The sequence below is a fragment of the Bradyrhizobium elkanii WSM2783 genome (assembly GCF_000472865.1).
In the GTDB taxonomy this organism is placed as follows: Bacteria; Pseudomonadota; Alphaproteobacteria; order Rhizobiales; family Xanthobacteraceae; genus Bradyrhizobium; species Bradyrhizobium elkanii_A.
Genome location: NZ_AXAP01000023.1, coordinates 56,689 through 112,082 on the forward strand (window position 1 = coordinate 56,689; position 55,394 = coordinate 112,082).

Consider the following 55,394-nt stretch of genomic DNA (forward strand, 5'->3'; position numbering starts at 1 on the left):
GTTCACGGCTCGAACCTCACGAGATCGGGTCTGACAGCGCACGATGCGCCGAAGATCAGCACCCAACCGATGAAATGCGTCAACGGCGAATTTGTTCCACCTGCGGACAGTCCCTTCGGTCTGGCGGGCGCGGAACCTCGGAGCTCCGGAGGATTTGTTCACTAGCCCAGACGCATTCGATGGAGAAGAGTCCTTTGATAGGAAATCGCTCGAACCGGCACGGCGGGGCGCCCCTCTTGGTAGCACTGGCGGTGGCGGCAGCCGGCGTGCTCGGCATATTGGTGGTCGATCATGGTCCGTGGAGCAAGCCGAAGGTACAGCCCGCCGCGACAGCCAATTACTCCACAACCGGCGAAGCTGCGCGAGCGGCAGGCGCCACGGTCATGCCGACGGAGCCGAAGTCATCGATCGAGCCTGCTCCGCCCGGACCGAAGCCCGCGCATCCGGCTAACTCCACAGTGCCGCAATGAGCCTCGAGGCTGGTTTTGTTTTTCGCGGTCGTGCAAGAAGTGCGCTCCAGAAAACGTTGACGCGTCGGGCAAATCAGGAGCATAAGGACATCGTCGCGGAATTCGTCAATGCCCGCAGCGGAAGTAACCGCTGCGGGCATTTTGCTGTCCCAGCGTGCGACCACCGATGATGCGCAGCCGGATCGCTGGCTCTGCGCCAAGTCAACTCGGACGTTGACACGTCGGGCAAATCAGGGGCATAAGGACATCATCGCAAACATTGTGAAGCCCGCGCGGAGAAATCCGCGGCGGGCTTTTTCTTTTCCGTTTTTCGAATCGGACGACGGCGGCGCGTCACGACGCCACATCTCCATGCCCCGACGCCGCGCGTCGCAAGCGCGCCGTCGTCCGAACCACTTTCACCGTCAATCAGCCGGCGCGCGCGAACGCGCCGGCCTCGCGGCCTGGCGCAGATGTGCCATGGCCGCAAGCGGCCCCCGACGATCCAGGGGATAAGGTTCGCGCCGAAATGATCGCTGTTCTCCGGAGCGATCTGCCGCAAATTCAATACGCCGTCGCGCGCAAGCGAAGCCATACGACCTTCCTGATCTGCATGAGGCTTAAGTGGCAAAAACTCTTACCGAAATTCGTTCGCTCGCCCGCAGTCACACCAGAACAGCGTTGAACGTCCTGGTGGGCATCATGCGCAGCAAAGATGCAACGCCGGCTGCGCGCGTGTCCGCCACCAATGCCGTTCTCGACCGTGGCTGGGGCAAGGCCCCGCAGGCGATCGAGAACGGCGATGGCCAGCTAGAACTCGTCCACCGAATAGAGCGCGTCATTGTCCATCCTGAAAATTTTCCGACCGCGAAAGCATTTGAACCGCTGCTGCAACCCGGCCGATACAAGGCAGCATTCGGGGGCAGGGGCTCGGGAAAATCCCATTTCTTTGGAGAGCTTCTGGTCGAAACCTGCCAGGCTGAGCGTGGCACGCTCGCGGTCTGCATCCGCGAGGCGCAGCGGACGCTGGCGCAATCCTCAAAACGCCTGATCGAAAGCAAGATCACCGCTCTCGGCATCGGCAGCGGCTTCAAGCTGTTTGCCGACAAGATCGAAACACCAGGCGACGGTATCATCATCTTTCGCGGAATGCAGGATCATACGGCGGACTCGATCAAGTCCCTTGAAGGCTTTCGTATCGCCTGGGTCGACGAGGCGCAGTCACTGAGCGCACGCAGTCTCGCGCTGTTGCGTCCGACTATTCGTGCCGAAGGCTCGGAATTGTGGGCGAGTTGGAATCCGCGGCGTAAGACCGACGCGATTGACGATTTCCTGCGCGCACGAAAGCCGCCGGGCGCAATCGTCGTGCACGCGAACTGGCGCGACAATCCCTGGTTTTAGGAAGAGCGGCGGACCGACCTGTCGCTCTATCCCGATCGCTATGATCACATCTGGGTGCGAGCGTTCGAAGGCGCCTATTTCGCCGAGATGCTGACGCAGGCGCGGAAAGAGGGACGCATCGGAAAGGTCTCCGCCGATCCGCTGCTGGCCCTGCGCGCTTTCATCGATATCGGCGGCTCCGGCGCGACCGCCGATGCCTTCACGATCTGGGTGACGCAGTGGATCGGATCTGAAATTCGCATCCTGGACTACTACGAGAGCGTCGGTCAGGTGCTCGCCTTTCACGTCAACTGGCTGCGCTCGCGCGGCTATCGGCTGTATCAGCCGCAGGCTCCCTGGGCGTGGCCGCGCACCCTGTACTGGCGGAAAACCATGGGGTGATACTGGAAGCGAGCTAGCGAAATGGGAGCCCGCAGCAGGTTAGACGAGGCACGCAGGTCGTTGAGAAGTTCCGAACAAGCCCGGTGGCCGTCCTGGCCGCCGGGCTTATTTTTGCTTCCAGGCGGCAACTCGTTCACGTCGGGATGCTGCGAGGAGTCTTGATCCGTGGTGTTCAAGCGATAAACTGCGAGCGGTCTTGGCCACTTTGGGATCAGAAAGGCCGAGCGGGAAAACGCCAATGGCAACGGACGGCCACAGCCCCGGTGGAAGCTCGCCTATCGAGCGGCAAGCAGAAGATTATGTGGCCATGGTCGCGCGTGCCAGGGCACTCATTCCGGCACTTCGCGAGCGGGCGGCACGGACCGAGGAATTACGGCGCCTGCCGGCGGAGACCGAGTACGATCTGCATAACGCCGGCCTGTTCCGGATTCTGCAGCCGAGGCGCGTCGGCGGCGCGGAGCTCGACTATGTCGCGCTGATCGATTGTGCCGATGCGCTGGGGCAGGGCGATGCTTCCGTTGCGTGGAATTTCGCCAATCTTGCGAGCCACCACTGGATGCTTGGGATGTTCGATCCACAGGCTCAGGATGTGGTCTGGAGCAAGGAACCGAATACTCTGATTGCGTCCTCCTTCATATTCCCCGCCGGCCGGGCGCGGAAGGTCGATGGCGGCTACGTGTTGACCGGATGCTGGCCTTTCTCGTCGGGCGTCGAATCCTGCGAATGGAATATGCTTGGCAGCGTGGTCTCCTCGGATGACGAGGCCGATGGCGTCGAATATCGGATATTCCTGCTCAATCGGCGGGACTATAGGATCAAGGATATCTGGAACGCGACCGGCCTGCGCGGGACCGGCTCGAATGAGGTCGAGGTCGAGGGAGCCTTTGTCGCAAATTCGATGTCGATCGCGGTGAGCGATCTCGCGGGTGGGCCGACGGCTGGCAGTTCGGTCAATCCGAACCCGCTCTACGCGCTGCCGGTCTTTGCGCTGTTTCCATATGTCTTGTCAGGCGTTGCCCTCGGCAATGCACAGGCATGTCTCGACGACTATGTCGGGATCGCCCGCCATCGCGTTTCGACCTCCAATCGCGCCAAGCTTGGCGACATGCAGAGCACACAGATCAAGATCGCGGAAGCTTCCGCCAAGATCGATGCGGCGCGCCTGATCATGCGAGCGAACTGCATCGGCGCGATGGCGGACGCACGGAGCGGCCATATCCCCGATATCGCCGCCAAGACCAGGCTGCGGCGCGACGGCGCTTTCTCAGTCAATCTCTGCAGCGAGGCGGTATCGCTGTTGTTCGCCGCAAGCGGGGCGCGCAGCCTTTTCACGTCAGGTACGTTGCAGCGGCAGTTCCGCGACGCCCATGCGATCAATTCACACCTTGCCTTCAATTTCGATGCGGCGGGGACCAACTATGGACGCGTGGCGCTGGGCTTGCCGTCCGAAAATCTGACGCTCTGAGGTTCACCGGATGTCTGATGTACCCAAGCATCCGGCCGACCCGGCCAATGAATTTGCCAGCGGAAACTCGCCGATCGATCCACGGGATTTTCGGAATGCGCTGGGCGCATTTGCGACCGGTGTCACAATCGTGACGGCAATGGCCGCGGACGGCAGGCCATATGGCGTCACCTGCAACTCCTTTGCGTCGGTATCGCTGAATCCGCCGTTGGTGTTGTGGAGCCTTGGCCTGTTCTCGCAGGGCCTGCCCATCTTCCAGAATGCGAGCCACTTCACTGTCAATGTGCTCGGCGCGTCCCAGCAGGCATTGGCGTCGCAATTTGCAAAATCCTCAAACGATAAATTCGCCGGGGTGAGCTGGACGCCTGGACTGGGAAACGCACCCGTCATCGCCGACTGCGGCGCCAACTTTCAATGTCGTGCCGTCAATCGCTACTATGGCGGCGATCACGTCATATTCTTGGGTGCGGTTGAGGCCTATTCCTACAACCGGCAGGAGCCCCTGCTGTTTGCGCGCGGGTCGTTCGGTCGCTTTCTCGCGGACGAGGGCGGCAAATAGACCCGGATCGCCCCGGGTGACAAGGCCAGGGGTGCGCGGCAGCGCTCCAGCAAATTGGCGCAGTCACTTTTCGAGCGTGAAGCTGAAATTACTTAAGTTTGCCGTAGAGTTGTCGGATGTGTCGCACGTGCCGTCCAGGTGGCAGATGCAGGCGAGGGCTACTTGGGCGAGACGGGAGAGGGGCTCCGGACGGCTGGCTTCCCACGTCAGGATCGGAGCGTTACACTCACATCAACGTATGAAGCCGCTTTCCAGTTGAAAAGCCGGTTTTGGTTGACTACGGAAGAACTACATCCCAGGCAATTTTTGCTTTCGGAGTTGTAACGAGCGTGCCCCAGGATAAAACGGGCGAGACTCGCGGATTTTCGACCAGCAAATTGTCGGTTCTCCGCAAGCATCCATACTTTGTCGATCTCGAACCCGAGGCGTTCGAGCAGCTTTGTCGTTACGCCAAGCACACGACGCTGAAGCGCGGAGCTGCGATCTTCTCGAAGGGAGATCCGGGCACAAGCCTGTTTGCTGTCATATCGGGCACCGTCAAAATCAGCATCTCATCGCCCGATGGTCGCAACGCGATCCTGAACCTGATCGAGGCCGGAGAGATCTTCGGCGAGATCGCGGTGCTCGATTCAGGGTTGCGGACAGCCGACGCTACCGCGAACAGCAATTGCGAACTTTTCATCATCGATAAGCGCGAATTCATTCCCTTCGTCCGAAGCCAGCCGGCGCTTGCGATGAAGTTCATCGAGCTCCTGTGCATACGGCTGCGCTGGACCAGTGATCAAGTCGAACAGGTCATCCTGCAAGACCTTCCAGGTCGGGTCGCCAGTGCTTTGCTTCGCCTTACCGAAAAGCACAAGCCTGAGCCGCAAGGTCGTGTCATTGCCATCACCCAGCAAGAGATCAGCGAGATGGTCGGCATGACCCGTGAAAGCATCAATAAGCAGCTCCGGGTTTGGGCCACGCGTGGCTGGGTGCGGCTCGAGCATGGTGCGATCGTGGTGCTGAAGCCGGAAGAACTACAGACCCTGGTCGATTCTGGATCGGAAAACGGCAGCGAATAGCACGTTCCGTGACATCTTTCACAACGCGGTGAGTTCGTCGGGCCTGTGAAGCTGCTCACAGGGTGGTGGCGCGCGTTGCGGTAACCCCACGTCAGGGACCGCAATGTGGAGAGATCCATGCACGACTCATTCGACCAGCCCCCTGACGACGACCAGAACATCTATCAAAGCTGGAGCATCAAGCTCATTGCTTTGCCGTTGCTCATCGCCACCGCCCTGATCGGCATGGTGGTTAGTCATCCGTCGGCTATGAATTGGGTTTCGGACACGGTGCAGGCCGAGCCTGTCGGCCCAGACTTCGTCGGCCCAGACATCATACCGGACGCTCCCCGACCGACACGACTTGCTCTCCCGGCGAGTCGAATCCGCACGCTCCCCAGCGATTGATGTCGCTGCTTGGCGGAACCTGGCTTATGCCCTGTTTCGCACGCAAATTCCCGACAATCCCCCTCGGCGGCGCTGGAATTTGATGTTACCTATTTGGAATGAACGAGCGCGCCAAGATCGACATTCGCCATTCAACCTGTCCGCACGATTGTCCATCGGCCTGTGCGCTCGACATCGAGGTGATCGAGGGCCGCTCGATTGGACGGGTCCGCGGCTCAAAGTTGCAGACGTATACAGCAGGTGTCGTCTGCGCCAAGGTTGCGCGTTATGCCGAGCGTATCCATCATCCCGAGCGGCTCCTCCACCCGATGCGGCGAACCGGGCCGAAGGGCTCGGGCCAGTTTGACCGGATTTCCTGGGACGAGGCGTTAGACGAGATCGTCGCGCGCTTCGATGCGGCCGAACGCGAATTCGGGGCCGAGTCGATCTGGCCCTACTACTACGCCGGCACCATGGGGCTCGTGATGCGCGACGGCATCAATCGCCTGGCGCATGTCAAGAAATACTCCCGCTTCTATTCCACGATTTGCGCGAATATCGCGCGCGTCGGATTTTCGGTTGGCACCGGCAAGATCGCCGGCGTTGATCCGCGTGAAATGGGCGTCTCTGACCTCGTCGTGATCTGGGGAACTAACCCGGTGAACACCCAGGTCAACGTCATGACACACGCGATGCGCGCTCGGAAGGAGCGAGGCGCCAAGATTGCCGCGATCGATATCTACAACAATGACACGGTGAAACAGGCTGACGTGAAGATCATCCTGCGGCCCGGCACCGACGCTGCCTTCGCTTGCGGCGTCATGCATGTGCTGTTTCGCGAAGGCTACGCGGATCGCGCCTACATGGATCGTTATACGGACTGCCCGGATGAACTGGAAGCACATCTCGCCACCAGGACGCCCGAATGGGCTTACTCGATATCAGGCGTGCCGGTGGAGGAGATCGAGGCTTTCGCCCGCCTGGTCGGCCAAACCAAACGCTCGTTCTTCCGCCTGGGCTACGGCTTCACACGAAGCCGAAATGGTGCGGCGCAAATGCACGCGGCGCTCTGCATCCCGGCGGTGACTGGCGCCTGGCAATATGAAGGCGGCGGCGCATTTTTCAACAATGCCGCGATCTGGAAATTCAACGAATCCGTCATCGAGGGACATGATGCGATCGACCGCACCACGCGTTGGCTCGATCAATCGAGGATTGGACGTATCCTGACCGGCGACGCCGAGGCCTTGAAGGGCGGACCGCCGGTCAAGGCGATGCTGATCCAGAACACCAATCCGGTGACGGTGGCGCCGGAGCAGACCTTGGTGCGCGAAGGGTTTGCTCGAGAGGACCTGTTCGTGGCGGTCCATGAGCAGTTCATGACCGAGACTGCAGCCATGGCCGATATCGTCCTGCCCGCGACGATGTTCATGGAGCACGACGATCTCTATTACGGCGGCGGTCACCAGCACATTTCAGTTGGGCCCAAGCTGATCGAGCCTCCGGCCGAATGCCGCAGCAACCATCAAGTGATTCAGGCGCTCGGGCGCCGTCTTAATGCGGTCCATCCCGGCTTTGGGATGTCGCCGCGTGAATTGATCGACGTGACGCTAAAGAAGAGCGGCCATGGCGATATCGAGAGGCTGGAGGCGGATCTGTGGCGTGACATCCAGCCAGATTTCCGGACCTCGCACTACCTCGACGGCTTTGCGCATGCGGACAAGAAGTTCCACTTCAAGGCCGATTGGGCTCATCCGTCTTTCGGGATCGCCGGTCTGGGGCCGTGGGATCAGATGCCGTCGCTACCCGACCATTGGACCATTATTGAGGAGGCCGATGAGCAGCATCCGTTCCGGCTGGCAACCTCGCCGTCACGGAGCTACCTCAACACCAGCTTCAATGAGACGCCGGGATCCCGGGCACGCGAGGGTAAGCCGACGGTGATGATCCATCCGGACGACGCGGCGGCCCTTTCGATTGCCGACGGCGATGCGGTGACGCTCGGCAACTTGCGCGGCGAAACGACGCTAACGGCGAAGCTGTTTGACGGCGTGCGTCGCGGCGTGCTGATCGCCGAATCCATCCACCCAAATAAGGCCCATATTGGTGGCCGCGGCATCAATACGCTGACGGGCGCCGAGACGGTCGCCCCTGTCGGCGGCGCCGCGTTCCACGACAACAAGGTTTGGGTCCGGAAGGCTCGGGTCTCAGCCTAAATCGCTCTTGCAGTCGGCCGCCACCTGCCGCAAATGGTTGCCGGAAACGGCAAGAACAGGTGGGCCAGATGACCGAGAGCAGCAGCGTGATCCTGGAGAAGCGAGGCCAGGCGTTCTGGATCACGATCAACCGACCGGACAAGCGCAATGCGCTCAACGGTGACGTGATCGCGGGCATCGCAAGAGGCTACCGCGACGCTCATGATGACAGCGCTGTCCGCGTCATCGTGCTGACAGGGGCGGGCGACAAGGCCTTTTGCGCGGGGGCCGACCTGCAGAACAGCGGCGCCGCCTTCGCGATGGATTATTCCAAACCGAACGTCGACTACGCCGATCTGTTACGGCTCTCGCAAGATTCAACCAAACCCGCGATCGCGCGCGTAGGCGGGGTGTGCATGGCCGGCGGCATGGGCCTGCTATGTATGACCGATATGGCCGTGGCCGCCGATCACGTCATCTTCGGTCTGCCGGAGGTCAAGGTCGGCGTCTTCCCGATGCAGGTGATGAGCCTTTTGCAGTCGATGGCGCCGCCTCGCCTGGTCAACGAATGGGCGCTGACCGGCGAGCCCTTTGACGCCAAGGCCGCGCAGGCCGCAGGGCTGCTGAATTATGTGGTGCCGGCGGCCGAGCTGGACGCGAAGGTCGAGTGGTTGATCCACCGCATCGTCGACAAGTCGCCGACCGCAATCCGGCGCGGCAAATATGCCATGCGCGCGATCGCCTCAATGTCGTTCGACGAGAGCATCGCCTATACCGAGAGCCAGATCGCGTTGTTGGCGATGACCGAGGATGCCAAGGAGGGCCTCAAAGCGTTCAGCGAGAAGCGCAAACCATCCTGGCCCGGGCGATAGGGCCGGTCCAGGATAAGGAAATTTGCCTCGTCGCGCCTACTGCGACTATCCCGGATTCGCCTTGAGTCCGGCTGCTTCGATGCCCGCGATCGCGCAGATCTCATCGTTATCCGAAGTATCGCCGCTGACGCCAACGGCACCAAGCAGCGTGGTGCCATCCAGAACGAGTACGCCGCCGGGCACCGGTACCAGGCGGCCCTGCGCCAGCGCATTCACCGCGCCGATGAAATAGGCCTGCTCCTGCGCGCGCTGAAACAATGCCCGTGATCCCATGCCGAGCGCCAGCGCGCCGTAGGCTTTCCCATGCGCGATCTCGGCGCGCATCAGGCTGGTCCCGTCCTGCGCGGCGGTCAGTTTGACCGCGCCGCGCGCGTCGAGGATGGTGATGACCAGGGGCTTGAGCTTTTTCTCGATGGCCGTAGCAAGCGCGGCGTCAAGGATCTTTCGGGCAACATCAAGCGTAAACTCAGTCATGGAGGGGTTCCTTTACGGGGGTAGAGTGACCTTCGGATTTCGCGCGATCCAGGCTCATGGCCAGCACGCGCGCGACATGGAGCGGAGAACGTGCAGTGCCATCCTTGATCTGGTGTCGGCACGAGGTGCCGTCAGCAACAATCAGCGTCGTGTCGTCGGCGCGGCGCACTGCGGGAAGGAGAGAGAGTTCAGCCATATCGATCGAGGCTTGGTAGGTGTCAGCGCCGTAGCCGAACGCGCCGGCCATGCCACAACAGCTCGACTCGATGCTTTCGACAGTCAGGTTCGGGACAAGGCGCAGCACTTTTTCGACAGGTTTGAACGCGCCGAATGATTTCTGGTGACAATGGCCGTGGACCAGGGCCTTGTTGGCGATGGCGCCAAGCGGCAGCCGCAAGCGGCCAGCCTCCGCTTCGTGCACCAAGAACTCCTCAAAGAGCAGCGCATGGGCGCTGATGTTTCTTGCGATTTCGTCGGAACGCAATGAGAGCAGTTCGTCGCGCAGCGTCAAAAGGCAGCTCGGTTCTAGGCCGACGATCGGCACGCCGCGCGCTGCGAAAGGCGCGTAGGTGGCGACCAACCGGTCCAATTCGGTGCGAGCCTGATCCACCATGCCGGCCGAGAGAAAAGTGCGTCCGCAGCAAAGCGGCCGGGCGCGATCGATGGGCCTCGGGACATGAACGCGGTAGCCGCCGTCCACGAGCACACGCAGCGCGGCATCGAGGTTCTCGCGCTCATAGGCGCGGTTGAAGGTATCGGCGAACAGAACCACTTCATGGCCCTGTTCCGGACCAAAGACTTCCGCGTCCGTCTTGAAGACATCGCGCCGGAATGCCGGCAGCGATCGCTTCGAACTGATGCCCGCGAACCTTTCGAACAGCGCTCGTAACGATCTACTGCTGTTGCGCCAATTGGCTAATGGCGCAAAGCGCGACGCAAGACCCGCATAACGGGGCAAATAGCCAACCAGCCGGTCGCGGAGCGAGAGCCCGTGCTTCGCCGCTCGCGCAGCCAATACCTCGATCTTCATCTTGGCCATGTCGACCCCAGTCGGACACTCATGACGACAGGCCTTGCATGAGACGCAGAGCTTTAGCGTCTCCATCATCTCGTCCGACGAAAGCGCGTCGGGTCCCAACTGCCCAGACATGGCCAGCCGCAACGTGTTGGCGCGTCCGCGCGTAACGTCCTTCTCGTTGCGTGTCGCGCGATAGGACGGGCACATCACGCCGCCCTCAAGCTTCCGGCAAGCGCCGTTATTGTTGCACATTTCGACGGCACCCTGGAAACCGCCGCCGGCGCCGGGATAGGCCGACCAGTCGAGTACGGTCTTCGGTTCGTTGACTTTGTATCTCGGCGAGTAGCGAAACAACGAACGGTCATCCATCCTTGGTGGATCGACGATCTTGCCGGGGTTCAGCACACCGTTCGGATCGAACCGATGTTTGATCTCCCTGAAATCGGCGACAATGCGCGAGCCGAACATCGTCTCGTGAAATTCCGACCGCACCAGGCCGTCGCCATGCTCGCCGGAATGCGAGCCCTTGTATTCGCGCACCAGGGCAAACGCCTCTTCGGCGATGGCGCGCATCGCCTTGACGTCCTTTTCGAGCTTGAGGTTAAGCACGGGGCGGACATGCAGACAGCCTTCGGAGGCGTGAGCGTACATCGTGCCGCTGGTGCCGTGCCTGGCGAACACGGCGTTGAGCCGGTCGGTGTATTCAGCGAGATGCGGCAACGGCACCGCGCAATCCTCGACGAAGGAGACCGGCTTGCCTTCCTGCTTCATCGACATCATGACGTTGAGCCCGGCGGCACGGAAGTCGGCGATAGCGCTTTGCAGGGCGGGTTCGACGATTTCGACCACGCCACCCCATTTGCGCGGCGGCTTGTCCCAGCCGAAGCCGAGATCTCCCATCAACTCGCCCAGTTGCTTCAGCCGCGTGAGATTTTCAGCCTGATCCTCCTCAGCGAATTCCACCACCAGGATCGCATCGGGATCCCCGCGCACGGCGGAGGCGATGACCGGTTTGAACATCGCGATATCCCGGCCGAGCGCGATCATGGTGCGGTCGACCAGTTCGACTGCGATCGGCCGCAGCTTGACCAGATGCTGGGCTGCGTCCATCGCCTCGTAGAAGCTGCCGAAATGACAGACGCCTAGCACCTTGTTGCGGATTGTCGGCCACAGCTTGAGCTCGACTTTGGTGGTGAAGGCGAGGGTACCCTCGGATCCCACCAGCAAATGCGCCAAGTTGTTCGGCGCATTGCGCGGCACCAGCGCATCGAGATTATAACCGCCGACCCGGCGCTGCACTTTCGGGAATTTGTCTGCGATTTCGGCTGCCTCACGCTCGCCGAGATCGAGCATGTCCCGGAAGAGTGTCAGCCCGCTGTCCGGTGAATTCACCTGCGCGAGATCCCGCGGCACTTCGCTGAAATGCAGGAGCGTGCCGTCGGCAAGCGCGGCATCCATCGACAGCGTATTGTCGCGCATGGTGCCGTAGCGCAGCGAGCGCCCGCCGCAGGAATTGTTGCCCGCCATGCCACCGATGGTGGCGCGCGAGGCGGTGGAGACGTCGACCGGAAACCACAGCCCGTGCTTCCTGAGCTGGCGGTTGAGATCGTCGAGCACGATGCCCGGCTCGACCACGCAGGTCCGGTTCTCCACGTCCAACGATAGGATTTTATTCAGGTGCCGCGAGAAGTCGATCACAACGCCGTGGTTAACGGTTTGGCCGCATTGCGAGGTGCCGCCCCCACGGGGAGTCACGATCCGGCCGGCGTCGCGCGCGATCGTCAGTGCCCGCAGCGCCTCGTCCATAGTTCGGGGAACCACCACGCCCTCGGGCACGATCTGGTAGAACGAGGCATCGGTCGCGTAGCGTCCGCGGCTGAAGGCGTCGAAAAGCACATCGCCTGTGATCTCGCGGGCCAAGCTCTTAGCGAGCGCGCTGCTGTCGGCCGTTTTTTGGGTCTGTTCGGCTTTCATTGCCGCCGCCGGTCGGTTCTCGTGCATTGCACCATTCTCTTGCCTTCCAAGGACCGGCTTGGCAAGGCAAAGCCCTGCTTCTTATGCATTGATGGGCACCGTTGGGCGAGGGACAAGCCCGCAAAATGGTGATATTCGAGCGGCTCGCGACGCCAAGCTAGACCGGGAAGGACGCCTCATGACCCTGCATACTGGACGGCATTTTCTGCAGATTCCGGGACCGACTAACGTGCCGGATCGGGTTCTGCGCGCCATGGACATGCCGACCCTGGACCACCGCGGTCCCGAATTTGCAGAAAATGCCGTCCAGTATGCAGGGTCATGAGGCGTCGGTCGCGTAGCGTCCGCGGCTGAAGGCGTCGAAAAGGACGTCGCCGGTGATATTTGACCGCAGCTGGCGCTCAAGCGGTGACGCGTTCTTCATCCTAAATTCCGTCGAGGAGGGCCGTTCCGCAAATCTCCAGCTAATAGATGCAATTTATTTCCGGTTGGCGTCAATTATGAATTCATAATGTGCTAGCTAACCGTCGACAGCTTCGGCGGTCGGGCCTTCCGGTGTGCAGCCGAGGTGCTCGACTGCCGCGGTCCGCTTGTTGCGAAGGTGCTGGAACAGGGTGTCGCTCAGTTCGCTGCCGGCCCGGCGGCGAAGCGCGTCCAGGATCGCCTCGTGCTCGCGCATCGCTTCGGCCCAACGCTGCCGTTTACGTGCGAAGTTGGCGGAGTAGCGCACGCGGCGGATTCGGCCGGCCAAGTTGGCATAGATGGTGCGCAAGGTCTCGTTGCGGGAGACCGCGACGATCCGTTCGTGGATACGTTGGTTGACCTGGAAATAATTGTGCATGTCGCGGTGCAGGTAGTAGCCGTACATTTCGTAGTGTAGGCGCTCAATCTCGGCGATTTCCTCATCGGTGATGGTCTCGCATGCAAGTCGCCCTGCGAGGCTCTCGAGGCCGCCCATCACGTCAAACAGTTCTTCCAGATCGCGCTTGCCAAGCTGGCGCACGCGCGCCCCTCTATTGGGCAGTAGTTCAATCAGCCCCTCGGCGGCCAAGACCTTGAGTGCCTCGCGAAGGGGGGTGCGGGAAACTCCGAATAACTCGCACAGCTGCCGCTCGGGTACCCGGTCGCCGTCCGGAATGTTGCCTTCGACCACATAGTCGCGAAGGCGCGACAGGATCTCCCCGTGAAGCGAGAGTTCGGGGCTGCCGTTGTCGGCAATTTGGGCGATTGCCATCTCGGATTCGGGAATCGTCGATTTCATAGGGGTAACAATAGTTCGCAGAATCACCAGCGTCGATGGTCGGAATTGCATATAGAATACCATTTACATGCAAAAAAATGAATGCAAAAATATGCTTCATGTTGCCAGAATGGAGGTCCGTTATGCGGCAAGGACGGCATTTTCTGCAGATTCCGGGCCCCAGTCCCGTTCCCGATCGCATTCTCCGGGCAATGGACATGCCCGTCATCGATCACCGAAGCGCCGAATTCGGTCAACTCGGGCGCACCGTGCTGGAGGGCTCCCAGAAGATTTTCCAAACCTCCGGACCGGTGGTGATTTTCCCGTCATCGGGCACCGGCGCCTGGGAGGCCGCGATCGTCAATACGTTGTCGCCGGGGGATAAGGTGTTGATGGTGGAGACCGGCCATTTTGCCACTCTGTGGCGCCAGATGGCCGCGCGCTGGGGGATTGATGTCGACTTCATACCCGGCGATTGGCGCCGCGGCGCCGACCCGGCCGCCATCGAAGACAGGCTCGCTCGTGACACGTCCCATGCGTTGAAGGCTGTGATGGTCGTTCACAACGAAACCTCAACCGGCGCGACCAGCCGGATCGGAGAGATCCGCGCCGCGATGGACCGCGTCGCTCATCCGGCCCTGCTGATGGTCGACACCATCTCCTCGCTGGGCTCAGTCGACTACCGGCACGACGAATGGAGGGTCGATGTCAGCGTCAGCTGCTCGCAAAAGGGATTCATGCTGCCGCCGGGCCTCGGATTCAACGCTATGTCGGACAAGGCTCGCACCGCCGCGAAGAGCAACAAGATGCCGCGGTCATACTGGGATTGGGAGGAAATGCTGAAGCCGAATGCAAACGGCTTCTTCCCGTATACGCCGGCAACTAACCTCCTCTACGGCTTGCGCGAAGCGATCGCAATGCTGATGGAGGAGGGGCTCGCCAACGTGTTCGCCCGCCATCAGCAGCTCGCGGCCGCGACACGAGCGGCTGTCAATCACTGGGGTCTGGAAGTGTTGTGCCAGGAGCCAAAAGACTTTTCTCCGGTGCTCACCGCCGTGCTGATGCCACCAGGCTATGACGCAGATCAATTCCGCAAGGTGGTGCTCGATAATTACAACATGTCACTCGGCTCTGGATTGTCGAAGGTGGCGGGCAAGGTGTTCCGTATCGGGCATCTCGGCGAATGCAATGAGCTGACCTTGCTTGCAGCGCTGACGGGCGTGGAGATGGGCTTATCGGCCGCGGGCATTCCGCACCGGGCCGGCGGCGTCGACGTCGCGATGAAGCTTCTTGAACAGCGCGCCGAGGGCAATTCCGCGACACACCTCAAAGTCGTCGGCAGCTAAGGCTTCCTCTCCTCAAGCTAACGTATCGCCGCGGGCGCGCGGCGATACGAACAAGCCATAAAGCTCAGGGAGGTCGAACTTGAAGTTCCGATTCAAGGCGACACATGTCGTGCTCGCGATGCTGTGCGCGATGTATTTTATCACCTATGTCGATCGCGTGAATATTGGCACCGCGGCCAGCGAGATTCAGAGGGAGCTAGGCCTCACCAACACGCAGCTAGGCCTTGTATTCTCCGCCTTCGCCTATCCCTACTTGCTGTTCCAGATCATCGGTGGCTGGGTCGGCGACCATTTCGGGCCACGCAAGACGTTGTTCTGGTGCGGCATGATCTGGGCTGCGGCAACGATCATGACCGGTTTCGTCACTGGCATCGTGTCGTTGTTCATCGCGCGTGTCGCATTGGGGTTCGGCGAAGGTGCGACCTTTCCGACAGCAACGCGCGCGATGCAGTATTGGACGCCATCGGACAAGCGTGGCTTCGCCCAGGGGCTAGCGCACGCCTTTGCGCGACTGGGCAACGCTGCAACGCCGCCCTTGATCGCGCTGCTGATAAAGTGGCTGACCTGGCGTGGATCCTTTATCGCCTTGGGGTTCGTAAGCCTCGTCTGGGGCATCGCCTGGGCCGGGTATTTCCGGAACGAGCCAAGGGAGCATGCGCGGATCACCGAGGCTGAACTTGCGTCATTGCCGCCCCGTCCGACCGGACCCCGGCCACAGGTGCCGTGGTCACCGCTCCTGCGGCGGATGTGGCCGGTCACGCTGACCTACTTTTGCTACGGCTGGTCCCTGTGGCTCTACCTCAACTGGCTGCCGCTTTTCTTCAAGAACAACTTTGGCCTCGATATCAAGAAATCGGCGCTGTTCGCTTCAGGCGTCTTCTTCGCCGGCGTCGTCGGCGATAGCGTGGGCGGCATTCTGTCCGACCGCATCCTCAAGCGCACCGGCAGCATCCGCTTCGCCCGTCTGAGCGTAATCATCGCTGGGTTTGCCGGAGCGCTTGCCTCATTGCTCCCAATCTTGTTCATCCATCAGATCACGGTCGTGGCCCTGTGCCTGTCTTCTGGCTTCTTTTTCGCGGAGCTTGTGATTGGTCCGATATGGTCGATACCGATGGACATCGCGCCGAAATATTCAGGCACGGCCTCCGGCATCATGAACACTGGCTCTGCGTTCGCCGCCATCATCTCGCCACTTGTCGCCGGCTTTGTCATCGACGCAACGGGCAATTGGTATCTGCCATTTTTGATGTCGATGGGACTTCTGACGCTCGGCGGTTTTTCGGCGTTCATGATGCATCCCGAGCAACCGTTCGATGAGATCGCGGTCGGCGTCCCGGTCGGAAAGGCGGTGGCTGCGGAATGATGCTAGGGCCCGCAACCGGCGGATCGTGCCAACAACGGGCTAGCGGCAGCGGTCCTTCGCAGATGCCAAAATCGCCTGCCGACCGCGGCCGGACGGGCCCTGTCTTGCTTGTATATTGATTATGCATTGACGGGTACCGCGCAGTGAGGGACAAGCCTGCCCGAAGAATGCTATTCGAGCGGCGCGAAGCGCCAAGACTAGACCGGGAAGGACGGCTCATGACCCTGCACACTGGACGGCATTTTCTGCAGATTCCGGGGCCGACCAACGTGCCGGACCGGGTCCTGCGCGCCATGGACATGCCGGCCTGGGACCATCGCGGCCCTGAATTTGCCGAGCTCGGTTTTGCGGTTCTGGCCGGCATGCAGCGCCTGTTTCGCACCAAGCAGCCCGTCGTCATCTTTCCCTCGTCCGGAACTGGTGCCTGGGAAGCCGCGATCGTCAACACCCTATCGCCGGGCGACAAGGTCCTGATGGCCGAGACCGGGCAGTTCGCGGTGCTCTGGCATGGCATCGCCAGCAGGTTCAAGCTCGACATCGATTTTATTCCGGGCGATTGGCGTCATGGCGCGGACATTGGCGAGATCGAGGCGCGGCTTGCAGCCGATCGTGCGCACAAGATCAAGGCGGTCATGGTCGTGCACAATGAGACCTCGACCGGTTGCGTTACGCCGCCACTCGAGGTTCGCAGGGCAATGGACCGCGTCAAGCATCCCGCGCTCCTGATGGTCGACACCATCTCCGGCCTCGCTTCCATGGAATATGAGCACGACGCTTGGGGTATCGATGTTTCCGTCGCGGGCTCGCAGAAGGGCATGATGCTGCCGCCGGGTCTCGGCTTCAACGCCGTGTCGGAAAAGGCGCTCGCGGTGGCAAAGGCCAATTCATCATCGATGCGCTCCTACTGGGACTGGCAGGAGGTGATTGCTATCAACAAGGCCGGCACCTGGCCTTATACGCCGGCAATCAACCTTCTGTTCGGGCTGAGGGAAGCCGTCAAGATGCTCGAGGAAGAAGGCCTTGAAAACGTGTTCGCCCGCCACAAGCGCCACAGCGCGGCTACCCGTGCGGCGATGAAGGTGTGGGGGCTCGAGACCCAGTGCCAGGATCCCCAAGCGCATTCGCCGGCCCTGACTGGCGTGGTGATGCCGGAAGGCCATGACGCCGACAATTTCCGCAAGGTGGTGCTCGAAAACTTCGACATGTCGCTTGGTACCGGCCTCAACAAGATCAAGGGCAAGGCTTTCCGGATCGGCCATATCGGGCACTTCAACGACCTGATGCTGATGGGGACGCTGTCGGGCGTCGAGATGGGACTGGACCTGGCCAACGTGCCACATCGTAGCGGCGGCGTGTTGGCGGCGATGGAGGTGCTCAAGCGGCGCGATGTCTTGCCGATGCCGAAGGCCGCAGTCGCCTGAGCTGGTCCAATAGCAACGGAGAGATCGCCATGAACGCCCCGGTCACCGCCAGCGAAGACCTGATCTATTCCCTCGAGGACGGGATCGCCAAGATCACTTTCAACCGGCCGCAGGCACGTAACGCCCTGACCTTCGCGATGTACGAGCAGATGGCGTCGATCTGCGAGACCATCAATGGGGACCGCTCGATCAAGGCGCTGATCCTGACTGGCGCCGGTGATAAGGCCTTTGCCTCGGGTACCGATATCTCGCAATTCCGCGCTTTCAAGACCGCGCAGGACGCGCTTGACTATGAAGCGCGGATCGACCGTGTGCTCGGCGCTCTTGAGCAGTGCCGCGTGCCCGTCATCGCGGCGATCGCCGGTGCCTGTACGGGCGGCGGCGCCGGGATTGCGGCCTGCTGCGACATCCGGATCGGCACCGAAGCGACGCGGATCGGGTTTCCAATCGCACGTACGCTCGGTAATTGCCTCTCGATGTCGAATATTTCGCGCATCGTCGCGCTGGTCGGTCCGGCGCGCACCAAGGATATGATTTTCAAGGCCCGCTTAGTCGAGGCGCCGGAAGCACTTGCGCTCGGCTTGCTCAATGAAGTCGTACCCGACGTCGCGACCTTGCAGCGCCGCGCTGACGAGACCGCAAAGCTCATTGCGAGCCATGCGCCGATCACGCTCGAGGTGACCAAAGAGGCCGTGCGCCGCATCCGCCGTACGCTGTCGCGCGATGAGGGAGAGGATCTGATCCTGCGCGCCTATATGAGCGAGGATTTCCGGGAGGGCATGGACGCCTTCCTCAACAAGCGCACGCCGAACTGGAAGGGCAAGTAGGTATCATCGTCTTTCCGTGAGATCGACGCTGGGCGGACGCTGCCGCGAGCCGACGTCGCGTGGACGGGCTCGCGGAGAGGGCCGAATTCTTTCGCTCTTACAATCTCATCCCAAAGTCAGTAGCAATGTGGTCGTTCGCGGCTTGAACTTCGCGTTCCCAGTCCGCAGAATGGCGATGCAGGCACGCCCCTGATGTGCCAATCTAAATAAAGACATAGGGAAGAGACGTGAGACATTTTGCAGGAGCCGCGACCGCTCTGGCGGCCGTTCTTATGACCGCGCCGGCACTTGCCGCTTGGGAGCCGACCAAACCCGTCGAGATCGTCGTCGCTGCCGGAGCCGGCGGCGCCTCCGACCAGATGGCGCGCATGATGCAGGCAGCGATCCAGAAGAACAATCTGATGAAGCAGCCGATGGTGGTTTCGCTCAAGGGCGGCGCATCGGGCGCCGAAGCGCTGATGTACATGAAATCGAGCGAGGGTGATCCAAACAAGGTGCTGATCGCCTATTCCCTGATTTACATGCTGCCGCTGTCGGCGAAAATTCCGTTCAACTGGCGTGACCTCACTCCGGTATCGGTAGTCGCAATGGATCAGTTCGTCTTGTGGGACAACGCGTCGGGTCCAAAGACGGTGAAGGAGTTCATTGCGGCGGCGAAGGCCGCATCTTCACCGTTCAAAATGGGCGGCACCGGCTCCAAGCGCGAGGACCATGTGCTCACCGTGTTCATGGAGCAGAAGACCGGCGCAAAATTCTCTTATTTGCCCTACAAGTCTGGCGGAGAGGCGGCGACGCAATTGGTCGGGAATCACACCGAAGCCAACGTCAACAATCCATCTGAGAATCTGGAAGTCTGGCGCGCCGGCCAGGTGCGCGCGCTCTGTGTCTTCGACAAGGAGCGCATCTCCTACAAGACCAAGGTCACCGAAACGCAATCCTGGAACGACATCCCGACCTGCAAGGAAGAGGGGCTCGACGTCCAATACCTGATGCTGCGGGCGATGTTCCTGCCGGGCAAGGTTACGGCCGAGCAGCAGGCATTCTATGTCGACCTGTTTCAGAAAGTAACGCAAACGCCGGAATATAAGGATTATATGGAAAAGCAGGCGCTGAAGCCGATCTTCCTCACCGGCAAGGACATGGTGCAGTTCCTGGAGGAAGACGACAAGCTCAACGCTTCGCTTATGAACGAAGCGGGCTTCATCGCCAAGTAACGCGTCACGGCAGCAGTCGGCTTCCCCGCTCTCATTTATCCGCGTGGCCGTAGCCGGCCATGCGGACACGCACATTTTCGATCTCTTCGGTCGGCAGCAGACGCGGCTTCCCGATCTGCAGACAGCCGTGGTACTGCCGCGCCAGCGTTTCGACCTCGACCGCGAGCCACATGGCCTTCGCAAGCGATGGCCCGACGGCGATCATGCCGTGATGTTCGAGGAGGCAGGCCAGCCTTCCATCGAGCGCCTTGACCGCATGCGCCGAAAGTTCCTGCGTTCCGAATGTGGCGTAGGGCGCACAGCGGATCGTGTCGCCGCCGGCGCACGCGACCATGTAGTGGATCGGCGGGATCTCCAGACCCATGATGGCGAGGATCGTGCAATAGGTCGGGTGGGCGTGAACCACGGCGTTTATGTCCGGGCGAGCGCGCAGGATGTCCAGGTGGAAGCGCCATTCGCTCGATGGCCGCTGCGCCGGATCAAATGAGCCGTCGAGACCCATATAGACGATCTGCTCGGGCCGCATCGTCTCATAGGAGACGCTGGTCGGAGTGATCAGCAGGCCGGCCTCATGCCGCAGGCTCATGTTGCCCGAAGTGCCCTGGTTGATGCCGAGCGCATTCATGCGCAGGCAGGCATCGATGATGGATTGGCGTTTTTCCTTGTCGTTCATGGTTAACCTATCAAACGCCGTTTACGGCCCCTCGAGAATGCTTGATTATTGCGTCGCAGTATAGTCGAACGTTACTTCGAAAATCTGATCGGGAGAGGCCATGACCAGCGCCGTGCTAGGCATTATCGGCGGATCCGGCATCTATGACTTGCCGGGTCTTGAAAACGTCCGCGAGGAGGCGATCAGGAGCCCCTGGGGCGAGCCCTCCGCGCCGCTCCGCTTTGGCACCATTGCCGGCCTGCCGATCGTGTTCCTGCCGCGGCACGACAAGGGGCACCGCCTGTCCCCCTCCGACATCAACTACCGGGCCAATATCGATGTGCTGAAGCGGGCGGGGGTTACCGATTTGGTGTCGCTGTCGGCCTGCGGATCGTTCAAGAAAGAATTGCCGCCTGGCACTTTCGTGATCATCGATCAGTTCGTCGACCGCACCTACAAGCGCGAAAGCTCGTTCTTCGGCAAAGGCTGCGTCGCTCATGTCTCGATGGCGCATCCGGTATCGCCGCGCTTGCGCATTCATCTGGCGGCCGCCGCAGAAGCCGAAGGCATTCCCTTCGCGCGCAGCGGCACCTATCTGTGCATGGAAGGCCCGCAATTCTCCAGCCTTGCCGAAAGCCTGACGTACAAGGAACTCGGCTACGCGGTGATAGGCATGACCAATATGCCTGAGGCGAAGCTCGCTCGCGAAGCGGAGATTTGCTACGCGAGCGTCGCGATGGTGACCGACTTCGATTGCTGGCATCCGGATCACGATGCGGTGACCGTGCAAGACATCATTCGCGTGCTTAGTTCAAATGCCGAGAAAGCCAAGGCGCTGGTGGCGCGCCTGGCAAAGGATTTTCCGCGCGAGCATGAGCCGTGCCCGATCGGCTCCGATCGCGCGCTCGAGACCGCGCTGATCACGGCGCCCGAGGCGCGCGATCCGGAACTGCTCAGGAAGCTCGACGCGGTAGCAGCGCGGATCCTGCGTTCATGAAAGTCGATGGCCGGCATTTCCGCAGCATTTGGCTCGAGCCCGACGGCTGGTCCGTCGGGGCTATCGATCAGCGGCGGCTGCCGCATGAGTTTGTCATCGCGCGCCTGACGAGCGCGGAGGAGGCTGCGGACGCAATCCAGACTATGCTAGTCCGCGGTGCGCCGCTTATCGGTGCTACCGCCGCTTACGGCATGGCGTTGGCCATGCACGCTGATCCGTCCGACGTGGCGCTCGATTGCGCATACAAGCTGCTGATCGCGACCCGGCCGACGGCCATCAATCTGAAATGGGCGCTCGACGAGATGGCGGCTGTGCTTCGTCCGCTGGCGCCGTCCGTCCGCAGCGAGGCGGCTTACAAGCGTGCCAGCGAGATCGCTGATGAGGACGTCGGGATCAACCAGGCGATCGGCAGCCACGGCCTCGAAGTCATCGAGGCGATCGCTGCCAAGAAAGCCGGCGGCACCATCAACATTTTGACGCACTGCAACGCGGGCTGGCTGGCTACCGTCGATTGGGGGACGGCGACGGCACCGATCTACCGGGCTCATGACATGGGACTCAGCGTTCATGTCTGGGTCGACGAAACGCGTCCGCGCAATCAGGGGGCCTCACTCACCGCCTGGGAACTCGGCCACCATGGCGTCCCACACACCATCATCCCCGACAACACGGGGGGCCATCTGATGCAGCACGGCATGGTCGATCTGGCGATCGTTGGAACCGACCGGGTCGCAGCCAATGGCGATGTCTGCAACAAGATCGGTACCTACCTGAAGGCGCTCGCCGCGCGCGACAACAGCGTGCCATTCTATGTTGCACTGCCGTCGCCGACTATCGACTTTAGTATCAATGATGGCCGGGAAATTCCGATCGAACAGCGTGCAGCAAGCGAAGTGACGCATATGAGTGGGCGTACGGCGGATGGACGAATTGAGATGGTGCGTGTGGTCCCCGAGGGCTCGCCGATCGCTAATTACGGCTTTGACGTCACGCCGGCGCGCCTGGTGACTGGTTTGATCACCGAACGCGGCGTGGTCCGGCCCGATCATGCTGCACTTGCGAGCGCGTTCCCGGAGCGGACCGGCAGGCGTTGAGCGCTAGATTGACGCCGGTTGCGGCAGCACGTATCCACGCTGGAGCGCCCGTCCGAACCGTCTGCCTCCATGTCCAACACCGATATCGAAATCGTCGTCGACGATCCGACTGCGCCGGAAGCTAATTCACCCGCGGTGACCAGCAATCGCGTCGTGGACGCTGTCGCGTCGCTCGTGTTGCTCGCGCTTGCCGTCACGCTCGGATGGGATAATTGGCGCACCGGCGCGGCGTGGGATGCGACCGGCCCCGAGCCGGGCTACTTCCCGTTCTACCTTTCGATCGTTCTTGGCGGCGCCAGCCTCTACGGGCTGCTTGCAGCGATCTTCTCGCGCAAGGAAGCTTCCGAGATCTTTGTGACACGGGCACAGCTTCGCCGGGTCATGGCGGTGTTCGTGCCGACGGTCTTGTTCTGTCTCGCCACGCAATTCCTTGGGCTCTATGTTGCGAGCTTCCTCTTGATCGCTGGCTTCATGCGCTTTGTCGGCAAGATCGCGGCGTGGAAGTCTCTGCTCACCGCTTTCATCTTCACCGCCGCGATGTTCGTGACGTTTGACATCGCCTTCGACGTCATCATGCCGAAGGGCCCGCTCGAAGCGGCCCTTGGCTACTAATCGATCGGCGGGACTTTCAGTCATGGAAGCTTTTGGCCTGCTCCTTCACGGCTTCGCCGTTCTCCTCACCTGGAAAACGCTGTTACTGATGATGGTCGGGCTCGTGCTCGGCATTTTCGTCGGCGTACTGCCGGGGCTTGGTGGGCCGAATGGCGTGGCGATCCTGTTGCCGTTGACGTTCACGATGGACCCGACCTCGGCCATCGTGATGCTATCCTGCATCTACTGGGGGGCACTGTTCGGCGGCGCCATTACCTCGATTCTGTTCAATATTCCCGGCGAAGCCTGGTCTGTAGCGACCACCTTCGACGGCTATCCGATGGCGCAGCAGGGCAGGGCGGCGGAAGCGCTGACGGCGGCCTTCACCTCGTCTTTTATAGGCTCGCTGGTCGCGGTGCTCCTGATCACGTTTCTGGCGCCGATGATCTCGTCATTCGCGCTGAAGTTCGGGCCACCGGAATTCTTTGCGGTCTATCTCCTGACCTTCTGCTCGTTTGTCGGCCTTGGCCGCGAGGCAAAGCACAAGACCGTCATCTCGATGTCACTTGGTCTTCTGCTTGCCGGCATCGGCATGGATACCGTGTCCGGCCAGCTCCGCATGACCTTCGGCTCTACCGAGTTGCTCCGCGGCATCAACTTCCTGGTCGCGGTGATCGGCCTGTTCGGCATCAGCGAAATCCTGTTGACAATGGAAGAGCGCCTGGCGCTGCGCGGCCATGCTGCCGGCATCAGCCTGCGCGTGGTGCTGTCGGTCTGGAGAGACCTGCCGAAATACTGGGTGACGCTGGCGCGGTCGTCCTTCATCGGCTGCTGGCTTGGAATCACGCCGGGCGGCGCGATCGCTGCGTCGTTCATGGGCTACAACCTCGCCAAACGCTTTGCCAAGGACCAGGACAGTTTTGGCAAGGGCCGTATCGAGGGTGTGTTCGCGCCGGAAACGGCGGCGCATGCGTCAGGCACCTCGGCGTTGCTCCCGATGCTTGCGCTCGGAATTCCCGGATCGGGAACCGCCGCCATCTTGCTCGGCGGCCTGATGGTGTGGGGGCTTAATCCAGGGCCGCTCTTGTTCGTCGAGCACAAGGATTTCGTCTGGGGCCTGATTGCCTCGATGTATCTCGGCAACGTCGTTGGCCTCGTCCTGGTGCTGACGACGGTGCCAATCTTCGCCTCGATCCTGCGCGTGCCGTTTGCGGCGGTTGCGCCGATGATCGTGGTGTCGTGCGCGATCGGCGCTTACGCGATCCAGAATGCCATGTTCGACATCTGGCTGATGCTGGGCTTTGGCGTGGTCGGTTACGTCTTCAAGAAGATCGGGATTCCGCTGGCGCCGTTCACGCTCGCGCTCGTGCTCGGCAACCGTGCGGAGGATGCGTTCCGGCTATCGATGATCGGCTCCGGCGGCGATATGAAGGTGTTCTGGTCGAATGGCCTCGTCGGCTCGATCACGACGCTCGCAATCATCCTGTTGTTCTGGCCCTTGATCGACAAGGCGCTCAGCGGCGCCACTCGCCGGCTGCGGCCGGCGAAGGCGTAAAGCCTCACACGACTTTGCGCTGCCTGAGCTCGGCGATCTCATCCTTGCTGAAGCCGAACTCCGCCAGCACTTCATCGGTCTGCTCGCCGAATTCGGGCGGGCGCGCCGCCATCGTGCTTGGCGTCCGCGACAGCGTCACCGGTTGGCCCACCAGTCGGATGTGGCGGTTCTCTGCGTTCGGCACGTCCTGGGCGATGCCGAGATATTTCACTTGCGCATCCTCGAACATCTGGTCGATGGAATAGATCGGACCGCAGGGCACGCCGGCTGCGTTCAGCTCATTGACCCAGGTCTCGGTGGATTTCTTCTGCGTCAGCTCGTTGATCCTCGCGTTGAGCGCGTCGCGGTTCTTGGAGCGTGCCGGCGCCGTGGCATAGTCGGGATCGCTGATGAGTTCGGGCGCCCCGATCGCCTGTGCGCAGCGTTCCCAGATGCGTCCGCCTGTCGTGGCGATGTTGATGTAACCATCCGACGTCTTGAACACGCCGGTGGGGATCGACGTCGGGTGGTTGTTCCCGGCCTGCTGCGCCACTTCCTTTTCCATCAGCCAGCGCGCGGCCTGGAAATCCAGCATGAAGATCTGCGCCTGCAACAGCGAGGTTTGTACCCATTGACCCTCACCCGATACGTCGCGTTCCAGGAGCGCCGTGAGGATGCCGATCGCACAGAACAGGCCGGCGGCAAGGTCGGCAACGGGAATACCGACCCGCATTGGGCCGCCGCCGGGCGCGCCGGTCACTGACATCAATCCGCCCATGCCCTGCGCGATCTGATCGAAGCCCGGGCGTTTATGGTAGGGCCCGTCCTGGCCGAAGCCGGAGATGCTGCCATAGACAATGCGCGGATTGATCTGGCGGAGACTCTCGTAGTCGATGCCGAGTTTGGCTTTGACATCAGGCCGGAAATTTTCAACCACAACGTCAGCCTGTTCGGCTAGCCGCTTGAATACTTCGAGGCCTTTCGGATCCTTGAGATTGAGCGTCATCGCGCGCTTGTTGCGGTGCAGGTTCTGGAAGTCCGAGCCATGCCGTGGGCCGCCCGGTTGCTCGCCGCCGGCGTCCTCCGTCAATGCATCGATCTTGATGACATTGGCACCCCAGTCCGCGAGCTGCCGCACACAGGTGGGGCCGGAGCGGACGCGGGTGAGGTCGAGAACTGTGAATCGGGACAGGGCTTGCGATGCATGCGGGACGGGCATTACGGGGACTCCGGATCGAACGGCGGCGCTACAATAGCGCCGGACAACCTCCCGGCAAGGTCTGCCTCCCGCCAGCAACGGCATGGCGGACTTGATGTTTTGAGTGGCTTGGCGGGGATCGTAAGGGAAGGCGGCCGGGATCTGTTTTAGGGACACCCCGCAAGGCCGGGTGCGCTTTTCATGTTCGGGTGGCTGCTCCGCGCCAGTGGCCTCTAGTCCATGAGAGGCCGCTTGCCGCATGTTTTGGCGCGAGGGCCAAGTATCGACATCCCATCGGGTTGCTGCTAGCCCCCTCTGTACGCCAAAGGGGTCCCCGGACTTGATCGAAGAGCCAAACGCGCGCGGCAGAGAGAACGTCCCCGCGGGCATTTCGCCCCCGACCCGGGCACGACGGCTGCTTGCGGGTTGGTCCGCCAGCATTTTCCAGATGATGCTCGGGATCATCCAACAGGTCGCGCTGGTTCCTGTCTTTCTGCATTTCTGGAGCGGCGAAGAGCTGGCCGCCTGGTTCGTCATCTATGCGATCGGCAACCTTGTGCTGGTTGCTGATGCCGGCCTGCAGCTTCGTGCCATCAATCGCTTCTTCTCATTCAAGTCCAGCGTTGATTGCGACGGCCGCACCACGACATTCTATGCTGCGATAATGCGGCTCTACCTCTGGCTTAGCGTCCTGCTCGTCGGTCTGGTGCTGGCAGCGGCGCTGGCTGTTTCGCCGTCCACGGTGTTCCGGTTCGAGGCGATCGAGAATTTCGATGCTGCCTTTGTGGCGATGACGGCGGGTATGCTGCTCACGCTTCCGGCGGGTCTGGTGTCGGCACTCTATCGGGCGCAGGGCCTGTACGGCCGGGCTGTCTGGTTGCAGAGCTTCGGAACGCTGATCGGACAGGTCGCGCAGTTGGTTGCTATTGTCGTGACAGCGAGCTTGTTTGCCGTCACGTTCGCCTATGTCGCGATGCAGATATTGATTGCGGTCTATCTGATCACCATCGATGCGCCGCGCTTGCATCCATTCCTGCGCAAGGCGCGGGGCAGACGTCCCATGCGCTGGATGGTCGGTCAGCTACGCAAGGCGGCGCCGTTCGGAATCGCTGGCGCGACCGAGCTGGCGCTGATGAACCTGCCGGTGCTTCTGGTCAGCGCGCTGGTAGCCGATCGCGTCGCTGTCGCACAATGGGGATTGATCCGCGTTGCGGCTGGGCTATTGCGGGCGCTCTGCCTGCAGGTAACTCTTCCGCTGGCTGCTGAACTCGGCCACGACTATGCTGTTGGTGCGACCGAACGGTTGCGCGCGCTCTATGCCCGCGGTTCGGTATTTGTGGCGGTGCTCGCCAGTGCGGTCGTGTCGGGACTGTTGCCGTTCTGGCCTGATTTCTTCGTGCTCTGGACCCGCGGCACCATTCCCTACGATCCGTTGCTGGCAAAGACGATGCTGATCGGCACCAGCGTGGCCGCGCCCGCGATTTTGGCGTTAAGCTATGCCAATTACAGCAACCGGGCCGATCTTCTTGTACGCAGCAAGGGGCTGCAGCTCATTGTCTTTCTCGTGCTATCGCTGCTGCTGATCCCTCAACTGGGCCCGCTCGGCGCGGCGGCCGCGATCGTGGCGAGCGATCTCCTGGTTCAGTTCGGTCTGTTGACGCTTGTCATCATGCGTCAAACGCTCATGCATCCATTCCGTCACCTGGCGTTTCTGGCGGGGGTAATGGGTGCGACGATAATCGCAGGCTGGGGGTTGGGAATTATGATCCGCTCCATGATATCCTGGACCGGCATGCAGCGCTTCTTCGCGGAATGTGCGATCTGGCTGGTGGTTGCAGGCGTGGCGGCGATCCCGTTGCTGATCGGAAATATCCGCGAAAAGATAATCGCGACGATCCCCCGATAGGATCGTCCGTGGTCCTCAATAGATCCGAGGGTAGCGGCGGTACCGCAGTCTCAGAAGGTGCTGCGCGAACTCGCGATGTCCGTCGTCAATCTGGCGCGCAAAATATTCGAGCCTCTCTTTGCCCGCGGTGGCGAGCCGGGCACGTTCCTCGGGTAGGCTGGCCTTGACGATGGCTTCCGCCAGCGAAGCGGGATTGTCGTAATCGAACAGGATGGCGGCATCGCCTGCTTGTGCCTTGAACGCTTCGGGATAGATCACGGGCGTGCCGACCGACCAGGCTTCGAGCGGCGGCAGATTGGTCGGACCGAAGTAGCTTGCCATCACCAGCGCCGCTGCGTTGCGATAGAGCGGGCCGAGTTCGATAGAGGGAACAAAGCCGAGGATGCGCACGCGGTCGCCGAGGCCGAGTTCTGCGGCCAAGGCTTCGATTGCACTGCGCGAACCTCGATCCGATCCGCATAGCGCCAGGGTTGTGTGTATCCCCCGATCTCGGAGCAAACTCATCGCCAGCAGGACCGTTGCGTGATTCTTATGAGACCAGAACTGGGCCGGGTAGAAGAGATAGCCGGGCTCAAGCCCGTACTTGCGCAGGATCGCGCCGTCCGCATCCGTTTGCTCGCCAGCCTCACTCGACCGTGTCACATAAGGCGATGGGGAGAACGGGATACAAACCGCGCGATCCCGCTCCATCGCATAGCGACGGCACAGCGCGTCAATTACCTCCTCGGCGTTGGCGACAACCAAAGCTGCCTTGGTGCTGGCGCTGCGAAAGACGATTTCGCGGCGTTCGAACTCGGCGAATTCGCGCGCCTCGTCGAATTCCGGCGAATCGCGGTGGCAACCGTCGAATATCGTGACGATGAAAGGCAGCTTGTAGAGCACGAGTTGCCAGTTCGACGTCGTCAGGAAATAGACGATGTCGACCTGCTTCCGGATCAGCCGCTTTTCAAAGGGCGGACACAGATGCAACGCGTACTGCAGGAGATCGAACCATCCGCAGTATTTCAGGAACAGGAACAACCGGTCGAACCAGCCAATCCGCAACAGCTTGGCCTCGATGCCGAGTTCAGCCAGGATGGCGATATTGTTCGGCTGAGTAGTGAAGACGGTCACACCAATGTCGGCCGTCTTCGCCCAGCCGCGCAGCCATGTGATATCGCTAAGCCCTTGCTGGAAGCCGCCGCCAACCTCGAGCGGCAACTCCAGCACGACGCCAACGTGAAACTGCCTCACGGTTGAACCGTCTTTTTTCTGGCGATGGAATAAGCTGCCCAGTCTCGCGAGTTCGGCGGGCTGGTCGTCGACAGCCACGCATAGTGACCGATTGGTTCGAAACCGGTCGCGCCGAGAAGCGCCTCGACCTCGAACGGAAACCAGTAGCGGAGGTGGTGTGCTTCGTCGATCCGATGGATCGTCGATTGCGCAATGTCCTCGCAGAACAGCGTGTAGTTGACCTGAACGGTCGCGCTGGCCTCGTTATGGTTGGATTGGGCGATCCGGGTGACGCGCAGTGGCGCGCGTTCAACGACCTTGACACGGGTTTCAACGCCTTGCGCGAGTACGGCGCCGCCATACCAATAGTCGAACAGGAGAATACCGCCCGGCTTGAGTGCGATGGCCGCACTCGCCAGCATGTTCTGAAGTCTTCCCCGGCTGGTCTGGTAGCTTGCCACATGGAACAGGGCGACCGCGGCGTCGAAATCCCGCTCCGGGCCGGATTCACAGACGTCCCCCTGCCGGAATCGAACGTGTTCCGAACCGCCTCCCGTGCGCGCCTCGGCCCGGCGGATCATGTCTGCGCTGATGTCGACCCCGGTGACTGTCCATCCCATGCGCGCGAATTCATGGGCGTGTACGCCGGTGCCGCAACCGAGATCGAGCAACGTACCGGGCGTAGCGCCATGACGACGGAGTTGCACGTCCACAAAGGATGCTTCCGCGGCATAATCCTTGTCCTGATAGAGGAGGTCATACCACGGCGCGTAGCGTTCGAAGGCGCTCAAGCAAGGATCTCCTTCAGCGCCTGTGCGGATCGCACGATCTGGTCGTCCGTCAATCCAAGGCCGCTCGGGAGATAGAAGCCGCGGCGCGCGATCCGCTCCGCGTGAGGATGCGAGTCGCTCGCGAACAGGCCGGCTCTGCGCAGGACGGGCTGTTCATGCATGCACCAAAAGAAGGGACGGGTGCCGATGCCCTTGCCGGCAAGCCGACGCATCGCTTCCTTGGCGTCGAACTCGACCGCGTCTTTCAGGACGACGCCGTACACCCAATAGACGTTGTCAGCGTAATTGGTGCGGGGGATAGGGCGCTGGATCAGATCGAGCCCTTCCAGGAGCTCGTCATAGCGTCGGCCGGTCCGGCGCTTGATGTCGATCATCTCGCCCAGCCGTTCGGTCTGGGCGACGCCGAGCGCGGCCTGCAGGTTGGTCATGCGCGCGTTCCATCCAAGCTCTTCATGGACGAAACGCTGCTCGGGCTTGAAGCAGAGGTTGCGGAGGCTGCGCAGCCGGTCGGCGAGTTGCGCGTCATCGGTCAGGATCATGCCGCCTTCGCCCGTCGTGACGTGCTTGTTCGGATAGAAGCTGAACGTGCTCGCGTCTCCAAAGCTGCCGCAGGGCTGGCCGCGATAAGTCTGGCCGTGCATCTCGGCAGCGTCCTCGATCACGCGAAGGTCATGCTTGCGCGCAAGTTCAAGGATCGGGTCGAGGTCGACCGGCAGGCCGTAGATGTGCACCAGCATGATTGCGCGGGTTTTCGGGGTGATCGCTGCTTCTACTGCGTCCGCGGTCATATTCCAGGTGTTCGGATCGCAGTCGACCACGACGGGAACAAGTCCGGCGCGGATCACCGCGGATGCGCAACTGATGATCGTAAACGTCGGGATGATGACTTCGCTGCCCGGCTCGAGCGAAAGCGCGTGAACGGCAATATCGAGCGCAACGGATCCGTTGGTGACGGCAATGCCGTGGCGCCGTCCCGCGATCTGCGCCATCGCCGCCTCAAACCGCGGAATGAATGGGCCTTCCGAAGATATCCATCCGGTGCGAACGCACTCGGCCAGATATTCAGCTTCGTTTCCGTTCAGGAGCGGCGTGTTGACTGGAACGAAATCCTGCGTCACGCAACCGGACCCTTGATCCGCCTCACAGCCGCTGGCGCCTCGGGGAAGCGCGTCTTGTCGCCTTCGCCCGCGTAGGGGCCCTGCTTGATTTCAATCATCTCGAGCGGTTCCAGCACCTCGAATCCGTGCGCACCGCTGCACAGAAGAATGATGTCCCCGGCCGAGAGCACGCGGCTCTCCAGATATTCTTCGCTCTCGGTGTAGAAGTCGACCTGCAGCTTGCCTTTCTGGATCACCAGCACTTCCTGGGTGTAGTGAACCTCGCGCGTCACCTTGTTGTGCCGATGCGGCGCAATGCTCTTGCCCTGGGGGTGGCTCATATAGGCAAGCTGCTGCGACAATTCGGGTGTGGAGAAAAACGTGATCCCCGGTTCCCGAAAGGAGGCGCGAACGATGATCGCGTAGAGCTGATCGTTAAAGCGACAGTGTTCGACGCTATCCATCGGCTGGCCGAAAAAGGTGAGTAAAATCAACCGCAAAGCGGCTATTTTGAGGGCAATGTGGCTGCTTTGCCCCCCGGCGTCAAGGAAATATTCCGTCCATCCCGTCGCGCCGGAGTGGTCACGAATTTTCGACGGCGGCCAGGATTGCGCGGGTACGTTCGCGGTAATTATGCGCTGTCAGCGTGCGGCGCTGACCGGCAGCAGCAATTTCCTTTCGTGCCGCATCGTCGGCGAGATATCGGTCGATCTTTTCAATGCACTCGTCGATGGAGCGCCACGCCACGACTTCGCGGTCAAGGTCGAACAGCGTGTGCAGATTGTCCTTGAAGTCAGTAAGCAGGAACGTGCCGACGCCGGTCGCTTCGAAAAGCCGCACATTTCCGGCCTCCTGGCCGGCCATGTCGATGTGGGAGTTCAGCGTGATGCGCGACCGCCGCAGGGCCTGATACATCTCAGTGCCCCAGGCCTCGCCTTGAAAGCAGCGATGCAGCGGAGAGGAGGCGGGGAGGCCCGGCGCGATATTGCCGAACAGCTTGAGATCGTAACGCGCGGCAACTGCCTCCAATAGCGCGATCCGTTGCTGATGATCGGCCGAGACGGTGCCGACGAAGGAGATGTCGATGTCCATGACGGGTGGGGGCGGTAACGCATCGTTTACGGTGGGCTCGAAGGCGAGGTGACTCACTTCGGCGCGGACGCCGAGGCTACGAAAAAACGCGACCGTGGCCGCCAGTTGGGAGATCAGCAGGTCGTAGACCCGCCAGTCCTCGCCGCGGGTCGGCGAGATCCCGATCTGGCCAACAAGTTTAGGCTTGCCAATTCCCTTGATGCGACGCATCAGCGCCGTGTCGATATGAAACGTGTCCTGGTTCAGCACCAGATCCGGCCTGAAATCCTCGATTTGGGCGAGCAGGATTTTTTCTGCCTGTGCGTCGAGCTTCGGGCTGAGTCCAATCTTGCGAGCGAACGGCCTCAACATCGGCTTGAACGGCGCGACCGCCTGCAGCAGCCAAGCAGGAAGCCTGTTGCTGGCGCCCATGGTTGGCTTGGTGACGGCCGCGGCCATGCCATGCTCCCGCGCCCAGGCTGCCTGTAGCCAGGGGTTGTTGACGTGGATCTCCGCCGCTGAATGGTCCCAGGCTTCGAAATTTCTCGAGTAGAAATCGGCGACGCCGAACAGGCTCCGGTTGCGCGCGCTCATTTGCCCGGCGTAGGACGCATTCGCAAGGCCAGCCTCGCGGCGATAGAGCCAGGCCAGGAAGCTTGGGTAGTCCGCATTGAGGACGAGTATCCGCATGGTTCCCCAGAACTGTAATCCTTAGCTGTATCCTTGCCCATCCAGATCATTAGGCATAGTTCTTGCCAAGGGCCGACGCATGCATCGGTTTTCGATCGTCAATACGCGCCCGACTAGTCAGACGAAGATTACTGTCAGTTGACTTGATAAAGCGCGATTCAGAATCGTGCACCATGGGCAGAACAGATACCAGAGGCAAAATCAAGGGTTGGGCGGCTCACCTCAGAGGGAGCGCCATGAGAGCCGCCGGTCAATCCGAAGGGCGTCTTCGCGTGCGACGAGAGAAGGTTGGACGGCGTAGTGTCGATGCTTGTCGGCGTCGATCGCGTCGATGGCTCTCCAGATTTCGGTCGGCTATATTATCCGTGGGGCGACCTGGCATTTGCGACTGCGCGCTGACGGCTAGTCGGCCCTAGTCCGCACCGCATCTTGGTGGATCTCGGACCCCTAGTCCGGCGGCGACGTATGTTGGTCGCCAACTTCAACGACTGGTGACTCGATCGCTTCAAAATAGTCGCGGTGAATAGTAGAGCAGATCTATTTTCGTCGAGCAAATCCTGAAGGCCGCTTGCGTAGATGCTCCGTCCGACGATGGCTCTTATCTTGTTTACTAAGACGCGGATAGCGCAAAGCGCCGAGCGCGCTGGTCCGAACTCAGTGAACCATTCGACAATTCCGATTTCATGACCTCGTCCCATCGGTCTAAATCAGAATCTTATCCCGGTCCACTTCCGCTCGACGCGGTGAAAATGCGCGCCATTCGCGCGCGTCTCTCAGAAAGCACGCTCAGCCATAGAGTCTGGCAAGCTATCGAATAGCTGCAATCGCGACGATCACTACGACGCCATCATGGCGATTGAAAACAAAAGCCGCGCAATGAATCTTTCGGGCTGAGCACCATCCATATCTTACGGCTCGCCCCGCAGCCTACCGGCCGCTCGCTCATCGCCCCTTATCCGACCGCAACCGCAAATCGAGCGCAGGCCAGTGAGCGAGGAAGCGAGCCCCAAATCTTTTCGTTTGCGCTCGTCGCGAACATCGCTGCGTCTTCGTCCTAGCGGTGTCCTTCCCGCGCTCAGCCTGCCAAGACCCGTACTCGGGCGTCCCGGGACGTGGGGGCGCATCGGCTGGCAATTCGCCCATCCAATGCGGCATGTCCGCGTGGTGAGGACCTCCGCTCGCGTAGCCTGAGAGCATCACGCTGAGCATGCAAAGGCGCAGAAAGGTCCTGCGCACGGTGGAACTTCTTCGCGCTGCGAGGTCGCTTGTCTATGGTGAAGATCGAGCACTTTTTCCGCGAAACAGAATCGCTTTTTGCCAAATGGGTTGGAGGATTGGTAGCGGAGCCGAGAACTCCCGGACCGAAAGAGCGAGGCGCGTTGGTGGGATCTACTGCCGTCAAACTCCCCCGAACATACAGCGCTGTGGCCCTAAAAACACCAGTGTGCATGCAGCGCTCTCGAGCCGATTGGCACACAGGTGGAATGACCGTTCCTACCCGTTGGGCGATGTCCGCATCGAGCCCATTGATAACGCGCGCCAAGCCCTCCTCGAAAACGGAGAAGCGAGTCAAAAAAATCCACCGCAGCAAAGGCGTTGAGGTTGCGCATGGGAGCTGGAGGGGAGAATTCGCATCGAGCAAATCAGTAGTTGCTGCGGTGCGCATTCTCAACGTGCGCGCTTCACTTTCATGGCCGAGTGTCCGGCCGGCGTGACGTTATTTCACTCTGGTGACGAGTGAAGGATATTGGGGGAGAACGTCGATCTAGTGAGACGGCGATTCGATCTTGAACTGTTTGGCGATGAGCTAGATGCGCAGGCCGGGACCCATGGGCCGGGAGCGGCAGATCCTTCGGGAAGCTCTGGCCTCGGCCTGACGTCAGAATCTGCGCTGCACCGGTCTGAACCGAAGGCGGTTGACTGCGTGCTGCTGTTCTGAGAGCGGTGCCGCTGAGCACGCCCTCGATGAGGCAATCAGCGCCAAAATCAACAGGCGCGCGGTATGGTTATTCTGAGTAACTGCGGCGCTCGTCTTGCTCACCAGGGCAGACGTACCAGAGCAGGAACAGCAGCAACAGTCCATTGGTGAGCAGGGTCGTGCTCAATGGAATGTTGAGCAGGGCCTGAACGGTGAGCGCCGATGAAGTGGCGATCATCTGAGGCGAGAGATGCCGCGAGCAGCTATTGCCGATGGAAAGCACCAATCCGCACAGGAGCATCACCGCCGGCAGCCAGATCCAACCCACCGAGGCGATGCCTTCGGTTGCGAACAAAGAAGCATTCAGGTTTCCGACGCCGTATTGCCGGGCAAAGACAATGCTGAGCTGATCGGAATAATGACAGCCGAAAATCGCCCGGACGATATTGATCTGACAGAAAGAGGTCTTCGGGTGAACGGCGAAGAAGTCGGCATAGTAGTCGATCGCTATCGAAGGGATCGCGAACATTCGTTCATTCGCATAGCCGAACACGAAATGAGCAATTGGATTTTGCGCGAGCAGGATCGCATGGGCGACGAGTCCCAGCGCAAGTGGAGTGCCAAGGGCGATGACAGACGCCTGCTTCGGCTCGAAGGATCGAAAGACCAGAAAGACGAAGGGAATCCATGCTGCAGCGAACAGCACTGTCTTGTTCAGTAACGTTGGATAGAAGCATGGTATCAGGATGAGACTGGCCGCGGCCAAGAGGCGTGATCCGCGCTGCGCGTAGAAGACAAATGCAAACGGCAGCACCGCGTAAATGATGTTACTTGTTGCGTAGTTCAGAAGCGTTGGTCGCGCGATGCTGCCGCGCAGTTGCTCGGCGGCATGCAATCCCACAAGGGCAAAACCGTAGCTGAAATTCAGCACGAGAATCAGAACCGCGATGACAAGTAGGACCTTGACGCAGATATCCATCGTCTTCGTGTTGAGTCTGAACATTCGTGGTGCAGGTCGGCTCTGAAAAAGAAGCGGCGCCAGGAATGCCAGCAGAGAGACGAGGGCTGACCAGCGCGCGATAGCGGCATCGTATCGCGACGAGGTGAAGTGGCTCAGCCAGACAAAGCCAACAACCATTCCGAAGAACGCCACGCCCACCAGGTATCCGAAGCTGAAGTTCGCGAAGGCAAACAGCGACAGCAGGCACAGTGCTACTGCCGTGCTAACGACGGCGGTCCACGAAGGGCTGAGGGCCACCCCTGCTGCAAGCTCTACCGCGCTCAGTGACGCCACAATCGCTGCCAGATAGAACGCTAGCAGCATCTGGGCAGCCAGTTCGCTGGATCTGATCAGCTCAAGATGCCATCGACGTGGAGTAGGGTGGTCAGCGTACTGCATATGAAGCCAAGAATGAGACACAACCCGCTTGAAGCTGCGCCCGCAAGTCAAAGATCAGTAAACCGCGCGGCCAGCCTGCGCGAGGCGCCTTGCCGGGCAGCCGATATAGGTTCCGGGCGTGCTTAGGGATTCGACCACGGTTGCGCCGGCGCCGATCGTTATATTTTCGCCGACGGAAACGCCATCGATCACCGTCGCGCCTGTCCCGAGGAAAACAAAGCTGCCGATTCGGCTTCGTCCTGCCACCACCGAGTTCACCGAGACATGAGAAAAATCGCCCACTTCAGACTCGTGCTCGACGATGGCGCCGGTGTTAACGATGCAGCCCGATCCTATCCGCGCCAAAGGGCCAATATGGGCGTGATGCCCCACGAAGGACCCGGGCGATATCGAGGCGTTCACGTCTACTGTCGCATGGCGCGAGACGACGTTCGCCAAATCCCACCCCGCCGATCGCGCGAATTCAACTTGCCCTTTTCGCTTGGCGTTGTCGCCTACCCCAGGAATGCATGACCATCCCAGCGGAATCCGCTCGAGGTCACGCCTTACCGGAAAGCCAAGGAAGGATTCACCATCCCTGGCGTTTTCGTCTACGAACAAGAGTAACTTGATACCATTGGCGATGGCGACCGCGGCGACACTCCGGGCGTGTCCTCCGAATCCCAGTATCAGGAGCCCGTTATCACCTTTCATTGGCTCCGCGACCGGAAGAAGGACCGAATCACCGTGCAAACTGTGCTGACGCTCTCCAGCGAGAGTTCAGGGAAGCTCGGAAGGTTCATGCCTCTTGCACTCAAGGATTCAGCGACGGGAAAGGTCTGCTCGGTCTTGCAGTGCGGAAGCGTGTGACATGGATGAAACACAGGGCGAGTTTCGATATTTGCCGCGGTCAACCAGTCTCTGAGCGGCTGCCGAACGTCTGGATCGTCGACAACGATCGAACACATCCAATATGAGTTCGTCGTGTCGGGGAATTCTCCCAGCAACCTCAATGGAAGTCCCTCGAGGCCCTGCTGGTACCACAAGGCGATCTGGCGCTTCTTTTCCAGAATCGGACTGGCATTTTCCAACTGAGCCAAGCCGATCGCCGCACAGATATTGGTCATCCGATAATTGTATCCAACCGCGTCATGCCAGTATTCGCGGTGTGGCGAAACAGCTTGAGTCTTGAGGTGATACGCCCGATCCAGAAGATCGTTGTTCTTGGTGACCACCATGCCGCCTTCGCCCGTGGTGATGGTCTTGTTTCCAAAAAAGCTGAAGGTAGCGAAATCTCCGAAGGTTCCGACGTGTCGGCCCTTGTAGTAAGTGCCGAAAGCTTCGGCGCAGTCCTCGATCAGCCACAAATCGAATTCTTCACATATGTTAACTAGTGCGTCCATGTCGCACGCTTGCCCGTACAAATGGACCGCCATTAGAGCTTTTGTTCGCGGGGTAATGTTGCGGCGCACATCCTCAGGATCGATCTGCCAAGTATCCGCACGTGAATCCACGAAGACCGGCGTCGCACCGGCCTGAATGATGGTGTTGACGGAAGCTACATAGGTCAGCGTCGGTACGATGATTTCATCGCCCGCGGTGAACCCAAGAGTCTCGAGCGCCAGATGAAGCGCGACTGTGCCATTGCAAACACTGGTGGCGCGGGGAGCTCCGATCAGCGAGGCGAACTTCTCCTCGAAGCGCTCAACGAAAGCGCCGCGCGAGGATATCCAGGACGAATCCAGGCACTGGTTGACGTACTCTTTCTCTTTCCCGCCAAGATAAGGTCTGTAAAGCGGAATCCACTCGCTAAGCGCGCCTCTCGGGGAGCCGATCTGATTCGCATCGGTTACTTGCGACCGCTTTTGCGTGCTTGCCACACCGACAGCACCCGCACCTTGGTCGGTCCGCAGGGTGTCCCTCATGATGATGTGTCCCACTCCTTGCTCACGCCACATTGACTATTGCTACAACAATCAATTGAAAATACAAGGGAGCTCCACCGAGAGGAACCCTCTCCGTCGTCGCAGCAACAGCCGTAGGTGCGACGGGGAGGGCGCCTGCCAGACCAAAGATTTCTCATGCACGCTGAAAATTCCAAGCGACGTGTCGCGCTGATCACGGGCGCCACCGGTCAGGACGGCGCTTACCTCGCTGAATATCTGCTCGGCCTTGGCTACACCGTCCATGGCATCAAGCGTCGCTCGTCGTCGTTCAATACGGCGCGCGTCGATCATCTCTACCAGGATCCCCATGTCGGCAACGTGCCGTTCCTGCTGCACTATGGCGATATGACGGACTCGACCAACCTGATCCGGCTGATGCAGCAGATCAGGCCGACCGAGATCTATAACCTCGCCGCGCAAAGCCATGTCGGGGTCAGTTTCGAAAGCCCGGAATATACGGCGAATGCCGATGCCATCGGCGTGCTGCGCCTCTTGGAGGCGATCCGCATCCTCAACATGGAGAAGGAGACGCGGTTCTATCAGGCCTCGACATCGGAGCTTTACGGCCTGGTTCAGGAAGTGCCGCAGCGGGAAACCACGCCGTTCTATCCGCGTTCGCCTTATGGCGTGGCGAAGCTTTACGGCTACTGGATCACGGTGAACTACCGCGAGGCCTACGGNATGTACGCTTCGAANGGCATCCTGTTCAACCATGAGAGCCCGATTCGCGGCGAGACCTTCGTTACCCGCAAGATCACCCGCGGCGTCGCCCGCATCGAGGTCGGGCTCGAGGACACGCTCTATCTCGGCAATCTCGAGGCCAAGCGCGACTGGGGTCATGCGCGGGATTATGTCGAGGGNATGCACAGGATCCTGCAGGCGGATGCTCCTGACGATTTCGTGCTGGCGACTGGCGAGACGCGCTCGGTGCGCGAATTCGTGGAACTTGCGTTTGCCGAAGCCGGCCGCGGAATCGAGTGGCGCGGGAAGGGCGTTGACGAGATCGGGGTCGACACAAAATCCGGCAAGACCGTGGTCCGTATCGACCCGACTTATTTCCGGCCGACCGAGGTCGACCTCTTGATCGGCGACGCCAGCAAGGCGCGCGAGAAGCTCGGCTGGAAGCCGAAGACCAGCTTTGCCCAGCTCGTGAAAGAGATGGTCGCGAGCGACCTCGCCGAGGCCAGGCAGGAGGCTGCCAATGGCAAGCACGCCGTTTGAGCTGAAAGGCAAGACGGTCTTTGTCGCCGGCCATCGTGGCATGGTCGGCTCGTCGCTGGTGCGACGGCTTGCACAGGAGGATGTCGAGGTTCTGACGGTGCCGCACGGCGAAGTCGATCTGCGCGACCAGGCCGCGGTCAACCGGTGGTTTGCCGCCAGGCGGCCGCAGGTGGTGTTCCTGGCGGCGGCGAAAGTCGGTGGCATCGCCGCCAACGACCTGCTGCGCGCCGAGTTCCTCTACGACAATCTGGCGATCGCAACCAACGTGATCCACGCGGCTCACGTCAACGGAACCGAGAAGCTGATGTTCTTCGGCTCCTCCTGCATCTATCCTCGCTTGGCGCCACAGCCGCTGCGCGAGGACTCGATGCTGACGGGGCCGCTGGAGCCGACCAATGAGCCCTATGCGATTGCCAAGATCGCGGGCATCAAGATGGCGGAAACCTATCGCAGCCAGTACGGCGCGGATTTCATCAGCGTGATGCCCACCAATCTGTATGGTCGCGGTGATAATTATCACCCCGAATACAGCCACGTCGTCGCGGCCTTGATCCGCCGTTTCCATGAGGCGAAAGCGTCGGGGGCGAAGAGTGTTGCGGTCTGGGGCACCGGCACGCCGCGGCGCGAATTCCTCTATGTCGACGATCTCGCCGACGCCTGCATCCACCTGATGAAGGTCTATTCCGACAGCGGCTTGGTCAATATCGGCACGGGCAAGGACATCACGATCGCGGAATTCGCCCGCGTCGTCGCGGCGGCGGTCGGCTATGACGGCGAGATCAGCTATGACACCTCGCGGCCCGACGGCACGCCGCGCAAATTGCTCGACGTCAGCCGGCTGGCCGCGCTTGGCTGGCAAGCGAGGACATCGCTGGAAGACGGCATCAGGCTCGCCTATCGGGCATATCTGAGCGAGACCCTGCAGGCGGCGGAATAGCGCCCCAGCCTCACAGCCCGTCATTGCGAGCCAACGGGTCGCGCGAACGCGCGCCCGATGACAGGCTCCGCGAAGCAATCCATCTCGCCACGTGCGGAGGCATGGATTGCTTCGTCGCTTTGCTCCTCGCAATGACGGCGAAGAGAGTGGTTACCTCGTCCCCACTCGCGGCGGATGTTTTGCGAGTGCCACGGCCATCGCCGAGATCAGCGGCTTCATGAAGTAGGCGTCGTTCGCCGGCGCGATGTCGGTGCGGAGGCCGTGCGAGGCGAGTTCGCCCGAGACCGCCGGCCCCACCGAGGCGATCGAGGTTCGGTCTAGGCCCTGACGCAACCTGTCCTCAGAGCCGCGCGCCCGCGCGGCTTCGAACAGCCGGCGCACCTGGCCGAGATTGGTCAACGCGATCGCATCGATCCGGCCCTCCGCCATCTCGTCGATGGCGGCGACGATGTTGGCGTCGGCAGCCTTGGGATCGTAGACATAGGGCAGCACGGTATCGACCTCCGCACCCTGGGCTTTGATCGCGCCGATCAATGCGCTGTGATCCTTGTCCGGATAGAGTTGGAGGCCGAGGCGATGGCCCTTCAGATCGATCCGGGACAGCATCTCGATGACGCCCTCCGAGGTCGGTTTCTCCGTCGTCACCTGCGGCTCGAGCCCGATTTCGCGCAACGCACGGCCGGGCTTTGGGCCACGGGCGAATTTGCGGGCCTTGCTCAGCGCTGCAATGAATTCCTGCTCGACGCCGACGCGGCGCACCACCTTCATCAAGCGCCGCAGGCCCTCGCCGGTCATCAGCACCAGATCATCGAATGGCTTTTCGATACAGCGCCTGATCCAGGCTTCGATCGGCGCCGGATCCGGCGCATCGTGGATCGCGAACATCGGACATTGCAGCACGTCGGCTCCCTGTTCGGTGAGCAGCCGGGAGAATTGCGCCTCCTCGCGTGTCTCCAGGATCAGGATGCGGTAGCCGTTCAGCCGGTCAGCCATGATGTGCCTCTCGTAGAGTTTAATTTGGCCCCTGCTGCGGGATTGGCGCAAGGGCGACGGCGGTGGTACAGCAAGGATCCGCAAATCCGCGGTTCCTGCGGCTGCCCAAGCCTTAATCAATCAAGCCCTCATCGGCCAAACCCGAATCAGCCAAGTCTCGATCCATCGCCATGTCCGACCCCCAATTTGTCCTGACTCTGTCCTGCCCCGACCGTCCCGGTATCGTCTCGGCGGTCTCGACCTTTCTCGCGCATAATGGTCAGAACATCCTGGACGCCCAACAGTTCGACGATATCGAAACCAAGAAATTCTTCATGCGGGTGGTCTTCACCGCCGCCGACCTCGCGGTCGAATTGTCGGCGCTGCAGACCGGCTTTGCCGCAATCGCCGAGCGTTTCGGCATGGTTTGGCAGATGCGCGACCGCGCAAGCCGCCGCCGTGTGATGCTGCTGGTCTCCAAATCCGATCACTGCCTGGTCGATATCCTCTATCGCTGGCGCACCGGCGAGTTGCAGATGATCCCGACCGCGATCGTCTCCAACCATCCGCGCGAGACCTACAGCCACCTCGATTTCGGTGATATCCCGTTCCACTACCTGGCCGTGACCAAGGAGACCAAACGCGAGCAGGAAGCCGCGGTCTGGAAGCTCGCGGAGGACACCAATACCGACCTCGTCGTGCTCGCGCGCTACATGCAGATCCTGTCGGACGAATTGTCGGCAAAGCTCGCCGGCCGCTGCATCAATATCCACCATTCGTTCCTGCCGGGCTTCAAGGGTGCGCGCCCCTACCACCAGGCCCATGAGCGCGGCGTCAAACTAATCGGCGCCACCGCGCATTACGTCACCGGCGACCTCGACGAAGGGCCGATCATCGACCAGGACGTCGAGCGCATCAGCCACCGCGATACGCCCGACGATCTCGTCCGCACGGGCCGCGATATCGAGCGCCGGGTGCTGGCCCGCGCGATCCGCTACCATCTCGAGGACCGCGTGATCCCCAACGGCCGCAAGACGGTGGTGTTCGTCGACTGAGCGCAGTAGCGCTCGTCAGTCCTCAATGAGCGGTGTCCTGCGAGGTCGGTGCCGGCTTATTTTCGTCGCCTCGCTCAGCCGCAGGCATCATCCGCTTGCGTTCTCGCTCGCGCATGAATTCGTCATATTTGGCGGTCCCCGGCCGGGGTGGGGCGTCGGCGGGCAGCCCGCCTGCCCAGGCCGGAATGAAGTCCGCCGCGCCGGCAGACAGCTTCTCGTTGACGGTACCGCATCCGGCCAAGGCGCAGCCTGTCAGAGCGAGGGCGAAGAGGGTTGCGAGAGGGCGGGCGCTGGTTGGCATCGCAATGCAGGGTGTCTTGCGTTTGAAGATTTGGACCTAACTACGCGAACCATTGGCGCGGGTCAGCGGAGCCTCGTTTCGAAATGGTAAGATAGCCGTATCAGGTCTTGTTGGAGGTATTATTGAACCTTAAGCTAACGGCAGCTCCTGGCGGTCAGCGCGCAGGTACCATCCATACGTCGGCTTGACAAACCGGTGCCGGACGACGCCATTCGCCGCGCTACACCGCCGAACAATCTGGGCTATGGTGAGGCAGGGCCGGGGACTCGGTTCGATCCGCAAGAACGATGAGGGGGAGAGGCGTTCATGTTCATTCGCCGTCAATTGTTGCTGGCTGCAGGCGCCATTGCCGCCGCAGCGGCCGTCGTGCCCGTCCGGGCGGAGGAAACGGTCAAGGTCGGCCTGATCGTGCCGATGACCGGCGGGCAAGCCTCGACCGGCAAACAGATCGACAACGCGATCAAGCTCTACATGCAGCAGAAGGGGGACACGGTCGCCGGCAAGAAGATCGAGATCATCCTGAGGGACGATGCCGCGGTTCCCGACAACACCAAGCGGATCGCCCAGGAGCTGATTGTCAACGAGAAGGTCAATATCATTGCCGGTTTCGGCGTCACCCCGGCCGCGCTCGCCGCGGCGCCCCTGGCGACCCAGGCGAAAGTTCCGGAAATCGTGATGGCGGCCGGCACCTCGATCATTACCGAGCGCTCGCCCTATATCGTCCGCACCAGCTTCACGCTGCCGCAGTCTTCCACCATCGTCGGCGATTGGGCGGTCAAGAACGGCATCAAGAAGGTGGCCACGCTGACCTCGGATTACGCGCCCGGCAACGACGCGCTCGCTTCCTTCAAGGAGCATTTCGTGGCCGGCGGCGGCGAGATCGTCGAAGAGGTCAAGGTGCCGCTCGCTAATCCCGACTTCGCGCCATTCCTGCAACGGATGAAGGATTCCAAGCCGGACGCCATGTTCGTGTTCGTGCCGGCCGGGCAGGGCGGCAACTTCATGAAGCAATATGCCGAGCGCGGGCTGGACAAGAGCGGCATCAGGGTGATCGGCCCAGGTGACGTCATGGACGACGATCTCCTCAATAATATGGGCGATGCCGCGCTCGGCGCGGTCACCGCGCATCTCTATTCCGCCGCACATCCCTCGCAGACCAACAAGGAATTCGTGGCCGCCTACAAGAAGGCGTTCAACAACCGGCCCGGCTTCATGGCGGTGGGCGGCTATGATGGCATCCATCTTATCTACGAAGCCCTGAAGAAGACCGGCGGCGACGTGACCGGCGACAAGCTGATCGCGGCGATGAAGGGGATGAAGTGGGAGAGCCCCCGGGGGCCGATCTCGATCGACCCTGAGACGCGCGACATCGTGCAGAACATCTATATCCGCAAGGTCGAGAAGGTTGACGGCGAACTCTACAACGTCGAATTCGCGACCTTCGAAGCCGTGAAGGACCCCGGCAAGACCAAGAAGTGACTCCGCGCTCGTCATTATCGGGTGCGCGCCGCGTTCTCTCCGCGTCATGCCCGGGCTTGTCCCGGGCATCCACGCTGTTCTCTGCAGCGAGAAAGACGTGGATAGCCGGGACAAGCCCGGCCATGACGCGGTCGCTAGACGTGCGCCACTCTTCAATATTGGCTGATCGGGGATGAAATGACCTCGCTCTTCACCATCCTGTTCGACGGCGTTGCCTACGGCATGCTGCTGTTCGTGCTCGCCTGCGGGCTCGCGGTGACGCTCGGACTGATGAATTTTGTCAATCTCGCGCACGGCGCCTTCGCGATGGCCGGCGGCTACATCTGCGCGGTGCTGGTGAATAATTCCGGCTGGCCGTTCTTTGCGGCGCTGCCGCTCGCCTTCGTCGGCAGTGGCGCGATTGGCGTGGTCCTTGAGCGAACGCTGTACCGTCATCTCTACGCGCGCAGCCATCTCGACCAGGTGCTGTTCTCCATCGGCCTCGTTTTCATGTCGATCGCGGCGGTCGACTACACCATGGGCTCGTCGCGGGTCTTCATCAAATTGCCGGCGGCCCTCGAGGGGCAGTTCGATGTCTTCGGGGTCGGCATCGGTCGCTACCGGCTGATGATCATCGTGATCTGCGGTTTGCTCACGGTCGCGCTGCAATTGATCCTGGCGCGCACGCGCTTCGGCAGTCGCCTGCGCGCGGCGGTCGATGATCCCCGTGCCGCGATCGGGCTCGGCATCAATGTGCCGCAGGTCTTCGCTTTCACCTTCGCCTTCGGTTGCGGGCTGGCCGGGCTCGGCGGCGCGTTGAGCGCGGAGATCCTCGGCCTTGATCCTTATTTCCCGCTCAAATTCATGATCTACTTTCTGATCGTGGTGACGGTGGGCGGCTCCTCCTCGATCACCGGCCCATTCCTGGCTTCGCTCTTGCTCGGCATCGGCGATGTTGCCGGCAAGTATTATGTCCCGAAGATGGGACCCTTCGTGATCTACACGATCATGATCGTGATCCTGATCTGGCGTCCGAACGGCCTGTTCGGCCGCACGGCCGCGCGCTGAGGGGTGCGATGAGCACGCTTCCCGACGTTTCCACGCATGTGGTTGCCGGCGCCCGCTGGCGAGCGGGCGAGATTGCCTTCTGGATCGTGGTCGCCGCCTGCGGCTTCCTGTTTCCATCCCGCTACCTGATCATGACCGAGATCGTGCGGCTCGCTTTGTTCGCGCTGTCGCTCGACCTGATCCTTGGCTATGCTGGCATCGTCTCGCTCGGGCATGCCGCATTCTTCGGCGTCGGCGCCTATTCCGCGGGGCTGCTGGCGCTGCACGGTATCATCAGCGAGCCGGTAGTCGCGCTCGTGGTCGCAGGCCTTGCTGCCATGGTGCTCGGCTTCTTCACGAGCTTTCTTGTCATCCGCGGCGTCGATCTGACGCGGCTGATGGTCACGCTCGGCATCGCGCTGCTCCTGGAGGCGCTCGCCGAACGCTTCTCCGATATCACCGGCGGTACCGACGGATTGCAGGGCATCGAGATGCAGCCGATCCTCGGCCGCTTCGCGTTCGACATCTTCGGCCAGACCGGCTTCTACTACTCGCTGATCGTGCTGTTCCTCCTGTTCGTGCTGGCGCGGCGGATCGTGCATTCGCCGTTCGGGCTGTCGCTGCGCGCGATCAGGAACAACCCGCTGCGCGCCGCCGCGATCGGCATTCCCGTCAATCGCCGATTGGTGGCGATCTACACGGTATCCGCGTTCTATGCCGGCGTCGCCGGCGCGCTGTTCACGCAGACCACGGCGTTGGCTTCGCTCGACGTGTTCTCGTTCGAGCGTTCGGCGGATTTGATGCTGATGCTGGTCATCGGCGGCACCGGCTATCTCTATGGCGGGCTGATCGGCGCCGTCGTGTTCAAGATGCTGCAGGAGCTGTTTTCGACCATTACGCCGCAATATTGGCTGTTCTGGATCGGGCTGGTGCTGGTCGTGATCGTTCTGGTCGGCCGCGCCCGCATCCATCGTTGGGCGCTGTGGCTGCCCAACCTCATCATCCGGCAATTTACCGGTCGCCGGGCCGTTGTCATGGTTCCCGAAAGCGATCCGTCATGATGATCGCGCTGGAAACCAGAGGACTGGAAAAAACCTTCGGCGGCTTGCGCGTCACGCGCGACCTTTCGCTGCGGATCGAGCAGGGCGCCCGGCACGCTTTGATCGGGCCCAACGGGGCCGGCAAGACCACGGTGATCAATCTGCTCACCGGGGTGCTGCGGCCCGATGCCGGCCGCATCCTGCTCGAAGGCAACGACATCACCAACCTGCCGGTGCACAAGCGCGTGCTGCGTGGCCTGTCGCGTACGTTCCAGATCAACCAGCTCTATCCCGATCTCACCCCACTGGAGACCGTTGGGCTCGCGGTCTCCGAACGGATGGGACGCGGCGGCGACTGGTGGCGGCGGATGGGGACGCGGGTAGACGTCAATGCCGAGATCGCCGAGATCCTGGCGCGGTTTCATTTGCTCGACGTCATGAACGAGCCCACCGTCACTTTGCCCTATGGCAAGCAGCGCCTGCTCGAGATCGCGGTCGCGATTGCCACCAGACCCCGCGTGCTGCTGCTCGACGAGCCGGCCGCCGGCGTACCCGAAATCGAGCGCCACGACATTCTGACCGCTGTCGCCGCGCTGCCGCGCGAGGTAACGGTGCTCCTGATCGAGCACGACATGGATCTCGTATTCTCCTTCGCCGACCGCATCTCGGTGCTGGTCAACGGTGCGCTATTGACCGAAGGTCCGCCGGATGCCGTGGCGCGCGACCCGCAAGTGAAGGCGGTCTATCTCGGCGAGGCAGCCGATGCCTGATCTGCTCGCGATCGAGGGCCTGCGTGCTGGCTATGGCGAGGCGGTGGTGCTGCCGGGCATGACGCTGTCGCTCCCCGAAGGCCAGGTGCTGGCGCTGCTCGGACGCAACGGCACAGGCAAGACCACGCTGATCAATTCCATCGTCGGCGTCACCCGCCGTTTCGGCGGCCGCATTGCGCTGGCCGGGCAGGACATCACGGCGCTGCGTCCGGATCAGCGGGCCCGCGCTGGGGTCGGCTGGGTGCCGCAGGAACGCAATATCTTTCGCTCCCTCACGGTTGAGGAGAACATGACCGCAGTGGCCCAGCCAGGACCATGGACGGTGGAGAGGATCTACCAGATGTTCCCCCGGCTGAAGGAGCGGCGCGGGAATTTCGGCAACCAGCTCTCCGGTGGCGAGCAGCAGATGTTGGCGATCGGCCGCGCGCTGACCTTGAACCCAAAGGTGCTGCTCTTGGACGAGCCGACAGAGGGACTGGCGCCGATCATCGTTGAGGAATTGCTGAAAGCGCTCGGCACGATCACCCGCTCTGGTGGTATCTGCTCGATCATCGTAGAACAGCACGCGCAAAAGGTTCTGGGGCTCGCGGACCGCGTCGTGATATTGGAACGCGGCACAATCGTGCACGATGCGGCAAGCGATGCCTTGAAGGCCGATCCCACGGTGCTTGAGCGGCATCTTGGGGTCTCCGGCGCCAAAGCGCATTAATTCCGTCCCTAGGGAGTCGAAACATGCAACGAACAAAACCTCCTTTCCGCGCCGACGAGGTCGGCAGCCTGCTGCGGCCACCGAAGATCAAGGAGGCGCGCGCCAAGCTTGAAAAGGGCGAGATCACGCCCGAGGATCTGCGCAAGATTGAGGACATCGAGATCGAGAAGGTCGTGCACCGCCAAGCCTCCACCGGGCTGAAGCTCGCGACCGACGGTGAATTCCGTCGCTCCTGGTGGCACTTTGACTTTCTCGCCAAGCTGACCGGCTGCGAACTGTTCCACCCGGACGCCGGCATCCAGTTCGCAGGCGTGCAGACGCGCCATGACGCAATCCGCGTGATCGACAAATTGGATTTCCCCGACGACCATCCGATGCTCGATCACTTCAGGTTTCTGAAGAAATACGCCGACCAGGCTCATGTCACGGCGAAGATGACGATCCCCGCGCCGTCGGTGCTGCACTTCCGCGGTGGCCGCAACCTGATCTCGAAGGAGGTCTATCCCGACCTCGAACCGTTCTTCGAGGATCTCGGCAAGACCTACCGCAAGGCCGTGAAGGCGTTTTATGACGCCGGCTGCCGCTATCTGCAGTTCGACGACACGGTGTGGGCCTATCTCTGCTCGCAGGACGAATTGCAGAAGGCGCGCGAGCGCGGCGACAATCCCGATGGCCTGCAGGAGATCTACGCCCGCGTCATCAACTACGCGATCGCGGACCGTCCGTCCGACATGGTGATCTCGACCCATGTCTGCCGCGGCAATTTCCGCTCCACCTGGATTTCGTCCGGCGGCTACGAGCCGGTGGCGGAAACGCTGCTCGGCGGCACGAACTACGATGGCTATTTCCTCGAATATGATTCCGACCGTGCCGGCGGTTTCGAGCCGCTGCGCTATTTGCCAAAGGGCAACAAGATCGTGGTGGTCGGCGTCATTACTTCCAAATTCGGCGAGCTCGAGAGCAGGGACGCCATCAAGCGACGTCTGGAGGAAGCTTCCAAATTTGCGCCGCTCGACCAGCTCGCGCTCTCGCCGCAATGCGGCTTCGCCTCGACCGAGGAAGGCAACATCCTCTCCGAAGACGAGCAATGGGCGAAGCTCAGGCTCGCGGTGGAAGTCGCCGAAGAGGTGTGGGGGAGGTAGTCTATCCCCAACGTCATTGCGGGCACCGCTTTCTCCCTTGTCATTGCGACCCGTCGGCTCGCAATGACGGGTCAAGCAGATCACTTCTCCGCAGGGTAGAACTCTCTTGGTAGCGGTGGTCAGCATCTGCTCCACCTCGCGGTGTTGAGCGGACCGAGCTGCGCGCGATTGCGCATTCCAGTTGCCCTGTGGCGGGAGAGGCTAGGGGGGTTCAAAGAGTGGGAAACTTGTGCTAGGAGAAGATGACGCTCTATCGCTGCCCACTGCTGTCCCACTCTTTGGCCCAATGAAGAACGACCAAATCCTGAGCCAGATCACTGACTTCTGCCGGGGGGCCGACATGGCCGAGTCCACGTTCGGCCGGCGTGCGGTCAATGACGGCAAGCTGGTGCACCGGCTGCGGGAGGGCAAAAAGATCACTATCGACACGCTGGACCGCATCCAGGCCTTCATTGCCACCTCGACGCCGGGCGGCGTGGCGCCGCCGCGGGGGCTGGTGGTGCCGCTGGAGAAGCGCGATCCGCGACAGAATTTCCGTTTTTTCGAGAACCGGCAGCGGTATTTGCTGTTCGTCCATACCTGCGGCGAGAAGCGGGTGATCGCACAGCGGGTAGCGCTGGAGCTTTCCGCCATCCATCCCCGGCCGCCGGCGCTGCGGGTATTCGACGCCGGCGTCGGCGATGGCACGGTGCTGGCGCGGGTGCTGCGCGCCATGCATAGCCGCTTTCCTCATATGCCGTTCTACGTGGCTGGCAAGGAACTCAGTCTGGAGGACGTCCGGCTGACCCTCGACAAGGTGCCGGACCGGCTGTTCGAGCACCCTTCGACCGTGTTCGTGCTGACCAACATGTATTATGACGAGGCGCCCTGGCTGACCCCCAAATCCCCGGTGGCGGCCGCCAGCACGCTCTGGCACGAGGTACCGCTGCGGGGCGGCTCGTCGGGCGAATTCGAGGCCCAGATCGCGGAACTCGGCCCGTTTCTCGAGCAGAATTGGCGTGCCCGCGTCAGCCCACGATCCGGGATGCCCATCTATGAGCGCCCGGTGGTTTTGGTGCTCTACCGGGAGGACCAACGGTTCCTGCTCGATTCGATCATTCCGCGGGCCGGCAAGACCGAGGCCAATTTCGACCTTGTCATCGCATCCCAGCCATACCGGGCAAAATCGTCTGTGAATTTCCGCGCCAAGCGCATCATCGCGCCGCTGGCGCGGGCCTTGCGCGCCGGTGGGCGCTTGATCGGTATCCACTCTCATGGCCACGATCCGGGCTTGGAAATTATCCAGGCCGTGTGGCCCGGAGAAAATCCTTTCGCCGTCAGCCGCCATGAGATCTTGCGCGCGGTCAAATACGAGCTGGGATCGGCCGGGCGCGACCTTAACTTTAACGCATACGCGGATAACCGCTCGATCTTCCGCTATGATATGGAAGCCTTGCCTAACGAGGTCACCGGCTCGATCGGAACCTCGACTGCCTTTGCAGCGTGGAACGCGGCGGTGTATGTCGCCCAGGTTGAAGATGACCGGTTGGCGGAGTTGGCGGAAAGCGGCCGAACTCTCGAAGCCACCCGCGACGTTCTGCGCAAACATAATGGGCTTTGGTTCTACGACGAATCCTACGTCATCTCGCGTCGCCGGGACTGACATGTCAGGAACACACTCACACAAACGTCGGAAGTCGACATAACAAGGGGTTTGCTTGATGCGCGCGTCTTATCTGTTCACCAGCGAGTCGGTCTCCGAAGGGCATCCAGACAAGGTCTGCGACCGGATCTCGGATGAGATCGTCGATCTGTTCTATCGGGAAGGGCCGAAAGCCGGCATCGACCCGTGGCAGATCCGCGCCGCCTGCGAAACGCTCGCCACGACCAACAAGGTGGTGATCGCCGGCGAAACCCGCGGGCCCCAGTCGGTGACCAACGACCAGATCGAAAGCACCGTCCGCGAGGCGATCAAGGACATCGGCTACGAGCAGGAGGGCTTCCACTGGAAGAACTGCGACATCGAGATCCTCCTGCATCCGCAGTCGGCCGATATCGCGCAGGGCGTCGATGGGCAGCAGCCGGGCGACGCCAAGGAAGAGGGCGCGGGCGACCAGGGCATCATGTTCGGTTACGCCACTAATGAGACGCCGGACCTGATGCCGGCGCCGATCTTCTATGCCCACAAGATCCTGCGGCTGATTTCCGAAGCGCGTCACTCCGGCCGCGAGAAGGTGCTGGGGCCGGACTCCAAGAGCCAGGTGACCGTGCAGTACGAGAACGGCAAGCCGGTCGGCGTGCGCGAGATCGTGGTCTCGCACCAGCATCTGGTCGAGGACCTCTCCTCCAATCAGGTTCGCGACATCGTCGAGCCCTATGTGCGCGAGGCGCTGCCGAAGGATTGGATCAACGGCAAGACCATCTGGCACATCAACCCGACCGGCAAGTTCTTCATCGGCGGCCCCGATGGTGACTCCGGTCTCACCGGCCGCAAGATCATCGTCGACACCTATGGCGGCGCGGCCCCGCATGGCGGCGGCGCTTTCTCCGGCAAGGATCCGACCAAGGTCGACCGCTCGGCCGCCTATGCCGCGCGCTATGTGGCCAAGAACATCGTCGCCGCCGGTCTCGCCGACCGCTGCACCCTGCAGCTCGCTTACGCGATCGGCGTGGCGCGGCCGCTGTCGATCTACATCGACACCCATGGCACCGGTAAGGTGCCGGAGGACAAGCTCGAGAAGGCGGTGGCGCAGGCGATGGACCTGACCCCGCGCGGCATCCGCACCCATCTCGACCTCAACCGTCCGATCTACGCACGGACCTCGGCCTACGGTCATTTCGGCCGCACGCCCGACAATGAGGGCGGCTTCTCCTGGGAGAAGACCGATCTCGTCGAGCCGCTCAAGCGCGCAGTCTAAGCAGCGTACGTCATTCCGGGGCGCTCGCGAGAGCGAGCAAACCCGGAATCCTTGTCCATCATTTTGAGATTCCGGGTTCGCCTCTTCGAGGCGCCCCGGAATGACGAGTTTAACAATAGGAATCTCGCGATGAACGCCCCGACAAAGCCTGGCTTCACCGACTATATCGTCAAGGACATCTCGCTCGCCGACTTCGGCCGCAAGGAAATCTCGCTCGCAGAAACCGAGATGCCCGGGTTGATGGCGACACGCGAGGAGTTCGGCCCCAAGCAGCCCCTGAAGGGCGCGCGTATCGCCGGCTCCCTGCACATGACGATCCAGACCGCTGTCTTGATCGAGACGCTGGCCGCGCTCGGCGCCGACATCCGCTGGGTCTCCTGCAACATCTATTCGACCCAGGACCACGCCGCGGCCGCGATCGCTGCTGCCGGCATTCCGGTGTTCGCGGTGAAGGGCGAGACCCTCACCGAATACTGGGACTACACCGCCAAGCTGTTCGACTGGCACGGCGGCGGCACGCCCAACATGATCCTCGACGACGGCGGCGACGCCACCATGCTGGTGCATGCCGGCTACCGCGCCGAGCAGGGCGACACTGCGTTCCTCGACAAGCCCGGATCGGAGGAAGAGGAGATCTTCTACGCGCTGATCAAGCGGCTTCTGAAGGAGAAGCCGAAGGGCTGGTTCGCCGAGATCGCCAAGAACATCAAGGGCGTCTCCGAGGAGACGACGACGGGCGTCCACCGCCTTTATGAAATGGCGAACAAGGGCACGCTGCTGTTCCCGGCCATCAACGTCAACGACAGCGTTACCAAGTCGAAGTTCGACAACCTCTATGGCTGCCGCGAGTCGCTGGTCGACGGCATCCGCCGTGGCACCGACGTGATGTTGTCGGGCAAAGTCGCGATGGTCGCGGGCTTCGGCGACGTCGGCAAGGGCTCGGCGGCTTCGCTGCGCCAGGCCGGCTGCCGCGTGATGGTCTCCGAGGTCGATCCGATCTGCGCGCTGCAGGCGGCGATGGAAGGCTATGAGGTCGTGACCATGGAACATGCCGCGCCGCGCGCCGACATCTTCGTTACCGCCACCGGCAACAAGGACATCATCACCATCGAGCACATGCGCGCGATGAAGGATCGTGCCATCGTCTGCAACATCGGTCACTTCGACAACGAGATCCAGATCGCGTCGCTGCGCAATCTGAAATGGACCAACATCAAGCCGCAGGTCGACGAGATCGAATTCCCCGACAAGCACCGCATCATCCTGCTGTCGGAAGGTCGACTCGTAAACCTCGGCAACGCCATGGGCCATCCGTCCTTCGTGATGTCGGCCTCCTTCACCAACCAGACGCTGGCGCAGATCGAGCTGTTCGCCAACAACAAGAACGGCAAGTACGAGAAGAAGGTCTACGTGCTGCCGAAGACGCTGGACGAGAAAGTCGCCCGCCTGCACCTCGCCAAGATCGGCGTCAAGCTGACCGAGCTGCGCAAGGACCAGGCCGACTATATCGGCGTCAAGCAGGAAGGCCCGTACAAGTCGGATCATTATCGCTACTGACCCCCGGTTCTCCTGAGCGAGATATTGGAAGGCTCCGGCGCAGTCCGGGGCCTTTTTCTTTGCCGCGGCCAACCGAAGCGAGTTGCAAATTGGTTCCCGCCTGCTCAATACTTCGGCAGGGAGAGCGTCATGACCGAGGCAATGGAGCATTTCGATGTCCTGATCGTCGGCGCCGGGCTGTCCGGCATCGGGGCGGGCTATCATCTGCAGCAGAAGTGCCCGAGCAAGAGCTACGTCATCCTCGAGGGCCGCGACTGCATCGGCGGCACCTGGGATCTGTTCCGCTATCCCGGCATCCGCTCCGACAGCGACATGTACACGCTCGGCTATTCGTTCCGCCCGTGGACCGAACCGAAGGCGATCGCGGACGGGCCGCGCATCCTGAACTATGTACGCGAGACCGCGGCGCAGAACGGGATCGACCGCAAGATCCGCTTCAACCATCGCGTCAAGCATGTCTCGTGGTCGTCCGACGAGGCGCGCTGGACCGTCGAGGCGGAGCGCAGGGCAGGCGAGGGCGCGGCCGAGATCGTGCGCATCACCTGCAATTTCCTCCTCATGTGCTCGGGCTATTACAGATACGAGGAAGGTTACACGCCGGAATTCGCAGGCGTTGCCGACTTCGAGGGTCAGATCGTTCATCCGCAGAAATGGCCCGAGCATCTCGACTACGCCGGCAAGCGCGTGGTCGTGATCGGCTCAGGCGCGACCGCGGTGACGCTGGTGCCGGAGCTCGCCAAGACGGCCGCGCATGTCACCATGCTGCAGCGCTCGCCGACTTACGTGGTGGCGCGTCCGGCGGAGGATGCGCTCGCCAACAAGCTCCGGCGTAATCTCTCGGCGGGGCTCGCTTATCATCTGATCCGCTGGCGCAACGTGCTGCTCGGCATGTATTTCTTCCAGCTCTGCCGCCGCAAGCCGGAGCGCGCCAAGCAGCTCATCCTCGGCGGCATCAAGATGGCGCTCGGTCCGGATTACGACATCGGCACGCATTTCACGCCGCGCTACAATCCGTGGGAGCAGCGGCTCTGCCTCGTGCCGGACGGCGACCTGTTCAAATCGATCCGCGAGAAGCGCGCCTCCGTCGTCACCAGCCAGATCGATACCTTCACCAGGAACGGCATTCGCCTGAAGGACGGCAGCGAGCTTCCGGCCGACATCATCATCACCGCTACCGGGCTGGTCCTGCAGGTGCTCGGCGGCGTCGAGGTCAGCGTCGAGGGTCGCATCGTCGATTTCGCGAAAACGCTGAGCTACAAGGGCATGATGTATTCGGATGTGCCGAACCTCGCGGCGACGCTCGGCTACACCAACGCGTCGTGGACGCTGAAATGCGACCTCACCTGCGAATATGCCTGCCGTCTGATCAATTACATGGACCGGCACGGCTTTCGGCAGTGCGTGGCGCATAATCTCGATCCCTCGATCGAGGCGCTGCCGGCGCTGGATTTCTCGTCCGGCTATGTCCAGCGCTCGATCGCAAAATTGCCGAAGCAGGGCTCGAAGCGGCCGTGGCGGCTCTACCAGAACTATGCGCTCGACATCGTCTCCCTGCGCTATGGCAAGGTGGATGACGGCGTGATGCAGTATTCGTGACAATCCTCGCTGTTCTCGGCGAAACCTGCGCCTTAACGCCCCATGGGTAGTTTTGCGGATTCGGGCTTCCCGCCGAATCAGCCATTCTGCTGCGACGGTTAACCCCGGATTAACCGAGATACCCTACGCTGCACGGCCTGTGGCTGCTGATAGCAAGAGGAAGCCCATGGACGCCCAGCGAATTGCCGTCGATGCCCTCGTGGCGCTGACAGATTGCGACCGCGACGCCGCCGTTGCCTTCATCCGCCGCTTCTACCTCGCCGGCGTCAAGGACCCCAAGCGCCTGACCTTCAAGGGCCTGCAGGCGATGCGCGCCTGAGGGAGCCGTGCCGTAGGATGGGCAGAGCGGAGCGAAACCCATCGCCATAGTGCACGCGGCGTGAATGATGGGTTTCGCGCCGCCCTACCCATCCCACGATTCTCCCAACGTCGCTACGGTGTCGTCCCCGCGAAGGCGTCGCGAAGGCGGGGACCCATAACCACAGGGAAGTGTTGTGGCGCGAGCAAGCAGTTGCGGCGGAGCACACGACAACGGCCTGTGGTTATGGGTCCCGGGGCAAGCCCGGGACGACGGGAGGAGAGGCTCTGATTCAAATGTCAAACAGCTCTCCACTGTCATCGTCCGCCACCGGGTCGGCGCGTAGCGCCGCCCGATGACAGGCTCCGGCGGACGATCCGGTATTCCAGAGACGGTAGTGCTTACGCTCAGACGCCGCGGATTATTGGATGCCCGCCTTCGCGGGCATGACGATGGAGGATGAGGAAAGGATGTACTCCGCATTCTCGCGGCGCGTTACGCCCGAGCTTTGCGTTACTTTTCACGGTAGTGTGCGGAAGGTTCTGCAAAAGCCTGAGAGGCTGGAGCGGTCATGGTAAGTCCGGTGATTGCGAAGATCACCGCTCATAGAGGAGCTTGGNCCCGCCATGACCGTGNCGAAGATTAGGACGGACGTCTCTGCAGTCAAAGAGTTGTTGAGGTCGGACAAGG

The 55,394-nt window shown here is 61.5% G+C and carries 49 protein-coding genes and 1 pseudogene (1 of these 50 running past the window's edge); 33 read left to right on the forward strand and 17 right to left on the reverse strand.

Going from position 1 to position 55,394, the window contains the following annotated elements:
* Window positions 1–6: the 5' portion of a hypothetical protein gene (locus tag YY7_RS0120745; protein ID WP_028164895.1), read on the reverse strand. It extends 255 nt beyond the left edge of the window; 6 of the gene's 261 nt are visible here — the first part of the coding sequence; it begins with the start codon at window positions 4–6; the stop codon falls past the left edge of the window.
* A gap of 331 nt (window positions 7–337) precedes the next feature.
* Window positions 338–670 (reverse strand): hypothetical protein, encoded by a 333-nt coding sequence (locus tag YY7_RS64775; RefSeq protein WP_028164896.1) that lies wholly within the window; start codon window positions 668–670, stop codon window positions 338–340.
* Window positions 671–1,151: 481 nt separating this feature from the next.
* Between YY7_RS64775 and YY7_RS65105 the strand changes: the two genes are divergently transcribed.
* From YY7_RS65105 to YY7_RS0120790, 8 genes are all read left to right on the forward strand, one after another.
* Window positions 1,152–1,850, forward strand: a complete 699-nt coding sequence (locus YY7_RS65105; RefSeq protein WP_433994515.1) for a phage terminase large subunit — start codon at window positions 1,152–1,154, stop codon at window positions 1,848–1,850.
* A 54-nt stretch (window positions 1,851–1,904) separates the two neighbouring features.
* Window positions 1,905–2,231: a hypothetical protein gene (locus tag YY7_RS63305; RefSeq protein WP_245287344.1), complete on the forward strand. Its 327-nt coding sequence runs from the start codon at window positions 1,905–1,907 to the stop codon at window positions 2,229–2,231.
* A 238-nt stretch (window positions 2,232–2,469) separates the two neighbouring features.
* Window positions 2,470–3,696, forward strand: coding sequence for an acyl-CoA dehydrogenase family protein (locus YY7_RS0120765; RefSeq protein ID WP_051396822.1), 1,227 nt, complete (start codon window positions 2,470–2,472; stop codon window positions 3,694–3,696).
* Window positions 3,697–3,706: 10 nt separating this feature from the next.
* Window positions 3,707–4,255, forward strand: coding sequence for a flavin reductase family protein (locus YY7_RS0120770; RefSeq protein WP_028164899.1), 549 nt, complete (start codon window positions 3,707–3,709; stop codon window positions 4,253–4,255).
* 329 nt (window positions 4,256–4,584) lie between these two features.
* Window positions 4,585–5,319 (forward strand): Crp/Fnr family transcriptional regulator, encoded by a 735-nt coding sequence (locus tag YY7_RS0120775; protein ID WP_027582438.1) that lies wholly within the window; start codon window positions 4,585–4,587, stop codon window positions 5,317–5,319.
* A 117-nt stretch (window positions 5,320–5,436) separates the two neighbouring features.
* On the forward strand, window positions 5,437–5,706 hold the full coding sequence (locus YY7_RS0120780; RefSeq protein ID WP_028164900.1) for a hypothetical protein: 270 nt from the start codon (window positions 5,437–5,439) through the stop codon (window positions 5,704–5,706).
* A 98-nt stretch (window positions 5,707–5,804) separates the two neighbouring features.
* Complete coding sequence (locus YY7_RS0120785; RefSeq protein ID WP_028164901.1) at window positions 5,805–7,901, forward strand: molybdopterin oxidoreductase family protein; 2,097 nt, start codon at window positions 5,805–5,807, stop codon at window positions 7,899–7,901.
* Between the two features lie 68 nt (window positions 7,902–7,969).
* A complete protein-coding gene (locus YY7_RS0120790) occupies window positions 7,970–8,752 on the forward strand; it encodes an enoyl-CoA hydratase/isomerase family protein (RefSeq protein WP_028164902.1) in 783 nt (260 codons plus the stop codon).
* Window positions 8,753–8,797: 45 nt separating this feature from the next.
* Here YY7_RS0120790 and YY7_RS0120795 read toward each other — a convergent pair whose 3' ends face one another.
* Both YY7_RS0120795 and YY7_RS0120800 read right to left on the reverse strand, forming a co-directional pair.
* Complete coding sequence (locus tag YY7_RS0120795; RefSeq protein WP_028164903.1) at window positions 8,798–9,226, reverse strand: GlcG/HbpS family heme-binding protein; 429 nt, start codon at window positions 9,224–9,226, stop codon at window positions 8,798–8,800.
* Window positions 9,219–12,218: an FAD-binding and (Fe-S)-binding domain-containing protein gene (locus tag YY7_RS0120800; protein ID WP_035690508.1), complete on the reverse strand. Its 3,000-nt coding sequence runs from the start codon at window positions 12,216–12,218 to the stop codon at window positions 9,219–9,221. Before YY7_RS0120800 ends, YY7_RS0120795 begins: the two co-directional genes overlap by 8 nt.
* Window positions 12,219–12,309: 91 nt before the next feature.
* Between YY7_RS0120800 and YY7_RS65110 the strand changes: the two are divergent.
* Window positions 12,310–12,516: pseudogene (locus YY7_RS65110) on the forward strand (serine--glyoxylate aminotransferase); the annotation flags it as partial.
* Window positions 12,517–12,738: 222 nt separating this feature from the next.
* Here the strand turns inward: YY7_RS65110 and YY7_RS0120810 are convergent.
* Window positions 12,739–13,479, reverse strand: coding sequence for a GntR family transcriptional regulator (locus YY7_RS0120810; RefSeq protein WP_028164905.1), 741 nt, complete (start codon window positions 13,477–13,479; stop codon window positions 12,739–12,741).
* 122 nt (window positions 13,480–13,601) lie between these two features.
* Here YY7_RS0120810 and YY7_RS0120815 point away from each other — a divergent pair, with 122 nt between their 5' ends.
* The 5 genes from YY7_RS0120815 (at window position 13,602) to YY7_RS0120835 (ending at window position 19,629) form a co-directional block, all read left to right on the forward strand.
* A complete protein-coding gene (locus YY7_RS0120815) occupies window positions 13,602–14,804 on the forward strand; it encodes a pyridoxal-phosphate-dependent aminotransferase family protein (protein ID WP_028164906.1) in 1,203 nt (400 codons plus the stop codon).
* A 79-nt stretch (window positions 14,805–14,883) separates the two neighbouring features.
* Window positions 14,884–16,167, forward strand: a complete 1,284-nt coding sequence (locus tag YY7_RS0120820) for an MFS transporter (RefSeq protein ID WP_028164907.1) — start codon at window positions 14,884–14,886, stop codon at window positions 16,165–16,167.
* Window positions 16,168–16,385: 218 nt separating this feature from the next.
* A complete protein-coding gene (locus tag YY7_RS0120825; protein ID WP_028164908.1) occupies window positions 16,386–17,588 on the forward strand; it encodes a pyridoxal-phosphate-dependent aminotransferase family protein in 1,203 nt (400 codons plus the stop codon).
* Window positions 17,589–17,617: 29 nt separating this feature from the next.
* On the forward strand, window positions 17,618–18,415 hold the full coding sequence (locus YY7_RS0120830) for an enoyl-CoA hydratase/isomerase family protein (protein WP_028164909.1): 798 nt from the start codon (window positions 17,618–17,620) through the stop codon (window positions 18,413–18,415).
* A gap of 272 nt (window positions 18,416–18,687) precedes the next feature.
* Window positions 18,688–19,629 carry a Bug family tripartite tricarboxylate transporter substrate binding protein gene (locus YY7_RS0120835; RefSeq protein ID WP_051396823.1) on the forward strand — a complete coding sequence of 314 codons (942 nt, stop codon included), beginning with the start codon at window positions 18,688–18,690 and terminating at the stop codon, window positions 19,627–19,629.
* Between the two features lie 31 nt (window positions 19,630–19,660).
* Here YY7_RS0120835 and YY7_RS0120840 read toward each other — a convergent pair whose 3' ends face one another.
* Window positions 19,661–20,302, reverse strand: a complete 642-nt coding sequence (locus YY7_RS0120840; protein ID WP_028164911.1) for a class II aldolase/adducin family protein — start codon at window positions 20,300–20,302, stop codon at window positions 19,661–19,663.
* 100 nt (window positions 20,303–20,402) lie between these two features.
* On the opposite strand from YY7_RS0120840, the gene YY7_RS0120845 reads away from it, so the two are divergent.
* From YY7_RS0120845 to YY7_RS0120860, 4 genes are all read left to right on the forward strand, one after another.
* Complete coding sequence (locus YY7_RS0120845; RefSeq protein WP_028164912.1) at window positions 20,403–21,278, forward strand: S-methyl-5'-thioadenosine phosphorylase; 876 nt, start codon at window positions 20,403–20,405, stop codon at window positions 21,276–21,278.
* The gene (gene mtnA / locus YY7_RS0120850; RefSeq protein ID WP_028164913.1) at window positions 21,275–22,372 is read left to right on the forward strand and encodes an S-methyl-5-thioribose-1-phosphate isomerase; all 1,098 of its coding nucleotides are present in this window, start codon (window positions 21,275–21,277) and stop codon (window positions 22,370–22,372) included. The genes YY7_RS0120845 and mtnA overlap by 4 nt, the downstream gene beginning before the upstream one ends.
* 69 nt (window positions 22,373–22,441) lie before the next feature.
* On the forward strand, window positions 22,442–22,984 hold the full coding sequence (locus YY7_RS0120855; RefSeq protein WP_028164914.1) for a tripartite tricarboxylate transporter TctB family protein: 543 nt from the start codon (window positions 22,442–22,444) through the stop codon (window positions 22,982–22,984).
* A gap of 22 nt (window positions 22,985–23,006) precedes the next feature.
* Window positions 23,007–24,518 (forward strand): tripartite tricarboxylate transporter permease, encoded by a 1,512-nt coding sequence (locus tag YY7_RS0120860; RefSeq protein WP_028164915.1) that lies wholly within the window; start codon window positions 23,007–23,009, stop codon window positions 24,516–24,518.
* A 4-nt stretch (window positions 24,519–24,522) separates the two neighbouring features.
* On the opposite strand, the gene YY7_RS0120865 is transcribed toward YY7_RS0120860, so the two are convergent.
* Entirely contained in the window at window positions 24,523–25,716 is a 1,194-nt protein-coding gene (locus YY7_RS0120865) for a CaiB/BaiF CoA transferase family protein (RefSeq protein ID WP_028164916.1), read from the reverse strand.
* A gap of 427 nt (window positions 25,717–26,143) precedes the next feature.
* On the opposite strand from YY7_RS0120865, the gene YY7_RS0120870 reads away from it, so the two are divergent.
* On the forward strand, window positions 26,144–27,601 hold the full coding sequence (locus YY7_RS0120870) for a hypothetical protein (protein WP_028164917.1): 1,458 nt from the start codon (window positions 26,144–26,146) through the stop codon (window positions 27,599–27,601).
* Window positions 27,602–27,616: 15 nt separating this feature from the next.
* Here the strand turns inward: YY7_RS0120870 and YY7_RS0120875 are convergent, their stop codons facing one another.
* The 8 genes from YY7_RS0120875 to YY7_RS0120910 all read right to left on the reverse strand — a co-directional run bounded on the left by YY7_RS0120875 (window position 27,617) and on the right by YY7_RS0120910 (window position 37,683).
* Window positions 27,617–28,834 (reverse strand): glycosyltransferase, encoded by a 1,218-nt coding sequence (locus YY7_RS0120875; protein ID WP_028164918.1) that lies wholly within the window; start codon window positions 28,832–28,834, stop codon window positions 27,617–27,619.
* Window positions 28,831–29,604, reverse strand: a complete 774-nt coding sequence (locus YY7_RS0120880; RefSeq protein ID WP_028164919.1) for a class I SAM-dependent DNA methyltransferase — start codon at window positions 29,602–29,604, stop codon at window positions 28,831–28,833. Before YY7_RS0120880 ends, YY7_RS0120875 begins: the two co-directional genes overlap by 4 nt.
* Entirely contained in the window at window positions 29,601–30,722 is a 1,122-nt protein-coding gene (locus tag YY7_RS0120885; protein WP_028164920.1) for a DegT/DnrJ/EryC1/StrS family aminotransferase, read from the reverse strand. Before YY7_RS0120885 ends, YY7_RS0120880 begins: the two co-directional genes overlap by 4 nt.
* Complete coding sequence (locus YY7_RS0120890) at window positions 30,719–31,165, reverse strand: cupin domain-containing protein (protein ID WP_028164921.1); 447 nt, start codon at window positions 31,163–31,165, stop codon at window positions 30,719–30,721. The genes YY7_RS0120885 and YY7_RS0120890 overlap by 4 nt, the downstream gene beginning before the upstream one ends.
* Before the next feature lie 118 nt (window positions 31,166–31,283).
* Window positions 31,284–32,462, reverse strand: coding sequence for a CgeB family protein (locus YY7_RS0120895; RefSeq protein WP_028164922.1), 1,179 nt, complete (start codon window positions 32,460–32,462; stop codon window positions 31,284–31,286).
* Window positions 32,463–34,468: 2,006 nt separating this feature from the next.
* A complete protein-coding gene (locus YY7_RS52340) occupies window positions 34,469–35,704 on the reverse strand; it encodes a hypothetical protein (protein ID WP_051396824.1) in 1,236 nt (411 codons plus the stop codon).
* Window positions 35,705–35,833: 129 nt separating this feature from the next.
* Complete coding sequence (locus YY7_RS0120905; RefSeq protein ID WP_028164923.1) at window positions 35,834–36,472, reverse strand: acetyltransferase; 639 nt, start codon at window positions 36,470–36,472, stop codon at window positions 35,834–35,836.
* Complete coding sequence (locus tag YY7_RS0120910) at window positions 36,469–37,683, reverse strand: DegT/DnrJ/EryC1/StrS family aminotransferase (RefSeq protein ID WP_080663796.1); 1,215 nt, start codon at window positions 37,681–37,683, stop codon at window positions 36,469–36,471. The genes YY7_RS0120905 and YY7_RS0120910 overlap by 4 nt, the downstream gene beginning before the upstream one ends.
* 156 nt (window positions 37,684–37,839) lie before the next feature.
* Between YY7_RS0120910 and gmd the strand changes: the two genes are divergently transcribed.
* Together gmd and YY7_RS0120920 are read left to right on the forward strand one after the other, a co-directional pair.
* Entirely contained in the window at window positions 37,840–38,925 is a 1,086-nt protein-coding gene (gmd, locus tag YY7_RS0120915; RefSeq protein WP_028164925.1) for a GDP-mannose 4,6-dehydratase, read from the forward strand.
* The gene (locus tag YY7_RS0120920) at window positions 38,906–39,862 is read left to right on the forward strand and encodes a GDP-L-fucose synthase family protein (protein WP_028164926.1); all 957 of its coding nucleotides are present in this window, start codon (window positions 38,906–38,908) and stop codon (window positions 39,860–39,862) included. The genes gmd and YY7_RS0120920 overlap by 20 nt, the downstream gene beginning before the upstream one ends.
* 150 nt (window positions 39,863–40,012) lie before the next feature.
* On the opposite strand, the gene YY7_RS0120925 is transcribed toward YY7_RS0120920, so the two are convergent.
* Window positions 40,013–40,855 (reverse strand): uroporphyrinogen-III synthase, encoded by an 843-nt coding sequence (locus tag YY7_RS0120925; RefSeq protein WP_028164927.1) that lies wholly within the window; start codon window positions 40,853–40,855, stop codon window positions 40,013–40,015.
* Window positions 40,856–41,025: 170 nt separating this feature from the next.
* Between YY7_RS0120925 and purU the strand changes: the two genes are divergently transcribed.
* On the forward strand, window positions 41,026–41,889 hold the full coding sequence (gene purU, locus YY7_RS0120930) for a formyltetrahydrofolate deformylase (protein ID WP_028164928.1): 864 nt from the start codon (window positions 41,026–41,028) through the stop codon (window positions 41,887–41,889).
* A 22-nt stretch (window positions 41,890–41,911) separates the two neighbouring features.
* Here purU and YY7_RS0120935 read toward each other — a convergent pair whose 3' ends face one another.
* Window positions 41,912–42,190, reverse strand: a complete 279-nt coding sequence (locus tag YY7_RS0120935; protein ID WP_028164929.1) for a hypothetical protein — start codon at window positions 42,188–42,190, stop codon at window positions 41,912–41,914.
* Window positions 42,191–42,496: 306 nt separating this feature from the next.
* On the opposite strand from YY7_RS0120935, the gene YY7_RS0120940 reads away from it, so the two are divergent.
* The 11 genes from YY7_RS0120940 (at window position 42,497) to YY7_RS61965 (ending at window position 54,725) form a co-directional block, all read left to right on the forward strand.
* A complete protein-coding gene (locus tag YY7_RS0120940) occupies window positions 42,497–43,669 on the forward strand; it encodes an ABC transporter substrate-binding protein (RefSeq protein WP_028164930.1) in 1,173 nt (390 codons plus the stop codon).
* Window positions 43,670–43,846: 177 nt separating this feature from the next.
* A complete protein-coding gene (locus tag YY7_RS0120945) occupies window positions 43,847–44,716 on the forward strand; it encodes a branched-chain amino acid ABC transporter permease (protein WP_028164931.1) in 870 nt (289 codons plus the stop codon).
* A gap of 8 nt (window positions 44,717–44,724) precedes the next feature.
* Window positions 44,725–45,756: a branched-chain amino acid ABC transporter permease gene (locus YY7_RS0120950; RefSeq protein WP_028164932.1), complete on the forward strand. Its 1,032-nt coding sequence runs from the start codon at window positions 44,725–44,727 to the stop codon at window positions 45,754–45,756.
* On the forward strand, window positions 45,753–46,505 hold the full coding sequence (locus YY7_RS0120955) for an ABC transporter ATP-binding protein (RefSeq protein ID WP_028164933.1): 753 nt from the start codon (window positions 45,753–45,755) through the stop codon (window positions 46,503–46,505). Before YY7_RS0120950 ends, YY7_RS0120955 begins: the two co-directional genes overlap by 4 nt.
* Window positions 46,498–47,214 (forward strand): ABC transporter ATP-binding protein, encoded by a 717-nt coding sequence (locus YY7_RS0120960; protein WP_028164934.1) that lies wholly within the window; start codon window positions 46,498–46,500, stop codon window positions 47,212–47,214. The genes YY7_RS0120955 and YY7_RS0120960 overlap by 8 nt, the downstream gene beginning before the upstream one ends.
* Window positions 47,215–47,237: 23 nt before the next feature.
* A complete protein-coding gene (locus YY7_RS0120965; RefSeq protein ID WP_028164935.1) occupies window positions 47,238–48,356 on the forward strand; it encodes a cobalamin-independent methionine synthase II family protein in 1,119 nt (372 codons plus the stop codon).
* A 286-nt stretch (window positions 48,357–48,642) separates the two neighbouring features.
* Entirely contained in the window at window positions 48,643–49,998 is a 1,356-nt protein-coding gene (locus tag YY7_RS0120970) for a hypothetical protein (protein WP_028164936.1), read from the forward strand.
* A 58-nt stretch (window positions 49,999–50,056) separates the two neighbouring features.
* Window positions 50,057–51,253, forward strand: coding sequence for a methionine adenosyltransferase (metK, locus tag YY7_RS0120975; RefSeq protein WP_028164937.1), 1,197 nt, complete (start codon window positions 50,057–50,059; stop codon window positions 51,251–51,253).
* A gap of 129 nt (window positions 51,254–51,382) precedes the next feature.
* Window positions 51,383–52,810 carry an adenosylhomocysteinase gene (gene ahcY, locus YY7_RS0120980; protein WP_028164938.1) on the forward strand — a complete coding sequence of 476 codons (1,428 nt, stop codon included), beginning with the start codon at window positions 51,383–51,385 and terminating at the stop codon, window positions 52,808–52,810.
* Between the two features lie 129 nt (window positions 52,811–52,939).
* Window positions 52,940–54,406 (forward strand): flavin-containing monooxygenase, encoded by a 1,467-nt coding sequence (locus YY7_RS0120985; RefSeq protein ID WP_028164939.1) that lies wholly within the window; start codon window positions 52,940–52,942, stop codon window positions 54,404–54,406.
* Between the two features lie 166 nt (window positions 54,407–54,572).
* On the forward strand, window positions 54,573–54,725 hold the full coding sequence (locus YY7_RS61965; protein WP_196237300.1) for a hypothetical protein: 153 nt from the start codon (window positions 54,573–54,575) through the stop codon (window positions 54,723–54,725).
* Window positions 54,726–55,394 lie beyond the last annotated feature (669 nt).

What these genes read in the sequence shown, in the direction of transcription:
- YY7_RS0120810 (WP_028164905.1), bottom strand. Translation starts at nt 13,479, where the DNA reads ATGAAATCGACGATTCCCGAATCCGAGATGGCAATCGCCCAAATTGCC.
- YY7_RS0120795 (WP_028164903.1), bottom strand. Translation starts at nt 9,226, where the DNA reads ATGACTGAGTTTACGCTTGATGTTGCCCGAAAGATCCTTGACGCCGCG.
- YY7_RS0120830 (WP_028164909.1), top strand. Translation starts at nt 17,618, where the DNA reads ATGAACGCCCCGGTCACCGCCAGCGAAGACCTGATCTATTCCCTCGAG.
- YY7_RS0120780 (WP_028164900.1), top strand. Translation starts at nt 5,437, where the DNA reads ATGCACGACTCATTCGACCAGCCCCCTGACGACGACCAGAACATCTAT.
- YY7_RS65105 (WP_433994515.1), top strand. Translation starts at nt 1,152, where the DNA reads ATGCGCAGCAAAGATGCAACGCCGGCTGCGCGCGTGTCCGCCACCAAT.
- YY7_RS0120845 (WP_028164912.1), top strand. Translation starts at nt 20,403, where the DNA reads ATGACCAGCGCCGTGCTAGGCATTATCGGCGGATCCGGCATCTATGAC.
- YY7_RS61965 (WP_196237300.1), top strand. Translation starts at nt 54,573, where the DNA reads ATGGACGCCCAGCGAATTGCCGTCGATGCCCTCGTGGCGCTGACAGAT.
- YY7_RS0120940 (WP_028164930.1), top strand. Translation starts at nt 42,497, where the DNA reads ATGTTCATTCGCCGTCAATTGTTGCTGGCTGCAGGCGCCATTGCCGCC.
- YY7_RS0120960 (WP_028164934.1), top strand. Translation starts at nt 46,498, where the DNA reads ATGCCTGATCTGCTCGCGATCGAGGGCCTGCGTGCTGGCTATGGCGAG.
- YY7_RS0120835 (WP_051396823.1), top strand. Translation starts at nt 18,688, where the DNA reads ATGACCGCGCCGGCACTTGCCGCTTGGGAGCCGACCAAACCCGTCGAG.
- metK (WP_028164937.1), top strand. Translation starts at nt 50,057, where the DNA reads ATGCGCGCGTCTTATCTGTTCACCAGCGAGTCGGTCTCCGAAGGGCAT.
- YY7_RS0120945 (WP_028164931.1), top strand. Translation starts at nt 43,847, where the DNA reads ATGACCTCGCTCTTCACCATCCTGTTCGACGGCGTTGCCTACGGCATG.
- YY7_RS0120935 (WP_028164929.1), bottom strand. Translation starts at nt 42,190, where the DNA reads ATGCCAACCAGCGCCCGCCCTCTCGCAACCCTCTTCGCCCTCGCTCTG.
- YY7_RS0120825 (WP_028164908.1), top strand. Translation starts at nt 16,386, where the DNA reads ATGACCCTGCACACTGGACGGCATTTTCTGCAGATTCCGGGGCCGACC.
- YY7_RS0120790 (WP_028164902.1), top strand. Translation starts at nt 7,970, where the DNA reads ATGACCGAGAGCAGCAGCGTGATCCTGGAGAAGCGAGGCCAGGCGTTC.
- YY7_RS0120920 (WP_028164926.1), top strand. Translation starts at nt 38,906, where the DNA reads ATGGCAAGCACGCCGTTTGAGCTGAAAGGCAAGACGGTCTTTGTCGCC.
- YY7_RS0120815 (WP_028164906.1), top strand. Translation starts at nt 13,602, where the DNA reads ATGCGGCAAGGACGGCATTTTCTGCAGATTCCGGGCCCCAGTCCCGTT.
- YY7_RS0120925 (WP_028164927.1), bottom strand. Translation starts at nt 40,855, where the DNA reads ATGGCTGACCGGCTGAACGGCTACCGCATCCTGATCCTGGAGACACGC.
- YY7_RS0120765 (WP_051396822.1), top strand. Translation starts at nt 2,470, where the DNA reads ATGGCAACGGACGGCCACAGCCCCGGTGGAAGCTCGCCTATCGAGCGG.
- mtnA (WP_028164913.1), top strand. Translation starts at nt 21,275, where the DNA reads ATGAAAGTCGATGGCCGGCATTTCCGCAGCATTTGGCTCGAGCCCGAC.
- YY7_RS0120890 (WP_028164921.1), bottom strand. Translation starts at nt 31,165, where the DNA reads ATGGATAGCGTCGAACACTGTCGCTTTAACGATCAGCTCTACGCGATC.
- YY7_RS0120855 (WP_028164914.1), top strand. Translation starts at nt 22,442, where the DNA reads ATGTCCAACACCGATATCGAAATCGTCGTCGACGATCCGACTGCGCCG.
- ahcY (WP_028164938.1), top strand. Translation starts at nt 51,383, where the DNA reads ATGAACGCCCCGACAAAGCCTGGCTTCACCGACTATATCGTCAAGGAC.
- YY7_RS0120865 (WP_028164916.1), bottom strand. Translation starts at nt 25,716, where the DNA reads ATGCCCGTCCCGCATGCATCGCAAGCCCTGTCCCGATTCACAGTTCTC.
- YY7_RS0120870 (WP_028164917.1), top strand. Translation starts at nt 26,144, where the DNA reads ATGATGCTCGGGATCATCCAACAGGTCGCGCTGGTTCCTGTCTTTCTG.
- YY7_RS0120955 (WP_028164933.1), top strand. Translation starts at nt 45,753, where the DNA reads ATGATGATCGCGCTGGAAACCAGAGGACTGGAAAAAACCTTCGGCGGC.
- YY7_RS0120985 (WP_028164939.1), top strand. Translation starts at nt 52,940, where the DNA reads ATGACCGAGGCAATGGAGCATTTCGATGTCCTGATCGTCGGCGCCGGG.
- YY7_RS0120950 (WP_028164932.1), top strand. Translation starts at nt 44,725, where the DNA reads ATGAGCACGCTTCCCGACGTTTCCACGCATGTGGTTGCCGGCGCCCGC.
- YY7_RS0120910 (WP_080663796.1), bottom strand. Translation starts at nt 37,683, where the DNA reads ATGAGGGACACCCTGCGGACCGACCAAGGTGCGGGTGCTGTCGGTGTG.
- YY7_RS0120840 (WP_028164911.1), bottom strand. Translation starts at nt 20,302, where the DNA reads ATGAACGACAAGGAAAAACGCCAATCCATCATCGATGCCTGCCTGCGC.
- YY7_RS0120905 (WP_028164923.1), bottom strand. Translation starts at nt 36,472, where the DNA reads ATGAAAGGTGATAACGGGCTCCTGATACTGGGATTCGGAGGACACGCC.
- YY7_RS0120860 (WP_028164915.1), top strand. Translation starts at nt 23,007, where the DNA reads ATGGAAGCTTTTGGCCTGCTCCTTCACGGCTTCGCCGTTCTCCTCACC.
- YY7_RS0120895 (WP_028164922.1), bottom strand. Translation starts at nt 32,462, where the DNA reads ATGCGGATACTCGTCCTCAATGCGGACTACCCAAGCTTCCTGGCCTGG.
- YY7_RS52340 (WP_051396824.1), bottom strand. Translation starts at nt 35,704, where the DNA reads ATGCTGCTAGCGTTCTATCTGGCAGCGATTGTGGCGTCACTGAGCGCG.
- YY7_RS0120770 (WP_028164899.1), top strand. Translation starts at nt 3,707, where the DNA reads ATGTCTGATGTACCCAAGCATCCGGCCGACCCGGCCAATGAATTTGCC.
- purU (WP_028164928.1), top strand. Translation starts at nt 41,026, where the DNA reads ATGTCCGACCCCCAATTTGTCCTGACTCTGTCCTGCCCCGACCGTCCC.
- YY7_RS0120965 (WP_028164935.1), top strand. Translation starts at nt 47,238, where the DNA reads ATGCAACGAACAAAACCTCCTTTCCGCGCCGACGAGGTCGGCAGCCTG.
- YY7_RS0120970 (WP_028164936.1), top strand. Translation starts at nt 48,643, where the DNA reads ATGAAGAACGACCAAATCCTGAGCCAGATCACTGACTTCTGCCGGGGG.
- YY7_RS0120800 (WP_035690508.1), bottom strand. Translation starts at nt 12,218, where the DNA reads ATGAAAGCCGAACAGACCCAAAAAACGGCCGACAGCAGCGCGCTCGCT.
- YY7_RS0120785 (WP_028164901.1), top strand. Translation starts at nt 5,805, where the DNA reads ATGAACGAGCGCGCCAAGATCGACATTCGCCATTCAACCTGTCCGCAC.